Source organism: Cohaesibacter intestini, from assembly GCF_003324485.1.
GTDB lineage: Bacteria > Pseudomonadota > Alphaproteobacteria > Rhizobiales > Cohaesibacteraceae > Cohaesibacter > Cohaesibacter intestini.
The window spans coordinates 173,015-223,169 of the sequence record NZ_QODK01000006.1; the positions used below are offsets into that span (position 1 = coordinate 173,015).

General features: G+C 54.4%; 36 protein-coding genes (1 of these 36 only partly in view). 19 read left to right on the forward strand and 17 right to left on the reverse strand.

All coding sequences use genetic code 11. The annotated features are described in order from the left end of the window. From recJ to DSD30_RS18800, 4 genes are all read right to left on the reverse strand, one after another. Positions 1-705, reverse strand: partial view of a single-stranded-DNA-specific exonuclease RecJ gene (recJ, locus tag DSD30_RS18785; protein WP_114011274.1) — the 5' portion only. It extends 1,107 nt beyond the left edge of the window; only the first 705 of its 1,812 coding nucleotides appear in the window; it begins with the start codon at positions 703-705; its stop codon lies off the left edge, out of view. 133 nt (positions 706-838) lie between these two features. Continuing rightward, on the reverse strand, positions 839-1,828 hold the full coding sequence (gene glpX / locus DSD30_RS18790) for a class II fructose-bisphosphatase (protein WP_114011275.1): 990 nt from the start codon (positions 1,826-1,828) through the stop codon (positions 839-841). A 59-nt stretch (positions 1,829-1,887) separates the two neighbouring features. Next, positions 1,888-3,216 carry a homoserine dehydrogenase gene (locus tag DSD30_RS18795; RefSeq protein ID WP_114011323.1) on the reverse strand — a complete coding sequence of 443 codons (1,329 nt, stop codon included), beginning with the start codon at positions 3,214-3,216 and terminating at the stop codon, positions 1,888-1,890. Between the two features lie 321 nt (positions 3,217-3,537). Then, positions 3,538-4,716 (reverse strand): LL-diaminopimelate aminotransferase, encoded by a 1,179-nt coding sequence (locus tag DSD30_RS18800; RefSeq protein WP_114011276.1) that lies wholly within the window; start codon positions 4,714-4,716, stop codon positions 3,538-3,540. 32 nt (positions 4,717-4,748) lie between these two features. Here DSD30_RS18800 and DSD30_RS21655 point away from each other — a divergent pair, with 32 nt between their 5' ends. Beyond that, positions 4,749-4,898: a hypothetical protein gene (locus tag DSD30_RS21655; protein ID WP_157967772.1), complete on the forward strand. Its 150-nt coding sequence runs from the start codon at positions 4,749-4,751 to the stop codon at positions 4,896-4,898. Between the two features lie 2 nt (positions 4,899-4,900). On the opposite strand, the gene DSD30_RS18805 is transcribed toward DSD30_RS21655, so the two are convergent. After that, the gene (locus tag DSD30_RS18805) at positions 4,901-5,293 is read right to left on the reverse strand and encodes a hypothetical protein (RefSeq protein ID WP_157967773.1); all 393 of its coding nucleotides are present in this window, start codon (positions 5,291-5,293) and stop codon (positions 4,901-4,903) included. 350 nt (positions 5,294-5,643) lie between these two features. Here DSD30_RS18805 and DSD30_RS18810 point away from each other — a divergent pair, with 350 nt between their 5' ends. The 8 genes from DSD30_RS18810 to DSD30_RS21660 all read left to right on the forward strand — a co-directional run bounded on the left by DSD30_RS18810 (position 5,644) and on the right by DSD30_RS21660 (position 20,588). Further along, positions 5,644-7,524 (forward strand): PHA/PHB synthase family protein, encoded by a 1,881-nt coding sequence (locus tag DSD30_RS18810; protein WP_425359477.1) that lies wholly within the window; start codon positions 5,644-5,646, stop codon positions 7,522-7,524. A gap of 259 nt (positions 7,525-7,783) precedes the next feature. Further along, positions 7,784-8,755, forward strand: coding sequence for an ABC transporter substrate-binding protein (locus DSD30_RS18815; protein WP_114011278.1), 972 nt, complete (start codon positions 7,784-7,786; stop codon positions 8,753-8,755). After that, positions 8,755-10,488: an ABC transporter permease gene (locus DSD30_RS18820; RefSeq protein ID WP_114011279.1), complete on the forward strand. Its 1,734-nt coding sequence runs from the start codon at positions 8,755-8,757 to the stop codon at positions 10,486-10,488. Before DSD30_RS18815 ends, DSD30_RS18820 begins: the two co-directional genes overlap by 1 nt. Beyond that, a complete protein-coding gene (locus tag DSD30_RS18825) occupies positions 10,476-11,543 on the forward strand; it encodes an ABC transporter ATP-binding protein (protein ID WP_114011280.1) in 1,068 nt (355 codons plus the stop codon). The genes DSD30_RS18820 and DSD30_RS18825 overlap by 13 nt, the downstream gene beginning before the upstream one ends. A 137-nt stretch (positions 11,544-11,680) precedes the next feature. Further along, a complete protein-coding gene (locus tag DSD30_RS18830) occupies positions 11,681-12,142 on the forward strand; it encodes a hypothetical protein (RefSeq protein WP_114011281.1) in 462 nt (153 codons plus the stop codon). Between the two features lie 617 nt (positions 12,143-12,759). Beyond that, complete coding sequence (locus DSD30_RS18835; protein WP_245418540.1) at positions 12,760-18,240, forward strand: glutamate synthase-related protein; 5,481 nt, start codon at positions 12,760-12,762, stop codon at positions 18,238-18,240. A 52-nt stretch (positions 18,241-18,292) separates the two neighbouring features. Continuing rightward, positions 18,293-20,044 (forward strand): diflavin oxidoreductase, encoded by a 1,752-nt coding sequence (locus DSD30_RS18840; RefSeq protein ID WP_114011282.1) that lies wholly within the window; start codon positions 18,293-18,295, stop codon positions 20,042-20,044. 223 nt (positions 20,045-20,267) lie between these two features. Then, complete coding sequence (locus DSD30_RS21660; RefSeq protein ID WP_157967774.1) at positions 20,268-20,588, forward strand: YARHG domain-containing protein; 321 nt, start codon at positions 20,268-20,270, stop codon at positions 20,586-20,588. An 86-nt stretch (positions 20,589-20,674) separates the two neighbouring features. On the opposite strand, the gene malQ is transcribed toward DSD30_RS21660, so the two are convergent. The 7 genes from malQ to DSD30_RS18880 all read right to left on the reverse strand — a co-directional run bounded on the left by malQ (position 20,675) and on the right by DSD30_RS18880 (position 34,450). Then, the gene (gene malQ, locus DSD30_RS18850) at positions 20,675-22,789 is read right to left on the reverse strand and encodes a 4-alpha-glucanotransferase (protein WP_114011284.1); all 2,115 of its coding nucleotides are present in this window, start codon (positions 22,787-22,789) and stop codon (positions 20,675-20,677) included. Next, on the reverse strand, positions 22,786-24,915 hold the full coding sequence (glgX, locus tag DSD30_RS18855; protein WP_245418541.1) for a glycogen debranching protein GlgX: 2,130 nt from the start codon (positions 24,913-24,915) through the stop codon (positions 22,786-22,788). Before glgX ends, malQ begins: the two co-directional genes overlap by 4 nt. Further along, positions 24,908-26,347 carry a glycogen synthase GlgA gene (glgA, locus tag DSD30_RS18860; protein WP_114011285.1) on the reverse strand — a complete coding sequence of 480 codons (1,440 nt, stop codon included), beginning with the start codon at positions 26,345-26,347 and terminating at the stop codon, positions 24,908-24,910. The genes glgX and glgA overlap by 8 nt, the downstream gene beginning before the upstream one ends. Then, a complete protein-coding gene (gene glgC, locus DSD30_RS18865; protein ID WP_114011286.1) occupies positions 26,348-27,613 on the reverse strand; it encodes a glucose-1-phosphate adenylyltransferase in 1,266 nt (421 codons plus the stop codon). A 58-nt stretch (positions 27,614-27,671) separates the two neighbouring features. Further along, positions 27,672-29,873 carry a 1,4-alpha-glucan branching protein GlgB gene (gene glgB / locus DSD30_RS18870; protein ID WP_114011287.1) on the reverse strand — a complete coding sequence of 734 codons (2,202 nt, stop codon included), beginning with the start codon at positions 29,871-29,873 and terminating at the stop codon, positions 27,672-27,674. Between the two features lie 227 nt (positions 29,874-30,100). Further along, entirely contained in the window at positions 30,101-32,482 is a 2,382-nt protein-coding gene (locus tag DSD30_RS18875; protein WP_198663050.1) for a glycogen/starch/alpha-glucan phosphorylase, read from the reverse strand. Between the two features lie 552 nt (positions 32,483-33,034). Beyond that, positions 33,035-34,450, reverse strand: a complete 1,416-nt coding sequence (locus tag DSD30_RS18880; protein ID WP_114011288.1) for a phosphomannomutase — start codon at positions 34,448-34,450, stop codon at positions 33,035-33,037. A gap of 551 nt (positions 34,451-35,001) precedes the next feature. Here DSD30_RS18880 and DSD30_RS18885 point away from each other — a divergent pair. The 5 genes from DSD30_RS18885 (at position 35,002) to DSD30_RS18905 (ending at position 40,261) form a co-directional block, all read left to right on the forward strand. Further along, complete coding sequence (locus DSD30_RS18885) at positions 35,002-36,351, forward strand: substrate-binding protein (protein WP_114011289.1); 1,350 nt, start codon at positions 35,002-35,004, stop codon at positions 36,349-36,351. Positions 36,352-36,459: 108 nt separating this feature from the next. Then, positions 36,460-37,491, forward strand: a complete 1,032-nt coding sequence (locus tag DSD30_RS18890; RefSeq protein WP_114011290.1) for a branched-chain amino acid ABC transporter permease — start codon at positions 36,460-36,462, stop codon at positions 37,489-37,491. A gap of 3 nt (positions 37,492-37,494) precedes the next feature. Further along, the gene (locus DSD30_RS18895) at positions 37,495-38,703 is read left to right on the forward strand and encodes a branched-chain amino acid ABC transporter permease (RefSeq protein ID WP_114011291.1); all 1,209 of its coding nucleotides are present in this window, start codon (positions 37,495-37,497) and stop codon (positions 38,701-38,703) included. Between the two features lie 14 nt (positions 38,704-38,717). Next, positions 38,718-39,473: an ABC transporter ATP-binding protein gene (locus DSD30_RS18900; protein WP_114011292.1), complete on the forward strand. Its 756-nt coding sequence runs from the start codon at positions 38,718-38,720 to the stop codon at positions 39,471-39,473. After that, positions 39,470-40,261, forward strand: a complete 792-nt coding sequence (locus DSD30_RS18905; protein WP_245418542.1) for an ABC transporter ATP-binding protein — start codon at positions 39,470-39,472, stop codon at positions 40,259-40,261. Before DSD30_RS18900 ends, DSD30_RS18905 begins: the two co-directional genes overlap by 4 nt. A gap of 563 nt (positions 40,262-40,824) precedes the next feature. Here the strand turns inward: DSD30_RS18905 and DSD30_RS18910 are convergent. The 4 genes from DSD30_RS18910 to ugpB form a co-directional block, all read right to left on the reverse strand. Next, positions 40,825-41,880, reverse strand: coding sequence for a sn-glycerol-3-phosphate import ATP-binding protein UgpC (locus DSD30_RS18910; RefSeq protein ID WP_114011293.1), 1,056 nt, complete (start codon positions 41,878-41,880; stop codon positions 40,825-40,827). Between the two features lie 3 nt (positions 41,881-41,883). Then, entirely contained in the window at positions 41,884-42,720 is an 837-nt protein-coding gene (gene ugpE, locus DSD30_RS18915; RefSeq protein ID WP_114011329.1) for a sn-glycerol-3-phosphate ABC transporter permease UgpE, read from the reverse strand. A 20-nt stretch (positions 42,721-42,740) separates the two neighbouring features. Continuing rightward, positions 42,741-43,622: a sn-glycerol-3-phosphate ABC transporter permease UgpA gene (gene ugpA, locus DSD30_RS18920; protein ID WP_114011294.1), complete on the reverse strand. Its 882-nt coding sequence runs from the start codon at positions 43,620-43,622 to the stop codon at positions 42,741-42,743. 71 nt (positions 43,623-43,693) lie between these two features. Then, a complete protein-coding gene (gene ugpB, locus DSD30_RS18925; RefSeq protein WP_114011295.1) occupies positions 43,694-45,007 on the reverse strand; it encodes a sn-glycerol-3-phosphate ABC transporter substrate-binding protein UgpB in 1,314 nt (437 codons plus the stop codon). Positions 45,008-45,194: 187 nt separating this feature from the next. On the opposite strand from ugpB, the gene DSD30_RS18930 reads away from it, so the two are divergent. The 5 genes from DSD30_RS18930 to DSD30_RS18945 all read left to right on the forward strand — a co-directional run bounded on the left by DSD30_RS18930 (position 45,195) and on the right by DSD30_RS18945 (position 48,569). Further along, complete coding sequence (locus DSD30_RS18930; RefSeq protein ID WP_114011296.1) at positions 45,195-46,118, forward strand: LysR substrate-binding domain-containing protein; 924 nt, start codon at positions 45,195-45,197, stop codon at positions 46,116-46,118. A 403-nt stretch (positions 46,119-46,521) separates the two neighbouring features. Then, positions 46,522-47,091 (forward strand): tyrosine-type recombinase/integrase, encoded by a 570-nt coding sequence (locus tag DSD30_RS21760; protein ID WP_198663052.1) that lies wholly within the window; start codon positions 46,522-46,524, stop codon positions 47,089-47,091. Next, positions 47,051-47,716, forward strand: coding sequence for a tyrosine-type recombinase/integrase (locus tag DSD30_RS21765; protein WP_198663053.1), 666 nt, complete (start codon positions 47,051-47,053; stop codon positions 47,714-47,716). Before DSD30_RS21760 ends, DSD30_RS21765 begins: the two co-directional genes overlap by 41 nt. A 248-nt stretch (positions 47,717-47,964) precedes the next feature. Further along, the gene (locus DSD30_RS18940) at positions 47,965-48,177 is read left to right on the forward strand and encodes a helix-turn-helix transcriptional regulator (protein WP_114011297.1); all 213 of its coding nucleotides are present in this window, start codon (positions 47,965-47,967) and stop codon (positions 48,175-48,177) included. A gap of 2 nt (positions 48,178-48,179) precedes the next feature. After that, a complete protein-coding gene (locus DSD30_RS18945) occupies positions 48,180-48,569 on the forward strand; it encodes a helix-turn-helix domain-containing protein (protein WP_114011298.1) in 390 nt (129 codons plus the stop codon). A gap of 485 nt (positions 48,570-49,054) precedes the next feature. On the opposite strand, the gene DSD30_RS18950 is transcribed toward DSD30_RS18945, so the two are convergent. Next, positions 49,055-50,155, reverse strand: a 1,101-nt coding sequence (locus DSD30_RS18950) for a hypothetical protein (RefSeq protein ID WP_198663054.1), incomplete at its 5' end; no start/stop codon positions are given.

Genomic DNA, 50,155 nt, shown 5'->3' on the forward strand with positions numbered 1-50,155 from the left:
CCCGCTTTGGCGCAAGGTGCGATTGATGGCCACAAGGGTCATGAAGGTGACGCCAACCGCAGCAAGATGCCCAAGGCCACTGACATCGTCATGCCGGTTCGGATTGACCAGCGCTGTGCATGGGGGCAGGCTTTCCCCAACCTGATGGTGATCCAGCACCACCAGATCCGTGCCGCGCTCCTTGGCCCGCTCAAGAGCGGCAAAGGAGGTGGCGCCACAATCAACCGTGATGATCAACTTGTGCCCCTCATCAATCAGGTGATCAATGGCGTCGGGATTGGGGCCATAGCCTTCAAAGATCCGGTCCGGGATATAGATATTGGCCTCGCAACCACAATGCCGCAGGAACTTTGCCATCAAAGCACTGGATGTGGCCCCATCAACATCATAGTCGCCGAATATCGCAATCTTGTCTCCTGCCTCTATCGAGCGGGCAATCCGGGCGCTGGCCGCATCCATGTCGGTCATGACCGAAGGGTCCGGCATCAGGCTCTTGAGGCTGGGGTCAAGGAAGTCCTTTGCGCTTTCCATCGTCTGGTCGCGCCCGACCAGCACGCGCGCGACAATTTCGGGAATGTCGCAGCTTTGAGCGATGGCGCTGGCCAACTCCATTTGTCGCACATCCAATTGCTCTACCCAGCGGCGTTCCTTGGCGGAGCAGGACACATTGAGATAGGCTTTGGCGTTGCAGGCAGAAGGAAGCATGGTGGCCGCGTTTCTAAAGAGGAATCGGTTGGGTTGGCGGAAATCTAGCATTCCACATCGCAACAAACAGCAAAAAGGCGGGCACAAGGCCCGCCTTTTTTCAAATCGGTCACAGCCACAAGCGGGCTGTTGATCAATCGAGATGGAATTTCTCGAACTGGCGATGCTCACCCTTGATGTAGCGCACGGTGCCGGTGGTGGAGCGCATGACGACCGTGTCGGTCTTAATAACGCCGCGGCCAATTTTCACGCCATCGAGCATGTTGCCATCGGTCACACCGGTTGCTGCGAAGGTCACGTCACCACCAGCCAGTTCGATCATTTCGAACTTTTTGGAAGGATCAGCGATGCCCATGCGAATGGTCCGTTCGCGCTGTTCTTCACTGTTGATCACCAGACGGCCCTGCATCTGGCCGCCGATGCAGCGCAGGGCAGAGGCAGCCAGCACACCTTCAGGCGCGCCACCAATGCCCATATAGATATCGATGCCGGTTTCGTCGGGATCGGTGGTATGAATGACGCCCTGCACGTCACCATCGCCAATCAGGCGAATGGCGGCACCGGTCAGGCGAACTTCCTCGATCAGCTTGGCATGACGGGGACGATCGAGAATGCAGACATTCAGTTCACTGATCGGCACGCCCTTGGCATTGGCCAGTGCGGTCAGATTTTCAATGGGTGTGCGATCGAGATCTACGAGCCCTTCGGGGTAGCCCGGACCGATGGCGATCTTGTCCATGTAAACGTCTGGTGCATTGAGCAGGCTGCCTTCATCGGCAATGGCGATAACGGCAAGTGAGTTCGGCTGGTTCTTGGCGCAAAGGGTGGTGCCTTCGAGCGGATCAAGCGCGATATCGACCTTCGGGCCGAGCTTGTTGCCGACCTTCTCGCCGATATAGAGCATTGGAGCTTCATCGCGCTCGCCCTCGCCGATCACGACCGTACCGTCGATCGGCAGCTGGTTGAGTTCGCGGCGCATAGCGTCAACAGCGGCCTGATCGGCCTCTTTTTCGTTGCCCTGACCTCTAAGGCGGGCAGCGGACACAGCGGCGCGTTCAACAACACGAACGATCTCAAGGGTCAGAATCCTGTCGAGAACTGCGGCTTCTCTAATCTCACTCATTGTGTTTCCCCGTGAACCAATGCTCTGGATGCGGATGCATCCAATAAAAAAATAAGTCCTTATAGTCTTTCTATTCTAATCATTTGCGGCGACGCCAGAATATGACCGTCTTTTTCTATCGCGTCGAGGGCTTTACGCACAGCTTCCTCAGTCGTCTCATACGTTAGGAGTATGACATCTTTGGGCTTTTCCTGCGACAAACTGTTCACATCGGTTTCCACGATCCTGGAACGGCCACGACGCTGAACGATGCTTTCGAGGGAAATCTCGCACTCTGCCATGCGGCTGGCAATGGAAGCAAAGGCGCCAGGGCGATTCTTGACCGTCAGACGAATGTAATAGCCGCCTTCATGGGTACCCAGACTGGATGAGCTGTAAGGCTTCAACGCGCTGACAGGGCGGCCGAGTGGTGCAACCTTCAAACCGCGGGCGATGTCGATGATGTCAGCAACCACGGCAGAAGCGGTTGCGTCGCCCCCTGCTCCCGGACCGGCCAGAGTAATCGACCCGACGGCATCGCCATCAATGGCGACTCCGTTGGTGACACCGGAGACCTGCGCAATTTCGGATTCCTTTGGCACCATGGTTGGGTGCACGCGCTGTTCGATGCCCGAGTTGGTTTTCTGGGCAACCCCCAGCAACTTGATCCGGAAGCCTAGATCATCAGCCGCCATGATGTCGGCAATGCTGATCGAGGTGATGCCTTCAAGGAAAATGGACTCCGCATCAATCTCGGTGCCGAAGGCCAGACTGGTCAAGATGGCCAGTTTATGGGCGGTGTCGTTGCCTTCAATATCAAAGGTCGGATCCGCTTCCGCATAGCCGAGGCGCTGGGCATCGGCCAGACAGTCCTCAAAGCTGATCCCGTCCTCTTCCATCCGGGTCAGGATGTAGTTGCAGGTGCCGTTCATGATGCCATAAACGCGCGAAATATTGTTTGAGGTGAGCCCTTCACGCAGCGCCTTGATGACGGGGATCCCCCCGGCAACGGCGGCTTCGAAGTTGAGCGAAACCCCATTTTCTTCGGCCAGACGGGCGAGCGCGTTGCCATGCTTGGCCAGCAGCGCCTTGTTGGCGGTGACCACATGCTTGCCGCTTTCCAGCGCGGCGCGAACGGACGCCTCGGCGGGGCCATTGTCGCCGCCGATCAGCTCGACGAACACATCGATGCTATCGCTCTTGGCCAAGGCCACCGGATCATCAAACCATTCGAAGGCCGACAGCTCCACGCCGCGATCCTTGTTGCGGCTGCGGGCTGTAATGGCGGTAATCTGCATGGTGCGTCCGGCTTTTTGGGCCAGTTCGTGATCCAGAGCTTCAAGGCGTTTGATAACAGAAACGCCGACCGTTCCAAGGCCTGCGAGGCCTAGCTTCAGGGGTTCGCACATTTGCAGATCTTCCAGTCTCTTCTTCATTATCTTGGCGGTATCGGGTCGGTAGATGGCTATTCGCACGGCAAAAAGGACCGTACTGAAGCCATAACCCGCTTGCGCAGGGCGCCTTGATGCTATCCGGCAGACCGGTCCAGCGTCAATTCACTCTGGGGCAGATCAAAGCTGCATGCATAACAAATCGGCAAAACGCCGCAATTTTGCATGTCTTCAGCATTTGATACATACGCAAGGCGAAACGGGTCCGCAAGGTCAATCTGACGGCGATGGCGTCATTTGACCTTACGGATACCCGCTGCATGTCTTATTGTGTATCAATCACTCGGAATTGGACAGAAAACGACGGATATTGCGCGCCGCCTGACGAATGCGCTGTTCGTTCTCAACGAAGGCAAGGCGCACATACTCGTCACCATATTCCCCGAACCCAACGCCCGGCGCGACGGCCACATGGGCCTTTTCGACCAGCTGCTTGGCAAATTCGAGCGAGCCGATTTCGCGGAATTGTTCTGGCACAGGCACCCACGCAAACATGGTCGCATTGGGGCTGGGGATCGGCCAACCGGCACGAGTGAAGCTTTCCACCATCACGTCGCGACGGGCGCGATATATATCGCAGGCTTCCTGAATGCAATTGTCGGCACCATTCAAGGCCGACGCAGCGGCCACCTGAATGGGCGTGAAGGCACCATAATCGAGATAGGATTTCACACGGGTCAGTGCCGTGATCATCCGCTCATTGCCCACTGCAAAGCCCATGCGCCAACCCGGCATCGAGAAGGTCTTGGACAGGGATGTGAACTCGACCGCGATATCCTTGGCACCATCCACCTGCAGGATGGAGGGAGGTGGATTGTTGTCAAAATAGATCTCGGCATAGGCGAGATCACTCAGAACCATGATGTCATGTTCCTTGGCCATCCGGATCACTTCCTTGTAGAAGTGCAGATCGACCGTATAGGCGGTCGGGTTGGACGGGTAATTGACGATCAGAGCGATCGGTTTTGGAATCGAGTGGCGCACGGCGCGGTCGATTGCCCGGAAGAATTCTTCATTTGGCTCAGCCGGCATGGAGCGGACGACGCCGCCGGACATGATGAAACCAAATGAGTGAATCGGATAGGTCGGGTTTGGAACCAGAACCACATCGCCGGGGCTGGTGATGGCCTGTGCCATATTGGCAAAGCCCTCTTTCGAGCCGAGGGTCGCGACGATTTCCGTATCCGGGTTCAGCTTGACGCCAAAGCGACGCTGATAATAGGCAGCCTGTGCCTTGCGCAGCCCCGGAATGCCTTTCGAAGTCGAGTAACGATGAGTGCGCGGATCGAGCACGGTTTCCGTCAGTTTTTCGACAATATGCTTCGGGGTTGGCAGATCAGGATTGCCCATACCGAGATCGATGATGTCCGCGCCCGCCGCTCGCGCCTTCGCCTTAATCCGGTTCACCGGTTCAAAGACATAAGGAGGGAGGCGGCGAATCTTATGGAACTCATCCATTGCTAGGCTCCTGACAAAATTTGGAGAATTGGGTGGCCGAGGCCGTGAAAATGCTACCGAAAATGGCCAACTTCATGGCGCATTGTCACTTTAATTTTGTCTTTTTGCACATGCAATTTGCAATTGGTCGTGAAAATGCGCGCGCAAAGAGAACGGTGATCGGTGCAAACACCAAGCATTGAGATCAGCGATTGAGGGCTTCGAGCTCATTTTCGAGCTTGCGGCGCTCCTCTTCGGTGCGCAGATTGTCCTGACTAGTGGAAAGATCCTCGATGGTGGGATAAATTCCGTCGTCCGCGTCAGCCTGATTGAGCACCTGCAACGAATAGCGCAACTGGGATGGGGCCTGCTGGTTGACATATTTGTTGAGCCGGTTTTTCTCAACCAACAACTTTTCATCCTTGGCGACAGGTTTGGGCTCGATGACAGGCAGCGCCTTGGCTTCGACAGCAGGATCTGCCAGATCCGGGTTGGTTGCCAAACACCCAGACAGCAGCAGCAGGGCACAGCACGCGGCAATCATCTTGCCGGTGGAATGCGCATGCCGTGTCATCAGGTTGTTTGCTTTCATCAACATTATGGTCGCCTTGTCGGATCGCCTCTTGGCGTGCATGTGGGGTCTATGTTTTTCAAATCAATATGTCCAGACAAAGCCATAGAAGCCGAAAGGCACTTTTTATCACAAGAAGAGTGTCTAATATTCTGATGAAAGTTCGATTAATTTGAATTAGTCTAACTATCGAGGGTTTGCCTTGTTGTTGCCCCTTGTCACAATGGGGTGAAATGCGCCTATTATGACAATCGATCTTGGGTTGCACGGGAATGTCAGGCGGTTGTCTACATTGCCCTTCGCGCAATGCCATCACGCGCTTCTCGGTCGAGAGGCGTGGATTGCAGGGAAAGCAACAAGCGAGAAGCGGGGTTTATATGTCGGGTGAAGACAACAAAGACGGTGGGAAATCCACTGAAGGCCAGAACAAGGATGCGCCCGACGGGGACGACAACCAAATGCCGCAAGCCAGCCACTTCATGCAATATATGGTCCATGACCCCGAGAAATTCGCCACCAACTTCGCCCGGATCGTCGAGGAAGCAGGCAAAGCTGCCTCTGCTTATCTGAAACCGCGGGAAAATGGCAAAGATGACCATACGGTCGAAGCGGTCAATCAGATGGTGCGCACATTCGGCAAGGTTGGTGAATATTGGACCTCAGATCCGCAGCGCGCCATGGAAGCGCAGACGCGACTGTGGGGACGGTATATGGATTTGTGGGGCCAGTCGGTTCGCAAAATGATGGGAAGCGAAGAAGCCGACATCGAACCACCTGCCAAAGGCGATCGTCGGTTCAACGACCCTGAATGGGACCAGAACCAGTTTTTTGACTTCATCAAACAGCTTTATCTAATCACATCGCATTGGGCACAGGATATGGTCGAGGAAGCCGAGGATATTGACGCCCATACCAAGCACAAGGCGCACTTCTATCTCAGTCAGGTGGTCAATGCGCTGTCTCCTTCCAACTATGTCTTCACGAATCCCGAATTGCTGCGCGAAACCATGCAGAATGACGGTGAAAATCTGATCAAGGGCATGCAAATGCTGGCCGAAGACATCAAGGCTGGCGGTGGCGATCTGATCATTCGACAATCGGACAATTCGGTCTTCAAGCTGGGTGAGAATATCGCGGTGACCGAAGGCAAGGTGATTGCCCAGAGCGATGTTTGTCAGGTCATTCAATATGCCCCGATGACTAAGGAGGTGCTCAAAACCCCTCTCCTCATCGTGCCGCCCTGGATCAACAAATTCTACATTCTCGATCTCAACGAGAAAAAGAGCTTCATCAAGTGGTGCGTGGAACAAGGCCACACGGTTTTTGTCATTTCTTGGGTCAATCCCGATGAAACACTGAGGGAAAAGGATTTCCTTGCCTATATCGAGGAAGGCATCCTGTTTGCGATGGATGCGGTGCATAAGATCACTGGCGAGCGCAAGGTCAATGCGATTGGCTATTGCGTCGGCGGCACCCTGTTGGCCACCGGCATGGCCTATATGGCGGCCCGACGGATGGCGCGGCTCAACTCGACAACCTTTTTCACCACGCAGGTCGATTTCACTCATGCGGGCGACTTGAAAGTCTTTGTCGATGAGGAGCAGTTGGACGATCTCGAAGAGCAGATGAACAAAGCGGGATTTTTAGATGGCAAGTCGATGGCAAGCGCTTTCAACATGCTGCGCTCCAACGATCTGATCTGGCCCTATTTCATCAACAATTACATGCGCGGCAAGGAACCCTTCCCGTTTGACCTTCTTTATTGGAACGCCGATTCCACGCGCATGACGCCTGCCAATCACGCCTTTTACCTGCGCAAATGCTATCATGAGAATGCATTGGCAAATGGCCAGATGGAAATCGGAGGCAAGGAGCTGGATCTGTCCAAGATCAAGGTGCCAATCTATAATCTGGCTACCGCAGAAGACCATATTGCCCCGGCCAAGTCGGTCTTCAAGGGTAGCAAGCTGTTTGGTGGACCGGTTGATTTCGTCCTGTCGGGCTCCGGTCACATAGCCGGTGTGGTCAATCCACCAGACAAGCAGAAATATCAATTCTGGCGTGGCGGTCCCGTCGAAGGAACGCTTGAGGAATGGAAGGCAGCTGCAAAAGAAACGGCAGGATCGTGGTGGCCTGACTGGCATCAATGGGTTTTGCAGCATGGGGACAAGACCGTGCCTGCGCGTGCCATCGGTGGCGGCAAAGTGGAGCCGATTGAAGATGCTCCGGGCAGCTATGCGTCCAAACGCTATGGCTAGCAAAAGCACAAGACCATCCAGTCGCTTCTTGTTACACAGCGCAAACAACGAGCCCCCTTGTCTCTAGACACGGGGGTTTTCTTTTGCCGCCCTATACTTGTCTGGATTGCCTCATCCGACAGGTCTGTCATCAAACCGTTGCGCGTTTGTCAAAGGACTTTCACATCCGCGTCATGGCGGCTTCATCGTTCGGTCCTTAGATGCCGTCTTTATCGGCGCCCTGCGCTGCCCCCCGGATTCCATACTCGAGAGCAATCATATGCGGAAAATTGTTGTCACTTCTCTTCTCGCCGTCTGTCTGGCGACCCCAGCCCTGTCCGGCGACCTGGTTCTTTATACCAGTCAGCCAAATCAGGATGCCCAGCAGACCGTTGACGCCTTCATGGCCGCCAACCCTGATATCAAGGTCACCTGGGTGCGCGATGGCACCACCAAGGTCATGGCCAAATTGCAGGCCGAAATCGCGGCTGGCGATGTACGCCCGGACGTCTTGCTGATTGCCGACACGGTGACGTTGGAAAGCCTGAAGCAGGAAGGTCATCTGCAGGCCCACAAATCCGGCTTTGCCGCAGCCTATGATCCCGCGCTTTATGATGCGGAAGGCTTTTACTATTCAACCAAGCTGATCACCAGCGGTATCGTCTATAATACCGGTGTCAAGGGTCAGCCCCAAAGCTGGCAGGATCTGGCCAAAGGCGACATGAAAGGCATGATTGCCATGCCAAGCCCACTTTATTCGGGCGCGGCGCTGATCCATCTGGCAACCCTGACAGGCAATGACCAGTTGGGATGGGACTATTATGAAGCATTGGCAAAGAATGATGCACGTGCCAAGGGTGGCAATGGTGGCACATTCAAGGCCGTCGCGTCTGGCGAAAAGCCATATGGCGTGGTTGTCGATTTCCTCGCCATCCGCAATAAGGCCAAAGGCTCCCCGGTTGAGTTTGTTTTCCCAAAAGAAGGTGTTTCCTACGTCACGGAGCCGGTCGCCATTCTGAAAACCGCCAAGAATGTTGAAGCCGCGCAGAAGTTTGTCGACTTCCTGCTGTCTGATGCAGGCCAGCAGCTGGTTCTGGATCAGGGATATATTCCAGCCAAGTCTGACATGGCTGTGCCTGCCGGCTTCCCTGCTCGTGATCAGATCAAGCTGATGGCATTTGATCCTGCCGCTGCCCTGAAGAATGCCGATGACAACAAGAAACACTTTGCCGAGTTGTTCGGAGTGAAATAATGCCCCCACGCCCTATTGGGTATGGAGGTGTATTTCACACATTTACTGGCCGGTCTTCTGACCGGTCAGGCCTTTTTCTACCCATTCTTGCCCCGATCATCACCCTGTTATGTCTGGTTCCGATCCTGCGTCTGATGCTTGAAGGCGTCTTGATCGATGGTAGTTTTTCATCGGATCATTTGCTTACGGTCTTTCAGGCATCCCAGACCTGGTACGCGACGTGGCACTCGGTATCCATTTCGGCTCTGGGAACGCTGATCGCGCTGTTGCTTGGTGGGCTGTTTGCCTTTCTTGTGGCGTTGACCAACATCAGGGGCAAGACCGCTCTCGTCTTTTGCTTCATGTTGCCGATGATGATCCCGCCGCAGATCACCGCCCTGTCATGGCTGCAATTGTTTGGCCCAACGAGTGCTCTTCTAAAGATGCTGAACCTTGCCCCACCGCTGGGCTCGCCTCAGCCGCTCTATTCCTTTCAGGGTATCGCGCTGTTGTTGGGCATCCAGCATGGGTCGATCATTTTCCTGATCTTGCGGGCGGCGCTCCGCCAACTGCCGCGTGAACAGGTCGAAGCAGCACGGCTGGCTGGCGCTTCGAGCTGGCAGGTCTGGCGCGATATTGTGCTGCCAATTACCAGCCCTGCGTTGATTGCCGGTATCGCCATGACCTTTGTCACCGCAATAGGCAATTTCGGCATTCCGGCGATGTTGGGCATTCCGGCCAATATCCAAATGTTGCCGACCCTGATTTACTCGAAACTATCCTCTTTTGGCCCGTCGATCCTGTCGGAAGTGGCCATATTGGCGATCCTGATCGGGCTGATTGCCACGATTGGCGTGATGCTGCATCACTGGCTGGTTCGGGGCAAATCCTTTCGGCTGCATGGGGTGGTAGGGCGGCCTTTGGCCTTATCGCTGGGGCGCTATCGTCTGGCGGTCGAGCTGGGACTTTGGGCTTTGCTCGGCATTATCTTTGTCATTCCGATGCTGGCGTTGATTTCGGCCTCTCTGGTGCCTGCTTTTGGCCTGACGCTATCAGCAGAAACGGCCAGCCTTGAAGCCTATCGCGAAGTGCTGTTCCGCCAAGGGGCAACGATTCGGGCCTTTGGCAACAGCTTTGCCCTTTCGCTTGGCGCGGCCCTGATGCTGTTTGCTCTCACCGTGCCGCTTGCCTATGGCATGAACCGGGAGAAGAACCGGCTGGCCTATCTGCTGAATATTTTGGTCGAGGTGCCCTATGCCCTGCCGGGGATCGTGTTGGCCATTGCCTGCATCCTGACTTTCCAACGCATTCCGCTGATTGACGTTAGTCTCTATGGCACGCTGGCAATCATCTTTGTTGCCTATCTGGCGCGGTTCTTTGTCATATCACTGAGACCTGTCCTCAGCTCTTTCCAGCAGATGGACCCCAATCTGGAAGAAGCGGCACAGGCCTGTGGTGCTTCGCGTGGGCGACGGATCATCGACATCCTGCTGCCTGCAGTGGCTCCATCCGCCGCGGCGGGCGGTTTGCTGGTCTTTCTCACGGCCTTTAATGAGTTGACCGTGTCCGCCCTTTTGTGGTCCTCGGGCAACGAGACGCTTGGGGTGATCATTTTCAATCTGGATGACAGTGGCGACAGCGTGCTCGCCTCTGCTGTTGCCGTGCTGGTGGTCGCCGTCATTCTGGTGCTGATGGCGCTGGTCGAACTGCTCGGCAATCAATTGCCCAAAGGAGTGGTTCCATGGCGAAGCTGAGTTTTGATCGTGTCAGCAAACGCTTTGGCGATGTTGATGTCCTCAAAGCAGTGTCTCTCGACATCGAAGATGGGGAGTTGATAGCCCTGCTCGGCCCGTCCGGTTGCGGCAAGACCACCATGCTGCGGCTGGCGGCCGGATTTGAGCATCCCAATGCCGGAATCATAGCAAAGGACAATGCAATCCTTTCCAATGAAAGCATTCATCTGGCGCCCGAAGAGCGCAATATGGGCATTGTCTTTCAGTCTTATGCGCTCTGGCCCCATATGTCGGTGGCCGACAATATCGCCTACCCTTTGAAGATACGCCGGGTATCTCAGCGTGAGTTGGACGAGACCCTGTCGATGGCCTTGGATGTGGTGTCCCTGACTAACTTTGCGGACGCCTCACCCTCCACCCTGTCTGGCGGTCAACGCCAAAGGGTGGCGCTGGCCCGTTGTCTGGTGATGAATCCTGATGCGGTGCTGCTTGATGAACCTCTGGCCAATCTGGATGCCCATCTTCGCGAAGTGATGCAACAGACCTTCATGGACTTTCACGCCCGCACCCAAACCACAATGGTCTATGTCACCCATGATCAAGCAGAAGCGATGGCGATGGCGGACCGGATCGCCGTGATGTTTGATGGCGAAATAGCACAGGTGGCCAGACCACAGGATCTTTACCAGCAGCCAGCCAACGAACGGGTCGCCCGTTTCATCGGTCAAAGTGCCATCCTGACTGGTCATCTGGAGGGCTGCGGAGGTGGTGCCACACGAGACGTGGTGGTCAATGGACAGGTCTTCAAGGTGCGCCAAAGCGAAAGCGTGAATGGGCTCGCAGATGCCAGTGCTGTGCGTGTCTGCGTCAGACCCGAGCATGTACAGCTGCATCAGGAGTGCGGGTTGGCTGCGCGCGTGAGTGGTTGTTCCTATCTGGGCGAACGCTATCGCCTGCATTTGCAGATGCCGGACGAGACATCTGTCGCAGCCTATGCCAACCAACCGGCAAAAATTGGAGAAATGCTTCGCTTCACCTTCACCGATGGCTGGGCCTTTGGTCAGGCCGTGGCTTAGTTGCGCGTGCAAATCCTCTAACTCAGAATCGCATTTTGAGGAAAATATCATTTCTTCTGTTTTTGTTTGAACCGATCGTTGCCTCACGACGACCCATGAGTGACGCAGCTGTCAGAGTTCAACAATGGAGTATCCTCATGTCACGCTCAATGCTTACCTCTTCCACCTTTGCCGCAACCATTGCGCTTGTCGGAGGCTTGACGATCGGCACCAACGCCCAGGCGGCAAATGACTATGTGCTGATGTGCAATCCGGGCCAGCAGATGCAGGCTGTTGCCGGGCAACGCGTGTCAACGCAGGAAGCCTTTGCCACTCTCACCTTTCGTCCTGCCTCCACCGGGGCTGCGGCACGCGCACCACGCAGCGGCGAATGTGCCTGGTCTGATCGGGGTTTTCGACCCGGAGAGCCAAACAAACTGATGTTTCGGGACAATGGCAAATGGGTTCAGAGCCTGTGCTCCTCTCGGGGCTGCACATTCCGAACCAATAGCCGCGGCATTCAAACGATGATGAATGCGGTCAAGGGTGGGCGCCCATTCGTTGTGCGGGCTTATAATGACCGGCGAGGCAATATGGTCATCACACGCTTTGGCCCATAAAGGCCACGCATATTTCATAACCAGACTCTTTGCTCGGCAGCCCTCTTGCCGCCGCAGAAGATACTGAATACAATTGTTTCATAACCAAATGGGCTACAGTCTCTATGACTGTGGCCTTTTGACGCAGAAATTCCCACAAATCCGGGCCTTTTTGCAAGTTTTGGCAAACGGAACAATCGTATTTAATTCACGGCTTAAGAGAAACAATTGCGCATTTTGAGCCTTAAAACAGCCTTTTAGTGCAAAATGTCTTCGTTTTTTGCCCTTCGACGCTTGACGGTTCTTTGCTTAACATTTACGCACTTGGGCAGTTCTGAAATCTATTTTCTCGGCAACCTTTTTATTTACAATGGTTGTCCGGGATTTTTGCGCCCCGAACCGCTAGAGTTCGATACGGATGCCGCAAATGTGAGCAGATCGCCACAGATACTCTCACAAGGCACAGGGCGCGAGGCACCGGACCGGGTGCCGTTGGCGACAGAGCCGGCGACCAGACGATCGCCGTCACTAAGGGCATAGCTGCCCGGTTTCGAGAAAAGACAGCGGTCTGTCCCTCTCGGGTTCACAATTAGAGCCCGGAATGCGGATCGCAGACCTAAAAAGTGAGGACTTACGGTTTGGAACAGTCTCAGCATTCTTATGGCCTTTATGACCACAGCTTTGAAAAAAGCAGTTGCGGCGTCGGTTTCATGACCTACAAATCCGGGGTGCAGACCCATGATGTTCTGGTCAAGGGGCACGAAGCTCTTTGCACCATTCCCCATCGTGGCGGCATGAGCTCTGAAGGTGTAGGCGATGGTGCGGGGGTATGCGTCGACTTGTCCCTGTCCTTCTTCCGCAAGATCACAGGCATGAGCAAACTTGAGCTTGGTGAGTTCGGCGTTGGCAACTTCTTCCTGCCTGCGGACAAACGCTCTTGGGATGCAGCCGACAAGCTGATCAAGGAAAGCCTTCAGAAGCATGATCTGCGGATCATTCTCGTGCGTGACGCACCGGTCAACAATGCAGTCATTCGCCCTGCTGCCGTCAAATTTATGCTGACGGTGCATCAGGTCGTCTTTATCAAACCCAATGACATGGATGCCAAGACCTTTGATCGCCGCATTCACGATGCGCTGATGTCGATCGAAGAGGTGGCCTATCTCGAGCCGAGCCTCAAGGGCCTCTATCCCCTGTCGATGTCTGCCCATACGCAGGTTTACAAGGGCCGTCTCAATTCCAATGAGATCATTCCCTATTTCATCGATCTGATGGACGAAGACCACGAAATTCACTCGATGTTCTTCCATACCCGCTTCTCGACCAACACCGAGCCGCAGCCTTCCATGGCGCAGCCCTTCCGGTTGATGGCGCATAACGGCGAGTTGAACACCGACAAAAAGAACCGTCTGTCTGAAGCTGCAATCGCGCAGATGAAGAACCAGCAGATCTATTCCCCTCCGGGTCAGTCGGATTCTGCCCGTCTTGACCAGACGCTGGAACGGCGTCTGATAGAAGATGATCTGGATCTGATCACCGCCGTTGTGGCAATGATGCCTCCGGCATGGGAAAATGATCGTCGCTTCAGCGAAGATGTTCAGGTAATGCTCGAATATTTCTCTCTTTATGAAGAGAAGAATGACGGCCCTGCTGCGTTGATTTTCGGCAATGGTACCGTAATCGGTGCTCGGCTTGATCGCCTTGGGCTACGCCCGCTGCGCTCGGTTGAAACCGACGACTATCTGTGCGTGATGTCCGAAGCCGGTCAGATTGACTTCGAACCGGACAGCATTATCCGTCGTGGCCGGATCGAGGCTGGCGGCATGCTTTATTTCGACCACGAAACGAAGAAGTCCTACACCTCTGCCGACGCGCTGGAAATGCTTGCCAAGAAGCGTGATTATCGCGCCCTGCTCGAAAAGGCCCGCAACAATCTTGCCGATCTGCCGCAGAAGGAAGGCGAAACGGAAGTATCCGCCGACTTCAACGATGTTCAGCGTTCGGTTGCCTATGGTCTCAATCAGGAAAGCTATAAATTCCTGCTCGACCCGATGATGCAGGCAGGCTCGGAGAAAATTTCGGCCATGGGCTATGGCGTCGCCATCAACTCGCTGACCAATCAGGAAGGCGGCATGGCGAAGTATTTCTCGCAGCGTTTTGCGCAGGTGACCAACCCGCCGCTCGACAGCCTGCGGGAAGCCGATGGCATGACCCTGCGTGTGGCGCTGGGGCCAAAGCCCCACTTCAATCATGAAGAAACCAAGCAGTTGGTTGTTCAGAGCCCTGTTCTCTCGCCTGACGATCTGGCCACCATTCGTGCCCAGAGCGATGTGAAGGTCACCGAAATCGAGATGGTATTCGAGATCGATCACAATGCGGGCAGCGCCAAGGCTCAGGATGACCTGATTGCTGCGGTTGATGGGGTTTGCGATCAGGTGGAGAAAGCGGCTCGTGAACGTGGCGGCATCATCATTCTGTCCGATGCAATGGTCGATCAAAAACTGGCTGCAATCCCGCTGCCGCTGATGATCTCGGCAGCCAACCAGCGACTGATCGAACAGGGTTTGCGCTTCCGGGTGTCCATCATCGCCGAAAGCGGCCAGATCGCCTCGGCCCACCAGGTTGCGACAACCCTTGGTTTCGGGGCCTCTGCGCTGATGCCGATTGTTGTTGAAGCCCGTGCCAAGTTGTTCGCCAAAGGCGATGCTGCCGAAATAAAAGCTGGCATAGCCCGCTATATCAAGGCGGCCAACAAGTCATTGATGAAAACCATGGGCAAGGTCGGTCTGTGCACCGCCGAAAGCTATATTGGCGGCGAGTTTTTCGAGCCGAACTTCCTTGATACCGACGAAGAAATCCTCAAGCGCTACTTCCCGAACATGCGCAACACGGTTGGCGGCGTGAATTTTGCCGCTATCGCGCAGAGCGTTGTCGACTGGCACAAACGCGCCTGTCAGGTAGAGAAGGAAGAAGACATTCCGCTGTTGGGCCTGTTCAAGGAACGCTCCGAAGGCGCTGGCCATACCTACGGCACTGCCGCCGTGCGTGGCTTCGTGGAGATGACCGAAGAGCCGATCCAGAGCAACAAGCCATCCGGGGATGCCGATGACATCGACACGACGGACCTGCGCTTGTTGCAAGTCGCGCGGTTGCAAGATGCCTATGGCAAGGGCTCGGAGGCCTACAAGAATACCAGCTTCAGCCGTCTGACGCCGGAAGAGATTGACGCCTTCCAGATCACCGAGAGCTATCGGAAATTCTCACTTGATTTGTTCAAGGAGCGCGAAAAACGTCCTGCAGCCCTGCGTGATGTGCTGGCTTTCCCTGCCGATATCAACTGGGCCATGTCGGCGGATGAGTTTGCGCAGTCTTTGTTCCAGCATGATCTGGTTGGCAACAACAACTTCGTTGTGCGCGGCATGACTGTGGACTCAAATGGCGAAGGTCATTTTGACGTCACGCTGACAGAGAATGCCACCCATGACCGGTTGATCGCGCTGACGGTTGCGCTCAAAGGCAAATTTGGCAAGGAACTCGAAAGCCTTGAAACCGAAGATGATGTCATTCACATCAAGGCATCCGGTCAGGCAAACTTCTATTTCGACCATGTGAAGTCGGCCAATCCGAAGCTTCCTCTGGATGCAATCCAGCCTGCGCACGAAGTAACGGCAACCCTGGCCTCGGGCGCCATGTCTCACGGTGCTCTGGTTGCGCCAGCCCACGAAGCGGTGGCGCATGGCACGAACATGGCCGGCGGCTTCTCCAACTCTGGTGAAGGGGGGGAGCATTTCACCCGCTATGGCACCATTCGTTCCAGCCGCATCAAGCAGCTGGCATCTGGTCGTTTTGGTGTCTGGACCGGTTATCTGGCCGACCCGACCCTTGAAGAGCTGGAAATCAAGATCGCACAGGGTGCAAAGCCCGGTGAAGGCGGTCAGCTGCCCGGCAAGAAGGTGACGGTGGAAATCGCGGCGGCCCGTGGCGGCACGCCGGGGGTAGAACTGATCTCCCCTCCACCGCATCACGACACCTATTCGATCGAGGATTTGGCACAGCTGATCCACGATGCAAAAGCAGCCCGCGTGCGGGTTATCGTCAAGCTCGTATCGTCCGAGGGCATTGGCACGATTGCGGTTGGCGTGGCCAAGGCTGGCGCCGATGTGATCAACATAGCCGGCAACACCGGTGGCACGGGTGCGGCGGCAGTGACGTCGTTGAAAAATACTGGCCGGGCTGCAGAAATCGGCCTTGCGGAAGTGCATCAGGCGCTGTGTGTCAACGGGTTGCGCGAGAAGGTTATTCTGCGGTGCTCGAACGCCCATCAGACGGCCTCCGACGTTGTCAAATCGGCCCTTCTGGGTGGGGACAGCTTTGAGTTTGGTACCACGGCTCTGATGATGCTGAAATGCGTCATGGCGAAAAACTGCAACGTCAAATGCCCAGCCGGTCTGACCACCAACTCCGAAGTGTTTGATGGTGATCCACGGGCGCTGGCCCAGTATCTGCTGAACATTGCTCACGAGGTGCGCGAAATTCTTGCAGGCCTTGGCTTCAAGAGCCTGAAGGAAGCGCGGGGCCGTGCGGACTATCTGCATCTGGTCAAGCATCCAAGCGCCATCGGTCAGATGGATTTGCGCAAAATGTTGCAGGTGGTCCATGAGGTCAAAATCAAGGAGCCAGTCTATCTCGAAGCCAATTTTGATGTCGACAACCAGCTCTTGAAAGACTTCAAAAATCAGGCTGTTCAGCGTCATCAGAGCCGGGTCAAGCTGGTGGTCGAGAAGAAACTCGACAACCGCAACAAGACCGTTGGTGGCCAGTTGGCGATCGATATCGAGCGTATGCTGCAGCATGAATTGTCGGAAAAACATCTGGCATCCATGCCAATAATCTATACCGATGACCGTGGCCGCAACCTGATCAAGCCGGAGTTGCTGGAAATCCATACCCATGGATCTGCCGGTCAGTCCTATGCTGCTTTCTGCAACTCGGGCATGGTGTTCCATCATACCGGCACCTGCAACGACGGTGTTGGCAAGGGGGCATCCGGCGGCAACATTGCCATCCATTCTCCGGGTGGCGGTGAGACCGAAAACTATCTCATCGGCAACTTTGCCCTGTTCGGTGCATCCGGCTCGGCCCTGTTTGTCGAAGGGGGAGCCGGTGACCGCTTCGGTGTTCGTAACTCCGGTGCGACGGCGGTGGTCGAAGGCGTTGGTGATTTCTGCTGCGAATATATGACCAATGGCGCCATCATGAACCTTGGTGGCTTTGGCAAGGGCTTCTGCAACGGCATGTCCGGTGGTGTGGCCTATCAGTATGATCCGTATGATCAGCTGGAATCGCTCTACAGCCATGACTCGGTCAAACTGCACCGCCTTGATACGGACAGTGACCGCGCCAAGCTGCACCGGATCGCGGTGAAAACGCTGTTGGAACGGCATGTAAAATTCACCAATTCGGCCAAGGCCCGCTTCCTTCTGGAGAATTTTGAAACAGAACTCGCTAACTTCAAGTTTGCGACCCCTCTGGCGCTCGAAACCTACCAGAACTATGAGGCGATCCTGAAAGCCAATACGCCAAAAGAGCTGACCGAAGAGCTGGCACAGGCTCTGGTTTCCTACCAGATCCGCAAGTTCAAGGAAGCCTATCGCGATGGCAAACTGGTCGCGAACGGCATGGTGCCTCAGCAGGGTCAGAACGACACCAAGCTGATGTATGAGCTGCTCAACAACTACACCGTCATCAACATGGCGCAACAGATCGTCAAAGGCCGCTACAAGGGGCAGGATATCGATGATGCAACGCTCAATTCTGGCGTTCGCAAATTGATCCTCACCGAGGACTTTACGCTGATGACCAAGTTGGCGGCGATCGCCCGTCAGGCTCTGTCAGGCTATTCCGACATGGAAATTGCCGTGATGGTGTCCGACAAGCGGATGAAAGACTACAAGACGGCCCTGTCCAACCGGAATGTCCGGCTGATGGATTCCATTGGAACCTATGGCTGGATCCTGCTGCAGGATCGACTGAACCGTGAAGCCATGGGCACATTGCCCGACTTTGAAGCCCTTTTTGCTTCAACGTCCAGCATCGAGCTGATCAAGCAGGTGTCTTAGGACACCTGCCGTTCCGCCCGCCTCGCCCATTCCAACGAACGGATCACATATCATGAACCTCCCGTTTCTTCCTGATGACGCGCCCTTCTCCAGCGATCAGAAATCATGGCTGGCCGGTTTTTATGCCGGTTTGCACTCCCAGATGCTGCAGGGTCAGCAGGCTTCCGCTCAGGAATCAACCGCAAGCCTGACCGCCCATATTCTGTTTGGCACGCAGACGGGCAACTCGGAGTCGGTTGCTGAAGATCTTGGGGCGTCGATGCGCTCCAATGGCATCAATGCAAGCGTTGCATCGCTCGACGATATCGAAGTTGAAGACCTGCTCAAAATGGACTTTGTCTTCATCGTCACGTCCACCTATGGCGAAGGCGAAATGCCGGACAATGCCGAGTTGTTCTGGGATGCATTTAAGGCCACCACCGCGCCGCGTCTGGAGCATATGCAGTTTGCCGTTCTGGCGCTGGGCGATACGGCCTATGACGAATTCTGTGAAGCAGGCAAACAATTCGACCTGCGCTTTGAGCAGCTGGGCGCCAAACGGCTGGTGCCGCGCGTCGATTGCGATGTTGATTTCGAAGAACCGGCTGAAAGCTGGACCAATGAGGTTCTGGCTGAACTTGCCAAGCAGAAGCCTGCCGGGTCTGGCGATGCGGTCACCCCTGCGGCAGCCGCACAGAAACCGGAAAAATCCAAATGGACCCGGAAAAACCCATTTTTGGCTCCGGTCACGGTCAATCGCCTCCTGTCCGGCGAAGGATCAGCCAAGGAAATTCGCCATTACGAGTTTGATCTGTCGAATGACGGACCAAAATACGAAGCAGGCGATGCACTGAATGTCATTCCGACCAACGATCCGGCTTTGGTGGCCGATTGGCTGGCGCATCTGGGTGTCTCGGGTGATACAGCGATCACGGGCAAGGACAAGTCCCTTGAGGCATTGCTGTTCAGTCAGTTCGAGATTTCGACCCCGAACAGCGAGTTCGTCAAAGCGGTGTGCGAGCGGGCCAATGACGACCATCTGGCCCACATTGTTGGCCATGGCGACAAGGAGGCCATGGAGGCCTATCTGTGGTCCAAGGATGCGCTTGATCTGTTGCGGCTACATCCGGAAGTCAAGTTTTCCCCTGACGAACTGGTTTCGATGTTCAAGCCTTTGCAGCATCGTGCCTATTCGATTTCCTCCAGCTCCAAAAAATTCGAGGATTCGGTTCATCTGACGATCGCGTCTGTTCGGTATGAGAGCCACGGACGCAAACATGGGGGCGTTGCTTCCTGTTTCCTCGCAGACCGCGTTGGTGACGATGCTTCAAAGGTCTTCATTTCACCAAACAAGGCCTTCCGAGTGCCGGAAAATGGCGATGTGCCGATGATCATGGTGGGTCCCGGTACTGGCATTGCGCCATTCCGCGCCTTCCTGCAGGAGCGTGAAGCACTGGGTGCTGGTGGCATGAACTGGTTGTTCTTTGGCGATCAGCATGAAAAATGCGATTTCATCTACAAGGACGAACTGGCTGAGATGCAGGCGTCCGGCATATTGAACCGCCTCGACCTTGCTTTCTCGCGAGATCAGAAAGAAAAGATCTATGTTCAGACGCGGATGAAGGAAAATGGCAAGGACCTGTTTGCAGCGCTCGAGGAAGGCGGCCATTTCTATGTCTGTGGCGACGCGACCCGAATGGCGAAAGATGTCGACCAAGCCCTGCATAATGTGATTGCCGAACATGGCGGCCTGGATGAAGATCAGGCTGTCGACTATGTCAACCGCCTCAAAAAAGACAAACGCTATGTCCGCGACGTCTACTGAATAGCGTAGTCTCGAATCCATGATGAAAGCCGGCCCTCTGGGTCGGCTTTCTTGTGGGCCCTGTTGGAGAGAAGACAGACCAACTGGCCCTACGCCTTTCTATCTTCTTGCCTATTATGATCTAGTACACCCCACTTCCTTGTTGAACATTTCGCGTTGGCGTATAGTGGGGATGTTCAGGTTCATCATGGCGAGGCGTGGTTGGTCTTGCCCGGAGGCTTTCATGGTTAGAATTCATTCCTTGCTGTCGGTCCTATTGCTGGCAACCGGCTTTTTCATTTCGAGCTCACTTCTCTCCAACACCGAAGGTCAGTTCAGCTTCACCGGTTTGGCCCAAGCACAGAGCTACCAATATATGAGCTGCAATCAATTGTGGCATGCGCGCAATGCGATCTATGCCCGTCAGGGCTACTGCTTCAAAACCCGCCGCGCTCGCCAGGTTTTCGGCCCACGATGCTATGCGCCATGGGGTCGGTTGACCGCTTCGCAGCAACGGCGTGTCAATCGCATCGTGAGTTGGGAGCGGCGCTTTGGCTGCCGTTAAGACCCGTTGAAACTGATGCCTGATCAGGTCATCGGATCAGAATAACAAAGCCCCGCAATCGGTTGATTGCGGGGCTTTTTGTTTGACTAGTGGATCGATTGTTCGTCTGGATTTTCAAGTCCCGAAGGCGGGTCGATGTTGCGGCCATTGCGCGCCATCATGTCCGATATCTTCTGAAAACCCGGAGCTGTATCAAGGTCTGTGAGGCTCAACGCGTATTTGCGGCGCCAGTTTGGATGCTCATCGATGGTGCCGGGCAGGTTTTGTGCCTCTTCCTGACCAAGCACATCATCCATCTGCACGGATATCATCGCCACCTTGGAGGCTGCGAGCTTTCCATGCACGACGTCGAACAGATGGTCGAAACTGTCATCCATACTGCCGTCTTCGCCGTTCATCGCAGCAAGTGCCGACACATCCCGTCGGCGACTTTCCTTGGCTTCGTGAGAATGGCGGCTGCCATCTCCACTCAGGCGATCGCGCCAGACAATGTCACTGCCGCTTAAGTATCCCTTGAGCGTGGGCGTATCATGGGTACTGAAGCAGGCAAGGCTGTATTGGCGCAGATCATCTGGATGCTTGAAAGCACCATCGGGCCATTTCTCATATTGCAGGACCGAATAACCATAGACACCACGCGCCTGAACCTTTTCGCGGAAACCTTCTGGCACAAGTCCCAGATCTTCGCCGATGATCGATGTTCCAGATGCATTCGCCTCAATGGACAGAATGGCTAGGAAAACATCCATTGGCTGAGATACATAAGCCCCCGGGCTGCCATCCTCTGGGATCCAGAAGCTGCGATTGAGGCCGAGCACATGGTCAATCCGCAGGATACCAGCATGACGCATTGCCGACTGATAGATCTTGCGCAGGCTGCGATATTTGTTCAAGGCGAGCTTTTTGGGGGCATAGGTCATCAGCCCCCAATTCTGGCCGTCAGGTCCGAGTTGATCGGGTGGAGCCCCCAGAGAAACGCCCATGGCAACACTGTCAGCCTCGCACCAGCTTTCCGCACCGCCATGGCGCGCACCGACTGCCAAATCGAGATAGAGCCCCATCGAGCGGCCATCGGCGGAGGCGCGGCGCTGCGCGTCGGCAAGCTGGGTTTCGGCGACCCATTGTAGCCAGGCATGGAAGTCGATCCGGGCAGCCAGACGGGTACGATGCTGATCGAGCGCAGTTGCGTCCCGGTCTCGCACAGCTGCCGGCCAGCGGCGCCAATCCTGCCCATAAAGCTCGGAAAGCGCCTCAAACAAAGCGAAACGTTCGAGATAGTCACCACTTGCCTGCCGATGGGTCTGGAAGCACATTTTGCTTTCCGCACTCGCATGGGCATTAAACAAGGTATGGAGATCGCGCAAAGCGGCATTATGACAGATCCGGTGATCGCGATACCGCACGCTTTCAGATCGGCGCAGTTCATCCCATTGCGCTTCCACGGTCTGGAACAGGGCCCGCGCCTCGGGGATCTGATCAAGACCGGGTACAAAGTCGGCTGCAATATGCTGCGTGTTGTAAAAGCCGCGGTGGCTCGGCGAATAAGGGCTCATGGCATCGAGATCATTGAAGCCCAGCGTATGAACCGGGTTGATACCAACATAGCTGCCGCCAAGCGACAAGGTATACTCGGCCAGACGCGCCAGATCTTCATAGTCCCCCAGTCCGGAATTGCGCTCACTGCGCAGGCCATAAAGCGGCGCATTGAGGCCCCAGATGTGTGACTTTCCGGTCAGGCTTTCAATTGCAGGCGCACGATGCGGCGCACAGATAATGGTGACAATCTCACAGCGCCCTCCAACCTCGCAAATGAGATCATGAATGCCGGCTGGCAGTGCTGGCAGGGAGATATGGGTATCAGCAACACCCGACAGGCTGTCAGGATGGACCTGAGACCGCACGTCTTCGCTCAATTGATCATCGAGTTCGATATGCCACTTTGCGCCGAGGCCAAAATTGCATTCATAGCCATAGCCTGCCCCGGTGACCAGTTCATGGGGGAACCAGCGGTCTTCCTCCACAGCCACATAGAAGGCAATGGCCTCATCGATCATGGCCTCATTGTCCAGCGCCAGACCATTGGCCTTCAACAGGGCAATCTGGGTTTCGATCGACGTATTAACGAGATTACCGTCAAAGTCATTATAGTTGGGGTGAATTCCGAAATGTCTGGCAAGCAGATTGAGTTTGTCGACATTCATGATGGGTCAGTATCCACTTCAAGTATCAAGGCAACCACAGACGAACCGGAGACCTCCGTCGTTTCGTCGCGTGGCTCACGCTTTGGCGATTGGACCTGAAGTGCCGTGTCCACTGCTCTGACCCAGTGGTACCCTTCAGGATGTGGGGGCAGGACAACACTCGCAGCCACATTACTGCGATTGAAAATCAGGAAAACGACGTCGTCGTTGGTTTCGTAGGTCGGCGCTTCGGCACAGCAACGCAACGTGACGCAGATGCTCGACAGCCCCGGATCGCGCCATTGCAGCGGGAAGCCGGAAAAGTCGGTCCATCGCACGTCCGGCTGATCGTCTTCGGGCCGCTTGGCCCCATGAAGGAAGCGATCCTGTCGCAGCGTCTTGTGATCGCGGCGGAAATCCGACAGATAGGACACAAAGGCCTTCAGGTTGTCATCTGTCTTGTCCCAACTGACCCAGCCAATTTCATTGTCCTGACAATAGGCATTGTTGTTGCCATGCTGGCTGTTGCCGATTTCGTCTCCGGCCAGCAACATCGGGGTGCCTTGAGAGAAGAAGAGCGTGGCGATGAAATTGCGCTGGCGGCGGTGGCGGCGAGCATTGATGACCGGATCGTCGGTATCCCCTTCAAAGCCGCAATTGTCGCTGTAATTGGCCCCATGGCCATCCATGTTGTTTTCGCCATTGGCCAGATTGTGCCGATTGTTGTATCGCACGATATCAGCCAGCGTGAAGCCGTCATGGGCAGAAATGAAGTTGACCGACGACCAAGCCCGACGCCCTGCCCGGTCAAACTTGTCCGCCGAGCCCAGCAAACGCGAGGCGAGATCCGGCGTGGTTTGCGGATCCCCTTTCCAATAACGGCGGGTGGTGTCGCGGTAGCTGTCATTCCATTCGGAAAATTCAGGCGGAAAGCCCCCCAGACGATAGCCACCCGGGCCGATGTCCCATGGTTCGGCAATCAGTTTGACCTTTTGAAGCACCGGATCCTGCCGGATGGCATCAAGGAAACCGCCATAAAGGTCAAAGCCATGCTCTTCGCGGCAAACCGTAGTGGCAAGGTCAAACCTAAAGCCGTCAATGCCCATGCACTGAACCCAATAACGCAAGGAGTCGAGCACCATTCTCAACACATAGGGATGAGCCACATTGACCGTATTGCCTGTGCCGGTATCGTTGACATAATAGCGTGGCTGACCGGCGATCAGACGGTAATAGGAGGCGTTATCAAGACCACGGAAGGACAAGGTCGGGCCGTTCTGATTGCCTTCTGCCGTGTGGTTATAGACCACATCCAGATAGACCTTGATGCCAGATTCCTTGAGCCGCTGAACCATCGAGCGGAAGCCGAGAAGACCATTCGGCCCCATATAGCGAGGTTCGAGGGCAAAGAATCCCGCGGTGTTGTAGCCCCAATAGTTTTTGAGGCCGCGATTGATCAGAAACTCGTCATCAATGAAGGCGTGAACCGGCATGAGCTCAATCGCGGACACATTGAGCGAAAGCAAGTGGTCGATCATGGCATCGCTGCTCAAAGCTTCGTAGGTGCCGCGTATTTCTTCAGGCACTTGCGGATGCAACTTGGTCAGGCCTTTGACATGCGCCTCGTAGATCAGGTCTCTTCCGTTGATCGTCGCCGCTTCTGTCCGCAAAAACTGGTTCAGGGCCGGGTCGGAAACGACCGATTTTGGCACGCAACTGGCACTGTCGGCGGCCCCAAAGGTCAGATCACCGCCGGAGGCCCCTTTCTGGTAACCAAACAATGTGGCCGATGACGTCCACTTGCCATGCATCTCCCTTGTGTAGGGATCAAGCAGCAACTTGTTGGAATTGAACCGATGGCCCTGCTCTGGCGCATAAATGCCATGGGCGCGATAGCCGTAAAGCGTACCTGGCTTCAACCCCTCGACATAGGCGTGCCAGACCGGCCCCGTGCGCTCTGGCAAGGTGATACGATCAATCTCACGCCGCCCGTCGTCGGAAAAGAGACACAGGTCAATCTGACTGGCATTGGCAGAGAAGACGGCAAAGTTGGTGCCCTCTCCGTCGAAGTGAGCCCCCAAGGCATGGGGTTTGCCGCCAGAAATGTGGTATCGGGTGGAATGGTTGGTACGAATGGGACTACTCACGCATCAGGGATGAAAACAGTTTTTCATAGAGCGAAGCGGATTGATCCCAGCCAACTTCCTGAGTCATCGCGCGCCGCATCATGGTCTTCCATTGTTTCGAATTGGAAAAGAGATCACAAGTCTTGTTGATCGCCTTGTCGAGGCTGTCAACTGTGATTGGAGAGAATTGCACACCGGTTGCACATTTTGTCGCCAGAGCGGCCTCATTGGCGTCTATCACCGTATCTGCCAGTCCGCCAGTGCGCGCCACGACAGGAATGGTGCCGTACCGCAAACCATAGAGCTGTGTCAGCCCACAAGGCTCAAAGCGCGATGGAATGAGGATCGCATCCGAGCCACCCTGCAACATGTGGGACAGATCCTCGTTATATCCGATCTCGACACCAATGGTACCGGGGAAGCGCTCCGCCATCGCCTTGAAGCCATTTTCCAGCCAATGATCGCCAGATCCGAGCAAGGCCAGCCGAGCCCCGCGCTTGATGATCGTCGGGATCGTATCGAGGAGCAAATCCAGCCCTTTTTGCGACGTCAGACGCGAAATCACGCAGAAAAGCGGCGCATCATCGTTGCTGCGCAGGCCAAATTTCTCTTCGATCCACATCTTGTTGGTGGCACGGTGTTTGAGGGACCGTGGACCATAGGTCTTGATCAGAGCCGGATCAGTCTCCGGATTCCAGGTATCGGTATCGATGCCGTTCAAAATACCGCTGAGGTGATTGCGACGCGATTGCAGCAATCCTTCAAGCCCCATACCGAACTCATGGGTCAACAACTCGGTTGCGTAAGTCGGACTGACGGTGGAGATCCTGTCGGCCAGAGCCAGCCCCCCCTTGAGGAAGCCGACCTTGTGCCAATATTCATACCCGTCGATATTGAACAGCCCCTCAGACAGCCCAAGTGGCCCGCGCACCGATGAATCGAACAGGCCTTGGAAAGCAATATTGTGAATGGTCATGACCACCGGCGGTGCTGACCGCCCAGACTGGCTGAGATAGACGGGAACCAGTCCCGCCTGCCAGTCGTGGGCATTGATCACGTCTGGCTTCCAGCCGCCAATGCCGTCGAGCCCGATCTTGGCGCCAATCAACGAGAGAGCCCCAAAACGGATGGCATTGTCCTCCCAATCCTCACCATTCGGATTGAGATAAATCGAACCGGGACGGTCAAACAAATGTGCTGCCTCCAAAAGCAGCATATTCAGCCCCTTGGCACGCACGGCATGGACACGGGCGGGGCCGCCGAACAGGTCATCCAGTTCGATCAGCACTTCACCCTTGTCGAGCCATTTGTCAAAGGCCGGATAGGCGGGCACCAGAATGCGAACGTCATGGTCAAGAGCCTCAAGGGCCTTTGGAACCGATCCGATCACATCCGCCAAACCGCCCGTCTTAACGAAGGGCGCACATTCGGAGGCAACAAAAAGTACGTTCATTTACAGATCCAGTTTATCAATCATCTGCTGGGTGATGAGGCAAATTCCCTTATCGGTGCGGCGGAAACGCTTGGCATCAAGTTCAGGGTCTTCACCGACAACGAGCCCGGCCGGAATTTTTACATCGCGGTCAATCACGACATTTTTCAATTGAGCTTTTCGGTTGATCTCAACATAGGGCAGCGCCACAACGCCGCTGATCTTTGAATAGGAGTGCGCCTTGACGCCGGTAAACAGCAGACAACGGTTGAGCGCAGAACCGGAAATGATGCAGCCACCGGACACCATGGAGGAGACAGCCTGACCACGGCGGCCTTCTTCATCGTGGATGAATTTGGCGGGTGGGGTCAGTTCCTGATGGGTCCAGATCGGCCAATTGTTATCATAAATATCAAGCTCTGGAATGAAGTCGGTCAGGTCAATGTTGGCTTCCCAGAAAGCATCAATCGTGCCCACATCGCGCCAATATGGCTTTTGCTCAAGGCCGGACCGGATGCAGGAGCGGCTGAAGGGATGCGCCACGGCCTTGCCATGCTTGACGAGGCGCGGAATGATATCCTTGCCGAAATCATTGTTGGTATCCGGGCGGGAAGCTTCCTCACGCAAAATCTCATAAAGAAACTTGGATTCAAAGACATAGATACCCATCGACGCCAATGCACGGGTCGGGTCACCGGGCATATGAGGCGGATTGGCAGGTTTTTCCAAGAATTCAAGAATGCGGTCATTCTCGTCAACCTTCATCACCCCGAAAGCTGTGGCATCTTCCAGAGGCACCTCGATCGAGCCAACAGTCACATCGGCACCAGACTCCACATGCTGGCGAACCATCAATGCATAATCCTGTTTGTAGATGTGATCGCCCGCCAGAATAACGATATATTTGTCGCCGTAGCTCTCGAGAATATCGATATTCTGATAGATCGCGTCGGACGTGCCCTTATACCAGGCTTCCGTGTCCATGCGTTGGGAGGCTGGCAATATATCGAGATATTCGTTGCGTTCCTCACGGAAGAAGCTCCAGCCGCGTTGCAAATGGCGGATAAGGCTGTGGGCTTTGTATTGGGTTGCCACGCCAATGCGGCGAATGCCGGAATTGACCGCATTTGACAGGGCAAAGTCGATAATTCTGCTTTTGCCGCCAAAATACATTGCAGGCTTTGACCGTTTCTCTGTCAATTCCTGCAGGCGGCTTCCCTTGCCTCCGGCCAGAATGAAGGCCATCGACTGGTTTGCAAGTCTTGAAGTCTCGCGATCTAATTTCATGGCAACCTCCCTAGAACTTATCCTGTGTCGGCGGGACATCAGGCCTTTTGAATGAACGTCATGCTCTTTCGAGCTGGAAATAGAGTGTTGAAAGTGGTGGCAGGAACACAGACAGAGACACGTCACGTCCATGGAACGGGACATCCTCGGTTTCTGCAGCGCCCATATTTCCGCGGCCCTCCCCGGCATATGCGGAAGCATCTGTATTGAGAATTTCAAGCCAGCGACCGCGATGCGGCACGCCGATCCGGTAGTTTTCCCGTTCAACCGGGGTCATGTTGCAAATGACCAGCACGGGGGCATCCCCCTCTTCCCCCCGACGAATCCAGGCAAAGACGGAATCGGCATGTGCATTCGCCTCAATCCATTCAAAGCCTTCTGGCTTGCAATCGAAGCGATGAAGTGCAGGCACCTCGCAATAGACCCGGTTCAGGTCACGCACCAGAGACTGGACCCCATGCTGGAAGTCATGATTGAGCAAATGCCAATCGAGGCTCTTGTCGTGGTTCCATTCCTCGCCTTGCGCAAACTCGCCGCCCATGAAGAGCAGCTTTTTGCCCGGATGTGCCCACATGAAGCCGTAATAGGCGCGCAGGTTGGCAAACTGGTCCGACGGATAGCCCGGCATCCGGTTCAGCAAGGACCCCTTGCCATGCACCACTTCATCGTGGCTCAACGGCAGAATGAAGTTTTCCGAGAAGGCATAGTGCAGGCCAAAGGTCATGTCGTGGTGGTGATATCTGCGATGAACTGGATCGTGCGCCATGTAACGCAGCGTGTCATTCATCCAGCCCATATTCCACTTGAAGCCAAAACCAAGCCCGCCATAGGAGGTCGGTTGACTGACCCCCGGAAAGGCGGTGGATTCTTCAGCCACAGTCATGATGCCTTCGGCTTCCCGATAGGCGATTTCATTCATGTTGCGCAGGAAATCAATGGCTTCGTAATTCTCGCGTCCGCCATCCTTGTTGGGCACCCATTCGCCTTCCTTGCGCGAATAGTCACGATAGAGCATCGAGGCCACGGCATCCACGCGCAGGCCATCAATGTGATATTCCTTAAGCCAATACAGCGCATTGGCGGCGAGGAAATTGGCCACTTCCTTGCGGCCGTAATTGTAAACCAGCGTGTTCCAATCGGGATGGAAGCCTTCGCGGCGGTCTTCATGCTCATAAAGAGCAGTGCCATCAAAGCGTCCCAATCCATGATCATCTTCGGGGAAGTGGCCGGGCACCCAGTCGATCAAGACACCGATATCTGCTGCGTGGCAGGCTTCGATGAAGGCGCGGAATTCTTCCAATGTACCGTGACGGATGGTTGGCGCATACATACCAACCGGCTGATAGCCCCAAGACCCATCGAACGGAAATTCAGAAATTGGCAAAAGCTCGATATGAGTGAAGCCCATATCCTTGACATAACCAACCAGATCGTGGGCCAGCTCATGATAAGACAAGGGTCGGTTGCCTTCTTCGGTTACCCGTTTCCAGCTACCCAGATGGACCTCATAGATCGAAATCGGTTTATCGATGCTGTTGAGCGCGCCGCGTTTGCTCATCCACGCACCGTCCTGCCAGTCATGGCCATTCAGCTTGCGCACGACCGATGCGGTACGAGGGGGATGCTCTGACCCGAAGCCGACGGGATCAGCCTTCAGAGGAACAAGATGCCCCTGTCGGTTGAGCAGTTCATATTTGTAGGATTCCCCATCCTCAATGCCGGGAATAAAGATCTCCCAGACACCAGTGCCGCCTCTATGGCGCATCTGGTGTCGACGACCATCCCAACCATTGAAGTTACCCACGACGGATACGCGGCGGGCATTGGGGGCCCAAACAGCAAAGTGCGTACCTTCGACCCCTTCATGGGTCGTGACATGGGCACCAAGCACTTGCCACAGGGCTTGATGCGTCCCCTCGCCCAGCAGATATTCATCAAGCTCACCGATGTAAGGTCCGAACCGGTAAGGGTCCTCTTGCGTCCAGACATGCTGATCCTTGGTGATCCGATATTTGTAGGCAAAGGGTGCGGACCGGTCCTCGATGACAGCGGAGAACAGATCAGGAGCATCCTTGTCCCGTTCGAGCTGGGCGATCAGTTCGCCCGTCTCGTGATCGATGGCATCGACGTGCCAAGCACCGGGGAAAAAGGCCCGTATAACAGGCTTGTCCCCCACATGATGCAGGCCGAGAATGGAAAAAGGATCGCTGTGAGCTCCGCTCTGAATGGCGAGCGCATCGCGCTTGGAGATGTTGGTCATGATATTGCCTCTCCCGATATTTTCTTTCAGGCTAGAGCAAATCGATGCGAATTGAAACCAGCCGAACGCACCTATCCCTTTGTTTAAGCGCGAATTCTTTTCTTTTAGGGCAGGAAAGCGATGCAAGTCAGGCTTGTGTCTCTTTGAGAGTAGGCCGCCGACCGATCAAGACACCCGGTTTGCCCATGAAAGAGCTCCGGATGTCCACTGCCATCAAAGACCCGCCATTATAGCAATGACTTGGCGTCCCAGATATCCTTGGCATATCCCTGAATGGTGCGATCAGAAGAGAACCAGCCGACATTGGCGGTATTGAGAATTGCCATTTTGGTCCAGGTCTTTGCGTCCCTGAAGGTTGCATCAACCTTGCGCTGCGTTTTGAAATAGTCATCAAAATCGCAAGTCACCATGAAATAGTCATTCTCATACATCAAGTGTACGATGGATGCGTAGCGATGGGGCTCCTCTGGCGAGAAGACACCACTGGCAATCTGATTGAGCACACGATAGAGGCGCGGGCTGGCTTCGATTGCCTTGCGCGAATAGTCATGCTCCTTGCGACGCTCAACCACTTCCTCTGCCGTCAAACCGCACAGGAAGAAATTCTTGGCCCCGACATGGTCGCGGATTTCGACGTTGGCACCATCCAATGTACCGATGGTCAGCGCTCCATTGAGAGCAAATTTCATGTTGCCCGTACCGGACGCTTCCTTGCCGGCGGTAGAGATCTGTTCGGACAGGTCGGATGCCGGGATCAGGATTTCGGCCATGGTCACATTATAGTTGGCCGGGAAGACAATCTGCAGATAGTCCTTGGTCACCGGATCATTGTTGATCACCTTGGCCACATCGTTGATCAAGTGAATGATCTGCTTGGCAACAGCGTAGCCCGGTGCGGCTTTACCGCCGAAGACCTTGACGCGCGGGGTCCAGTTCTTCTTTGGACTTTCCTTGATCTCGTTCCAGTAAGCGATCGCTTCAAGCAAGTTCATCAACTGACGCTTATATTCATGGATACGCTTGACCTGCACGTCGAGCATGGCATCGGGGTTGATGGTGGCATCGGTCTGATCACCGAGCCAGGCGATGAAGCGTTCCTTGTTCTGGCGCTTGGCCGCCATGAAGCGGGCCTGAAACTCGGAATCATCGGCATGACGGGCGAGTTTTTCAAGTTGCTCAAGATCGTTCGGCCAATCGTTGCCGATGGTGGAATTGATCAGGTTGCGCAGAGGCTTATTGCAGGAATAGAGCCAACGGCGAGGCGTAATGCCGTTGGTTTCGTTGATGATACGGCTCGGATACACCTTGTGAAGGTCCTGGAAGACAGTCTGTTTGACCAGCTCGGTATGAAGGGCCGACACGCCATTGACATTGTGCGCCATGATGAAGGCCAACTCGCCCATATTGACGTTGCCATTGTTGATGATGCGGATGTCAGAGCCGGTTTCCTTCAGATGATCTTCCTGAATGATTTCGATGATCCGATAATGCCTCGGCAAGATGCGGGCAAACAAATATTCCGGCCAACGCTCCAGAGCCTCCGGCAACAGGGTATGGTTGGTATAGCCAAGACACTTGCGGGCTATCTTGATCGCCTGATGGATTTCAATGCCATGGATATCACTCAGCAAACGGACCAATTCCGGACCAGCGATGGCTGGGTGGGTGTCGTTGAGCTGGATCGCTGCCTTTTCTGGCAATTTTTCCAGATCTTCGTTGGTTGAAAGATAGCGACGGATCAAGTCCTGAATGGACGCAGCCGTGAAGAAATATTCCTGCTTCAGACGCAGTTCCTTGCCGCTTTCGGTGGTATCGTCCGGGTACAGAACACGAGAAATGGTTCGAGCCAAGGCTTCTGGCGCACTGGCAGCTAGAAAGTCACCGCGGTTGAAGCTGGCAAGATCGAACTTGCGGGTCGGTTTTGCTGACCAGAGGCGCAAAGTGTTGCACCAGTTGGCCTGCCAGCCAAGGGTTGGCGCATCAAAAGCCGAGGCGCGCACGGTTTCTGCCGGGTACCAGACGGTGCGCCCGTCGGTTTCGCTGACGTGCCCCCCAAAGCCGATGACATAGGATACTTCGGGGCGTTCAAACTCCCAGACATTGCGCTGGGCAAGCCATCCTTCCGCCGTTTCGACCTGACGGCCATCGTCGAAGGCCTGCTCGAACAGGCCATGCTCATAGCGGATCCCATAGCCATGGGCCGGAATGCCGAGCGTGGAAAGGGAATCCAGAAAACAGGCTGCAAGACGCCCCAGACCACCATTGCCGAGCGCCGCATCGGGTTCCTCGGAAACGATCTGGTCATAGTCCTGACCCATATCCTGCATGGCATCGCGCGCAACATCTTCAAAGCCCAGATTGATCGCGACATCCTCGACCAAACGTCCGATCAGGAATTCCATCGAGAGATAATAGACACGCTTGGCATTGGAATCGTAGGTTTTGCGGGTGCTGTCGAACCAGGGAACAACGACCATATCACGCAGAGCAAGAGACAGCGCCATCCGCCAGTCGTAACGGATCGCATGCTCGGGGTCCTTTCCGAGAGAATATTTCAAATGACGAAGAATTTGTTCTTTCATTTTGATCTGGAAAATCTTGGTCGGCATGAGATGGCTTGTCCATTCTTAGTTCAAGGCCACAAGGGTCAAGAACAGGATTGCAAAATCACTTCCACGAAGTGCATCTAAATTATGGCGTTTGCCCGGAGCGGCACCGTTGAGACGGACGTGATACCCATTGCCCCGGAGCGGAAAAATCTGAAGGCGTCCCGGCTGCAAAACCTAACCCAAGGATGTTTCAAATTTCTTTTCGTCAGCTATAGACCCTTCATATGTCGAAGACATTTTGAAGCAGGCCCTTTTCGGTTTTGCGCACGTTAAATATGATTTCTAGGCGAATTATATAGATCCGTCCATGGGTTGACGCCGCTATTCAGCGCGAAAGCAATGGATTTTGCTTACTAGACGAATGGTTTATGCAATTGCACAGTCGAACTGCCCGTTTTTTAATCAATTTCCCACCCCAAATTCGGCAGGAAATCTGGCTCTCCACCCAAGGTGCGTCAACGTGTCACGCGCGAAATATCAATGATTCTCGCGACAAAAAGAAAGGTGGCCCAGAAGGACCACCTCGCGCGTGTCTGGTTCCCTTGGTCATGCTCAGGCGTCAAACGCTTCCAAAAGAGCGAGCCCTTTAGCAAGCAGCGCTTTAGCGGCCCCTTCATCGGCAGCCTCCACATAGCAGCGCATTTCCGGCGCGTTGCCGGATGGGCGAAAATGAATGACACGACCATCATCGAGCGTTGCGCGCAATCCATCAATCACGCTGACCTCAGCGACTTTGCCAAGGGGTGACAGAAACGCATCCAGATTGTCCCGCGAGGCTGAAAGATGGGACATCAGCGCACCACTGCGGGCTTGCGCATAGTTTTTCAGGCGATCTGCATCGGCCACAGGCATCTGATAGGCGGTCTCGAAGGTTGAAAGGGGTTTGCGTTCGCTCTTTGATAGATAGAGTGCAGACAGGATGGGCAAGAAACAGTCCCGCGTTGGAAGGGCATCAATCGACGTCCCGGTTGGTGTGAAGCGGGTCGCGGTCAAAAAGCCCCCATTGGCCTCAAACCCAACAATCCGGTCACGCCCATTAGCCAGAGCCTGTTCCATCCCGGCAATCACAAAGGGCGATCCAACCTGCGTGCGCAAGACACCAAAGTCACCATTGCGCTCGATCCCGGAATTGGAGGTGACGGGTGTGACAACCACTTCGGCTTTTAAGAAACGGGCGGTCATCAAACCGAGTAGGTCGCCGCGCAAGGGAATCCCCTGCCCGTCTGCCAGCAAAGGCCGGTCTCCGTCCCCATCAGCAGAGACAAAAGCGTCATAGCGCCCTTTCTCGGCCCAACCGGCCAACAGAGACAGGGTTTCGGGCGAAACAGCTTCGGTATCGACCGGAATAAAGTCCTCTGACCGTCCCAGCGGCTCGACCGTGGCGCCATAGAAGCGCAATATGTCGACAAGCATATCCCGGGCAACGGTCGAATGCTGATAGACACCGATTGTCAGACCACTGAGCGCATTTTCAGGCAAAATAGCCTGCAAACGCTCGGAGAAGTGTGCGACGGCTTGTTTTTCTTCATGCGCAACATCCGCCTCAAGCGTCGATCCAACCTCGGCTATGTTGGCGGCATGGCTGCAGATCGCAACTTCATCCTGCTTGGTAATTTCACCTGAGGGCAAATAGAACTTGATGCCGTTGCGGTCTGCCGGGATATGCGAACCGGTGATCATCAAAGATGCTGCCTGTCGCTTCTGGCCATAGCAGGCCAAGGCTGGCGTCGGGAGCGCCCCGCAAAAAACCGGCTCAAAGCCAGAATTCCTGATGGCAGCGACGCACCGATCCGCGATGGCCGGGCTGGAAGCGCGAAAATCCATCCCAACAAGGACCGGATCCCCCGGTTTTGCATGGCCAGCAGCCAGAAGATGGCGACAAAAGGCGATGGTGTATTGGGTGGAGGGAAATCCCAGCAGGTCCTCAGATAACCCACGAAGACCACTTGTGCCGAATTTGCTGCTCATTCTTGCTATTTCCTTGTTATGGCATTTGCGCATGATCCGCTTGAAAATACGTGCCAAACCGGTTGGCTATCCGTAACGACCCAACCCGAATGCGTCAAGACGCAGCCGAACGCCTGCCCTGCTTGCCAGTCGTCGCTCGGCTTGCCCGCCTGAGGCGTATGGCAGATCGAATCAAGTCATTCTTCTTATTGTTATTTCCGCATCACCACTGCGCACATTTTTGAACTTGCCGTTAACAATAACCCCTCGACAAAAGTGCTTATAATTTCATCAATATTGGCGAAAATGAAATATTGCTACACAAAAGAACGGTCAATCGACAATTTATTCCAATTGCGTAGGCATCATCCAAGCACCTGAAATGGCTACATAAATTAAGTCATACTCATTCCCGTGACGGCATTTCGAACAAAAGTCTTATGGTGTTCTACGGTAAAGCCTCTGTAGCTTTGCAGTGTCTGATTAAGACGACGTGACGGGCTTTGAGGAGAGTGTGTCACATCCCGGCCGCTTTGAGGAGAGTTGGCCATCACCATTTTGGGAGGAACCTAATGAGCAAACTTTTGATTTCGCGTCGTGGTGTGATCAAGTCCAGCGCGGCGATCGGCGCAGGCTTGGCCATGCCAACAATTTTTACCTCGAACGCGAATGCATTTACCAATGCCCCTACCGGTTCGACCGTAACCCTCGGGTTCAACGTACCGCAGACCGGCCCATATGCCGATGAAGGCGCAGACGAGCTTCTGGCGCAGAAACTGGCTGTGGAGCATCTGAATGGCGGAGGTGACGGCGGCTGCCTTAACACCTTCAGCTCCAAGGCACTCAAAGGCAACGGCATCCTCGGCAAGAAGGTTGAATTCGTAACCGGTGACACCCAGACCAAGTCTGACGCCGCTCGCGCATCGGCTCGTTCGATGATCGAAAAAGACGGCGCAATCATGATCAACGGTGGCTCGTCTTCTGGCGTGGCTGTTGCGGTTCAGGGTCTGTGTCAGGAAGCAGGCGTCATTTTCATGGCTGGCCTCACCCACTCCAACGACACCACTGGTAAAGACCGCAAAGCCAATGGTTTCCGTCACTTCTTCAACGCCTACATGTCCGCTGCTGCACTGGCTCCAATCCTTGGCAATGAGCTCGGCAAAGATCGCCGCGCCTATCACTTGACCGCAGATTATACTTGGGGCTGGACCCAGCAAGAGTCCATGCAGGCAGCAACCGAAGCCATGGGTTGGCAGACTGTCAACAACGTGTTGACCCCACTGGCAACCACGGACTTCTCGTCCTACATCGCACCGGTTATCAATGCTGGCGCTGATGTGCTGGTGCTGAACCATTACGGCGGCAACATGGTCAACTCCCTGACCAACGCTGTTCAGTTCGGTCTGCTCGACAAGATGGTCAACAACAAAGACTTCAAGATCATCGTGCCGCTTTACTCTGAACTGATGGCGGCAGGCGCCGGTGAAAACATCAAGGGCGTGCTGGGCTCGATGAACTATAACTGGCAGCTCGACAATCCCGGCTCCAAAGCCTTTGTTAAGTCGTTCGGCGAAAAATATGGCCGTCCGCCATCCAACTCCGCCCAGACCTGCTACGCACAGGTTCTGCTTTATGCAGATGCCTGTGAGCGCGCTGGCACCTTCAATCCGTGCGGTGTTGCGGAAGCTCTGGAAGGCTTCGAGTTTGACGGTCTTGGCAACGGCAAGACCCTCTATCGTGCCGATGATCACCAGTGCTTCAAAGACGTGCTGGTCGTGCGTGGTGCGCAGAATCCAACCACGGCCTACGACACGCTGGAAGTTGTCGAAGTCACCCCGGTTGACCAAGTCACCTATGCACCGAACCACGCCATGTTCGGTGGTGATGACGCCAAGCTGGGTGCCTGCAACGCTGGCGCATAAGCTGACTTGACCATAGGCCGTGCCGCAGATTTGCGGCACGGCTTTCTCTTGATTTGGGACTAGAACCAGCGCGCTTTTCGCGCCGTGTTCAACGATGCGGGCTTTCCAATGGACGCAATCATTCTTCAAATCCTCAACGGTCTCGACAAAGGCAGCGCCTATGCCTTGATCGCTCTGGGATTGACACTCATCTTCGGCACCCTTGGTGTCGTCAACTTCGCCCATGGCGCCCTGTTCATGCTTGGCTCATTCTGCGCGGTGACGCTGCAGAAACTTCTCTCGTTGTCCTTCATCGTCGTTGATCCATCGAAGAAGGACTTTCTGGGCAATCCGCTGAAGGTTGAAAAACCCTATGTGGTTGACTGGTTTGGTGAAGCGGCGGGCAATACCATTGTCAACTGGTCGGTGCCGCTGGCGATCCTGTTTGCCATCCCCGTCATGCTGCTTGTCGGCTATGTGATGGAACGGGGTCTGATCAAGCATTTCTACAAGCGTCCCCACGCGGACCAGATTCTTGTGACCTTCGGTCTGGCCATCGTTATCCAGGAAATCGTCAAGTATTTCTTTGGCGCAAACCCGATCCCGACCCCGGCGCCGGATATCTTCAAGGGCTCTCTCGATTTCGGTGTGATGATCGGCTTTGCCGAAAACACGATCATTTATCCATACTGGCGTCTGGTCTATTTCCTGTTTTCCGCTTCCATCATCGCAGTGGTTTTTGCCTTCTTGCAATTCACCACGTTCGGTATGGTGGTGCGCGCCGGTATGGCTGACCGGGAAACCGTTGGGCTGCTGGGCATCAACATCGACAAACGCTTCACCATCATGTTCGGCATTGCAGCGGCTGTCGCCGGTCTCGCCGGGGTGATGTATGCGCCCATCAACTCGCCCAACTATCATATGGGTATGGACTTCCTGGTTCTGTCCTTCGTGGTGGTGGTTGTCGGCGGCATGGGTTCGTTGCCCGGTGCTGTTTTGGCAGGTTTCCTGCTCGGCGTCCTTGAGAGCTTTGCCTCAATGAACGAGGTCAAGTCGATCATTCCCGGGATCGACCAAATCATCATCTATCTTGTTGCAATCATCATCCTTCTGACTCGCCCTCGCGGTCTGATGGGTCGCAAAGGCGTGATGGAGGAATAATCAATGCTGGGTTTAACCAAGAAAGACACGACCTTTCTCCTGATCGTCATATTCCTGACGCTGGCAACGCCAATCCTGCTGCAGCCCTTCCCGGAAAGCTCTGCCTTGGCGCAGTTCAATGCGGGCTATCCTGATCTGATGCAGCGCTTTGCCATCTTTGGGATCTTTGCCATCGGCTTCAACATCCTGTTTGGCCTGACGGGTTATCTGTCCTTCGGTCACGCCGCCTTTCTGGGCATCGGGTCCTACTCTGTGGTCTGGATGTACAAGCTTCTGAGCTACAATGTGGTGCCAGGACTTTTGTTGGCGATACTGATGTCCGGTCTGTTTGCCCTGTTGATCGGCTATGTTTCCCTGCGTCGTTCAGGCATCTACTTCTCGATCCTGACACTCGCCATGGCTCAGATGTCGTTCAACCTTGCCTATTCGGTTTTAACGCCTTTGACAAATGGTGAAACAGGCCTGCAGGTCTATAGCGATGATCCGCAGGTCCTGATGGGTGACAGCAGCCCAACCTCACCGCATTTCTTCGGCATCGTGATGAATGAATCCACCAAGATCGACGTGGCTGGCTGGCAGTTCACCTTCAGCAATGGCTACTATTTCTGTGCCATCATCGCGATTTTGGTCTTCTATCTGTCCTTGCGGATCTTCCGCTCACCTTTTGGCATGATGCTCAGAGCAATCAAGACCAACCAGACCCGGATGAACTATACCGGTCTCAATCCGCGTCCCTATACGCTGGCGGCCTTTATCATCTCGGGCATGTATGCCGGGCTTGCCGGCGGTTTGCTGGCGGCGATGGATCCACTGGCGGGTGCAGAGCGCATGCAGTGGACGGCGTCGGGTGAAGTGGTTCTGATGACCATTTTGGGCGGTGCAGGTACCTTGATGGGACCGGTACTGGGTGCAGGCTTCATCAAGTATTTTGAGAATATCTTCTCCAAAATCAACGACACCATCCTGCATAGCTGGTTCTCGGCGCTGCCGGATGGGCTGGAAGATACAATCGTCTTTCTGATGCATCCCTTCATCGGCAAGGGCTGGCACCTGACCCTCGGTCTGTTGTTCATGATGGTCGTCATCTTCCTGCCCGGTGGCCTGATTGAAGGCGGACAGCGTATCTATGGCTGGCTGAGAAAGAGCAAGAAGTCCGATGTACCCCCCAAAGATCCGGAACATCACCCCAAACCAAGCCCCCATGTGGCCTGATGGAGACTACAAAAATGGGTATTCTTGAAGTCAAAGACGTCAACAAAAGGTTTGGCGGGTTGCAGGCCCTGGGGAATGTCAATCTGTCAATCGCCGAAAATTCGGTTCATGCGATCATTGGACCGAACGGGGCGGGCAAATCGACCCTGCTCAATTGTCTGGTCGGCAAACTGGAACCAGATACCGGCACGGTGACCTTCCAGGGGGAACCTGTGCTTGGCCGGACGCCGTATGAAATCAACCAGATGGGCATCAGCCGCGTCTTTCAGACGCCAGAGATCTTCACCGATCTGACTGTCATGGAAAATATGCTGATCCCTTGCTTTGCCAAACGGGATGGCGCTTTTCGTATGCATGCCTTTGGATCGCTTGCGACTGAAAAGGAAATCGTCGAACGCGCTGAACATATGCTTGAAGAGGTCAACATGACCGAAAAGCTCGGCATGTTGGCTGGCTCCATGTCCCGTGGGGACAAGAGGCGTCTGGAGATGGCCATGTGTCTCGTGCAGCAGCCGAAACTGCTGTTGCTTGATGAACCAACGGCGGGCATGGCGCGCGCCGACACCAACAACACCATCGATCTGCTCAAAGAGATCCATGAAAAGCACGACATCACCATCGCCATCATCGAGCATGACATGCATGTGGTCTTCTCCTTGGCCCAACGCATTACCGTATTGGCGCAAGGCACGCCACTGGTGGAAGATGTGCCTGAGAAGATCAAAGGCCATCCGAAGGTCAAGGAAGCCTATCTGGGAGAAGCAGCATGACGGATCTTGCAATGGAAGCCTCTCCGAGAGCGGAAGAGGAGCGGCCCGATTTTTCCAAGCAGGCCAATGTGGCAGCGACCGCCCCGGCCTTCCTGTCGGTGCATGACATTCATGCCTATTATGGCGAAAGCTATATTGTTCAGGGCGTATCCTTCAATGTGCATGAAGGGGAAATTCTTGCTTTGCTCGGACGGAACGGAGCGGGCAAGACCTCAACCTTGAGAACCATCGCCCGATTGGACAATCCCGCCCTCACCTATGGGGAAGTCTGGCTCGATCACCAGCATCTGCACACCATGGCCAGCCACGAGGCAGCGCGGGCGGGCATGGTTCTGGTGCCTGAGGATCGACGGATCATTCCCGGTTTGACCGTGGAAGAAAATCTCAAGCTCGCGCAAATAGCCGAGCCAATCGGTTGGAGCCTCGATCGAATATATGACCTGTTCCCACGATTGGGTGAACGGCGTCTGCAAGAAGGGGTGACGCTGTCTGGTGGCGAGCAGCAGATGCTGGCCATTGCACGAGCTCTGGCGCGGGATATCAAAGTGCTGTTGTTGGACGAACCCTATGAGGGCCTCGCACCGGTGATTGTCGACGAAATCGAGAAGACACTCGAAATCATCAAGATGCAGGGCATCACCACAATCCTCGTGGAACAAAATGCCATTCGCGCCTTGGAACTTGCCGACCGGGCGGTCATTCTTGATACCGGTAAAGTGGTGTTTGATGGCACTGCCAAGGAAGTGCTCGACAACAAGAAACTGCGCGAGGAATATCTGGCAATCTGACGCGGCTTGCCGACATGGGGCGCCATTCGGGTCATGGAATTCATTCCGCCCTGGCTGCTCCGTTGCTCAATCGGCTGCTGGTGGTGTGTTTTTAGAGGTATCACCAGCACCCGGTTTTAAAGAAAGCCACCCACTCGCTGACACTTGGCCCCAACCACGGACGTCCATTGCAGCGGGTGGGTGTTTTTATGACCAACCATGCTCAGCCTATCGATGCAGTCGGCACAAAATTGGCCCGAACCAGAAGGCACTGCGCGCGCTCAACGACCAGTCGAGAATTGAGATGAAACTTCAGTCGGCGGAAGTATCTGGTCCATGTCCAGCTCTGCTAGGCATGGAGACCAGAATTGGCATCCGACCGATGACAGCCATCGCAATCAGGCACGACGCACTTGCAGAAGGAACTCTTCCACCCACGCTTTCAACTGCTCGAACTTTGAACTGAGTTCCTATGCTGTTGAAGAGACTTGCGATGAGCTGACCGTCGCCGAACAGATCGGTTTTGGCCGCCTTCCCCCTTGGCCTTAGCCGCCCACTTCATGGGCGACCCTGCTGTCCTGCCCTCAGATCGAGATGCGGCTCCCTGTTTCCGGATCGAACAGATGAATGTCCTCAGGAGAAACGGAGAAAGCCATCGTCTGTTGGCCCTGATTGTTCAGATGCACACCGGCAAGACTGATCGTGATCACCTCCCCGGTGCCTGCGACATGGCCGTGCAACAGGGTATTGGCTCCCAAAGGCTCAGCCATCTGGATGGTTGTCGTCAATGGCCCATCATCTTGCCGGAGCAAATGCTCTGGACGAATGCCCAGTTTGACCGGGCCATCCTTGAGCGCGACCTTTGCGATGTCAGCCGAGCCAAGTTTTATCATCCCGTTGTCGACAGTTGCATCGAAGACATTCATTGCCGGACTGCCGATAAACTGGGCGGCAAACAGGGTCTGAGGGGTTTCATAGACTTCAAGGGGCGTGCCAATCTGCTCGGCATAACCACCATTCATGACAATCATCCGATCCGCCATGGTCATGGCCTCGACCTGATCATGGGTGACATAGAGGGATGTGATGCCCAGTTGCCCTTGCAGTTCCTTGATTTCAAGGCGCATCTGAACGCGCAGCTTCGCATCCAGGTTGGAAAGGGGTTCGTCGAACAGGAACAAGGCGGGTTCGCGCACGATCGCCCGCCCCATGGCCACGCGCTGACGCTGGCCACCGGACAATTGCCGCGGTTTGCGATCCAGCAATTCTTCCAGTTGCAGCAATTTCGCAGCTTCCTGAACCTTTGCCTCGATTTCACCCTTCGGCATTTTGGCGATCTTCAGGCCGTAGCCCATATTTTGCCGGACCGACATGTGCGGATAAAGCGCATAATTCTGGAACACCATGGCGATGTCACGATCCATCGGCTCCTTGTCATTCGCTCTCTCTCCATCAATCAGGACATCTCCGGAGGTGACGGTCTCCAGCCCCGCAACCATGCGCAGGAGGGTGGACTTGCCACAGCCCGATGGCCCGACGATTACGATGAATTCTCCATCCTCGACCATCATGTCGATCCCGTGGATCACATCCGCAGCGCCGAAGCTCTTTTTGACATTCTTAAGTTCTACAGTTGCCATTTTTTATTTCTCGCTGTCGACAAGTCCGCGGACAAACAGTTTTTGCATCGAAACCACCACAATAACGGGCGGGATCATTGCCAGAATGGAGGTGGCCATAATAACCGGCCATTCGGCGACATCATCGCCTGAGGGGAACATCTGTTTGATGCCCATGACGATGGTGTTCATTTCCGGATCGGTGGTGATGAGCAACGGCCAGAGATACTGGTTCCAGCCATAGATGAAGAGGATCACAAACAGAGCGGCAATGTTGGTGCGGCTCATGGGAATGACGATATCGACAAAGAAGCGCATCGGACTTGCCCCATCGACCCGTGCCGCTTCCGCCAACTCATCGGGAATGGTGAGGAAAAACTGCCGAAACAGGAACGTCGCCGTGGCTGACGCAATCAGAGGGAAAATCAACCCGCCATAGCTGTTGAGCATGCCAAAGCCGGCCACCACCTCGAATGTCGGCACGATGCGCACCTCAACAGGCAGCATGAGCGTGAGAAAGATCAGCCAGAAGAAGATCGTCCGACCGGGAAACCGGAAATAGACAATCGCAAAGGCAGACAGAAGCGAAATGATGATTTTGCCAATCGCAATGCCAAGGGCCATCACCAGAGAGTTGAACAGCATGGTCGCCACAGGCACATTGACCCCGGCAAACAAAGCCGCCTTGTAATTGACCCAGAACTGGTCGCCCGGCCAGATTGGCATGGGCGGTTTCACGATTTCGGGCTGGGTGACGGTCGACGCCACAAAGGCCAGCCAGATCGGGAAGAAGATAACGAAAACCCCGAGGATCATAAAAAGATGGGTCAACCAGAGGCCTGCGCCTCTTTTCTCGACCATACCGTGCACCTGATTTGCCATTAATAGTGCACCTTCTTTTCTACATATTTGAACTGGACCACCGTCAGCAGACCGACCACGATCAGCAAGATCACCGACTGGGCAGACGAAGAGCCAAGGTCCTGCCCAACAAATCCATCTGCGAAGACCTTGTAGACAAGGATCGTCGTGGATTGTTGCGGCCCACCCGCAGTGATGGTGTGAATGACACCGAATGTCTCAAAGAAGGCATAGACCACGTTGACGACCAGCAAGAAGAAGGTGGTCGGAGACAGAAGCGGAAGGACGATGGTAAAGAAACGCCGCCAGAAACGTGCGCCATCAATCGCGGCGGCTTCAATCACGGCCTTGGGCACAGACTGCAAGGCGGCAAGGAAAAACAGGAAGTTATAGCTGATGCGACCCCAGGCAGAGGCGACCACCACAAGCCCCATCGCTTCACCACCATTGAGCACATGGTTCCAGTCATAGCCAAGCTGCCCCAGATACCAGGACACCACGCCGACACGCGTGTTGAACATGAAGAGCCACAACACACCTGCCACGGCAGGAGCCACCGCATAGGGCCAGATCAACAGCGTGCGATAGACCCCGGATCCCTTGATCAGCCGATCTGCCATCACGGCCAACAACAAGGCCGGGATCATCGAACAGAGCGTCACCAACAAAGAAAAAACTGCGGTGGTGATAAAGGAGGCCCGATAGAATTTGTCCGAAAGCAGGAACTCAAAATTGCCGAGACCGACAAACTGCGACGACAAACCGAACGGATCCGGAATGAAGAGAGACTGCCAAACCGCTTGCCCGGCGGGATAAAAGAAGAAAACCGCTGATATCAGGACTTGGGGGGCGATCAGAATAAGTGGCAACAGCCAGCCGCGAAAGGTAACGCGTTTTTCCACCGTAACTTCCCGTCATTGCAATGGAGAGGACGAAGCGGACGCATTGGCCCGCTTCGCTTTAGTTGGATGGATTAGCGATTGGCTTGCTCGAACCGGCGCAGCAAGGCGTCACCACGTTCCTTGGCACTGTCCATCGCTTCCTGAGCAGACTTGTCGCCAGACCAGATGGCTTCGAGTTCCTCATCGATGATTCCGCGGATCTGATCAAAGGAGCCGAGGCGCAGGCCTTTGGAATTGGCGGTTGGCTCGTTGGCCGTCATCTGGATTACCGCGACATCGGTGCCTGGATTCTTGTCATAGAAACCCGAAGCCCGCGTTGCTTCGCCAGCTGCCTTGGTGATCGGCAGATAGCCGGTATCCTGATGCCACTTGGCCTGCACGTCCGTGGAGGACAAGAAGCTCAAGAACTCGCCTACACCTTTGTATTCTGCGGCTTCATGCCCTTCCAGAACCCAAAGAGACGCCCCGCCAATGATGGTATTCTGAGGCTTGGCTGCAATGCCTTCCCAATATGGCAGGGAGCGGACATCGAAGGCAAACTTGGCCTCGGACTTAATCCCGGCATATCCGGCAGAGCTTTCGGTAAACAGCGCGCATTCACCGGCGCGGAAATTGGCGCCACCTTCGTTGCGGCGACCGGTATAGATGAATTTGCCTTCCTTGGCCCACTCACCCATTTTTGACAAATGCGCAACCTGCGCCTTGCCGTTCAACATCAGCTCGGTGTCGAGGCCGGCAAAGCCATTGTCCTTGGAGGCGAATGGTACATTGTGATAGGCGGAGAAATTCTCCAGATGGATCCAGCTCTGCCACGCGGTCACCAGCGGGCATTCTTCGCCACCTGCCTTCAGCTTGCCCAACACGTCATCCACTTTCTCCCAAGTGGACAGATCGGTATCCGGATCAACACCCGCGGCCTTGAAGGCATCGCGGTTGACCCAGAGAACCGGCGTGGAGGAGTTGAATGGCAGGGACAGCATGTCGCCGTCTGTCGAGGTATAATAGCCCTTCACTGCGCCAATATAGGCGTCTGGGTCGAACTTGGCTCCGCTCTCGGCCATGACTTCATAGACTGGTTTGATGGCACCTTTCGCAGACATCATCGTCGCGGTACCGACTTCGAACACCATCAGAATATGAGGCTGTTCGCCAGCGCGGAACGCAGCGATACCGGCATTGAGTGTTTCCGAATAATTGCCTTTGTGGCTTTCGACAATTTTGTAGTCGCTCTGGCTTGCGTTGAATTCTTCAACCTGCGCTTTCACCAGTTCTCCCAACCGGCCTGTAAAAGCATGCCAGAACTGGACTTCTGTTTGCGCCATTGCCGCGACAGGCGTGAACATTGTGCTCGCGATGGCGAGCGCACCAAGCATTTTCGTATACATATTTCCTCCCAAGCACCTTTCAAGGTGCGTCACATCAGGCATCAGTTTTCCCAGCAGAAACTTGAAATGACACCTTTAGATGTCCTCACGATACACGCATATGAACATAATTCAAGTGTTACATATTTGATAAATTTATAATGCAATGTTATGTCTGAGGAAAAACACCAGTTGTGTTGGGACACCGATGAAACCAAATCTCAGATTGCGACAACTCGAAGCATTGATGGCTGTGAATAGCCACGGCTCCATGACCGGGGCTGCGTCCGAACTGGGCATCAGTCAACCGGCGGTCAGTCGCCTCTTGTCAGACTTGGGAAAGGCACTGGGATTCACCCTGTTTGACCGGCGAGATGGCCTGATGGTGCCAACGCAAGAAGTGCAGTATCTGCTGCCGAACATCCGCCATGTCCTCGAGCTGATGCAGCAGATTTCCGAGGTCAGTCACGAAATCACCAATCGGAAAGCGGGCCATATCCGCATTGCCTGCTTGCCTGGCTTCGCGACAAGTCATTTGCCTGAATTGATCGCCGCGTTCCTCGGTGAGCGCCCCGGAGTCAGCATGACCATCGAACCAGATCGCCCTGAGCGCATTCTCGAATGGATGATTGGTGAGCAATATGATTTCGGCATCACGGATGGCTTTTCCGGCCATCCGGCCGTTGAAAGCACGGATATAGACATCCGTACCGTTTGCGTTTTCCCGGCCAATCACTCACTGTCGGACCTCAAAGTCATCTCCCCGACAGACCTTGTGGACGAAAAGATCATCCATACCAGACGCGACAGCGTGTTCTTTGGCAAGCTTTCCAACACATTTCAAAATGCCCAGGTCATCCTGAGATCTCACATCGAAATCCGCCAGTTTACAGCTGCGTGTGAGCTGGTCTGCAACGGTGTAGGCGTATCGGTTGTCAGCGAATTGGACGCCGTGAAATATGTCGGCAAAGGGCTCGATTTCAGACCCTTCACCCCGCAATTGCCACACACGCTGTCCCTCGTCAGACCCGTGCTCGCGCAGCCTTCGATGGTTGCACTGGAATTTATCGAGAATTTCACAGCCAGCCTCAAGCCATTCGCCATCAAAAAGACCGAGAAATCATCAGCGTAACGTCGTCAGAAGAACGTCACAAATGGCAAAGATCGCCCTCTCGTCCGCCATTGGGTAGACAATAAGCGAGGCGTATATGAAGAATGAAGTGGTCCTGTTTGGTGCCCTCACTCTGCATGTTGGACGTGACCCGAGCATCCACTTGCAGACTTGATAGGATCAACAACGCACCGCAGCGTTGTATCTGTATATCAAACAATTTTTGCAAAAAAGGAGAATGGCGGAGAGGAAGGGCGCCATTGGTGTTTCCGTCAAGAATTGCTGACGTCCGTTTTTATCATTGATTTCATTGCGTTAATTTTCTTCTTGGCGCCATCTACTTCCAGCAATACTGTCCCTTACGCGTCCTATTGGGGGAATAATCGGGGGAAGTATATGTTAGGACCCAAACTTTCTGCAGTTTTTGTTCGCAACGTCAAAGAACCCGGAAAATACCTCGACAAATCGGGTACGGGCCTCTTTCTTCGCGTTGATAAAAGCGGAGCTAAATTCTGGATCCAGCGTATTACTATTCATGGCAGAAGCGCGGGACAAGGCATTTGAGAACAAGCGCAGCGTCTATAATGGAGGCGATCCTCTGGCCGACAAACTGGCCAAGAAAGGCACCATCACCTTCTCGGATGCCGTAGACAAATATCACGCAGCCAAAGAGAAGGAATTCCGCAACGACAAGCACAAGAAGCAATGGCGCTCAACTCTGGAGAACTACGCCGTTCCAGTTCTGGGCATGATGGATGTCAAATCCATTCGCTTGCCTGATGTCCTTCGCGTGCTTGATCCAATTTGGGAAGAAAAGACAGAAACTGCCTCTCGGCTGCGCGGACGCATAGAAAGCGTTTTGTCTTGGGCCACGGTAGCGGGATATCGCGAGGGGGGAGAATCCCGCACGCTGGAAAGGCAATCTATCCGAGGCCCTTCCCAAGCCTTCCAAGGTGGCAAAGACCGGCAATCAACCAGCCATCGCCTTAGCTGACATTCCCTCATGGTGGGACGCACTCAATCAGCGGCAGGGCATGGCGGCCGCGGCTCTGCAGTTCTTGTCTTTGACGCTTGCTTGGTCTGGTGAAGTCAGAGGTGCAACATGGAACGAGATTAATCTCAAAGCCAAAGAAGGTCCTGTCTGGATCATTCCAGCAACGCGCATGAAAGCAGCTAAGGAGCATCGCGTGCCTCACCCTGATGCAGCGATAAAGCTTCTCAAGAACTTGCCAACGATGGAGAATTCTCCTTACGTCTTTTTCGCGCCGAAGGGTGGGCAAATGTCAGACATGTCTCTTTCCGCCGTCATGCGCCGCATGCATCAGGCAGAAACCGAGAAGGGCAACTCAGGTTGGCTCGATCCACGTTCCAAACGCCCAGCAGTGCCCCATGGTCTGCGCTCCAGTTTCAGAGACTGGGCTGCAGAGAGGGGCTATCAGCGCGATTTGGCAGAGATCAGCCTTGCCCATAAAGTCGGCTCAGAAGTCGAGCGAGCCTATCGCCGCTCAGACATGTTGCAAAGACGTCGCGCCGTACTAAACGCTTGGTCTCAGTTTCTAATGAGCAAAGAAGTTTCTGGCTCTATCGTGCCTCTCAGAAGTCCAACCAGTTCGCATTGATTTCATGAAGGATACAAGGAAGAAAAACCGCCAAACAGCATATAGTGCTGTGTTTGGAGCCTATTAATAATTTTGCAATTTCCAATACGAATGGATTTTTGAGCTTAAAAGTATTGAGTTATGTATGTTTCATTACAAATGAAATTTACAAACTCTCTCAAAATCAAAAATTTGCGACAACTTATCAACCAACTCAATTCGTCCACTACCGTTTTCCTTGTTACATCACAAACCAAGGAGAACCGGTTATGACCGAAAAGTTCCTACGATTGCCAGATGTTGAAATCCGAGTAGGTCTACGCAGGAGCGCAATTTATGAAGCGATGAAAGAAAACAGCTTCCCCAAGCCGGTCAAGCTGGGCATCAGGGCCGTAGCTTGGGCGGAAAGTGAGATCCTCTCCTGGCAACAGGCTCAGATCGCAAAGCGCGATGCGTTAGGCGCTAAAACAGGGGATCGATAGCCATGGGAAATAGAAAACATAAACAAAACGGCCGCTCTAAATCAGAAGGCCAGTATCTGATCCTTCCCTATTCTTTGCTCCACCACCCGGCATGGCGACGCCTTTCAGGCAGCGCAAAATCGGTCTTCTTGGAGCTTCGCAGCCGCTTTAATGGCTCCAACAATGGGCAATTGCGACTTTCCCTTGGTGAAGGGGCGAAGCTCTTGGGCATGTCGAAAACCACGATTGATCGTAAGTTTGATGAGCTGGAAGAGGCCGGTTTTATCGTCAAAACCAAACAAGGAAACTGGTATGGCCGCAAAGCACACGAATGGGCATCGACAGATATTCCTTGCAACGGCTATCCAGCGACCAGAGACTGGCAGAATAGATGGAAGGAAAAACCGCTCTAAAAACAGAAAGCGGTACTTAAACGGCACCTAATGAAGCCAGAATGGTTTCAGGCCAATACCGCAATTTTATTTTCGCTCCCAATATGTCCCGCTGAAGTACTCGTCACCAACAAAGCCTCCCACGTGATCGGTACTCCAGCAGCACACTTATAATAGCCATGTGAGAAGGGAATTATTGGGAACGGATCGTACAGGTGTCTGATCATATAAGTGGCATACAGAGGGGGGGGCATCAAATTTTCAGGGCCCATCAGTTCGCGGACCGGCGGGGTAGTCACGTTTTTATGAGGCCGGAATTCAAAAGTAAAAACCCGTTGAGGCATCAGAAAGCGGAGGGTACTGGGGCGGGAAGCAGTAGTTCGCTGCACCCGCGAGAATAGGTATCCCGCCTGCGAAAGCAGAAATTGAGCTTCCCGCTTCTCGCGAGGCACGCCGTTATGAAGAAGTTACACCTCTATTTTCAAATAACAGCTGCTGTACAAAGGTCATTTCAATTTTCTTCGATAGAATGCGATTCGATATCCAAGAAGTTCGAATGCTTTTGGAAACGCGCTCTGCCGATCATCAAAACTCATAGGAATTACGTCCTCGCCAATCAAATCAAGCCACAAATGGGCAAAGACATCGTGCTCATCTGGCTTCTGTTCGTTGGTGCCACCCAACAATGTGTAAGCAAAGCTGTTGGTAGCTTGAGACACGAGCCCCTTCTTCATCGTCGCAGATAGAGCGTCTTCTTCGCTTCGGTTGCTCAAGCACACGTATTCTCCATCCAGTGTTCGAGCTGACTCCACAATAGTTTTTAGATAGTTAGGCAGATTGCTGGCACATAATTTTTTAAAAGCTCCATTTGACACAACAATTACAAAGTCAACGGGGAATGATTGGTCTCTGAAATGCACCCTGGCGCCCCTGCCTAAGAAGCGATGGTTCCTTGAGATGAACCGAAACGTTTCTAGTAAGTCTTTCGCATTATTCATAGACGCTCCAGTCTTCACCCAAATGATAGATGTGTCGGAGAGATGCTCTGGGTCTTCTTGCAGAAAGCTCATATCGTAATTCTCAAAAATCGCAATCAGACGACCTTTTTTCAAAGCCAATGTCGGCGCCGCTAGCTTCCATCCGTTGTCTTCCCAGCACCATGGCGAACTTAAATCTATTGTTGAATAACCAACATAGTTTAGTGGGGCCAATGAAAATGAAGCGCTGAGTGTAGCAAGGCTTTTCTTAACCCTTGATTGCGCTGCGAAAGGTGAATTTTCTGGCGCATAGGCAAGAGCCTGAGCAACCAAATCAGCAGCAATGCTTTCTCTTAGAGCGTCCGAGATTCGATCATCAAATTTAGTAATACGATCTCTCTGCAGATTCAGGTTGAAGCGCCCGTCGTGGTCCGTAAGTATAATTGACGGAGATTTAACGCGTACCCCCTTGGCGAGATTAGTATCTAATAAGCCATTACTATCCCGTCTTATGCATGAAGGTCGGGAATTTGGCTGGCGAATGTAGTGTAAATGGTTGATTTGTTGTAGGATTTGGTTGCTTACACCTATCCATTCCATCTCGCACACACAGCCACATTCGCCATGACC

Coding starts and splice junctions, on each gene's coding strand:
- DSD30_RS18805 (WP_157967773.1), bottom strand. CDS start 5,293: ATGTTGATGAAAGCAAACAACCTGATGACACGGCATGCGCATTCCACC.
- DSD30_RS18825 (WP_114011280.1), top strand. CDS start 10,476: ATGGCGAAGCTGAGTTTTGATCGTGTCAGCAAACGCTTTGGCGATGTT.
- DSD30_RS18875 (WP_198663050.1), bottom strand. CDS start 32,482: ATGCCGACCAAGATTTTCCAGATCAAAATGAAAGAACAAATTCTTCGT.
- glgB (WP_114011287.1), bottom strand. CDS start 29,873: ATGACCAACATCTCCAAGCGCGATGCGCTCGCCATTCAGAGCGGAGCT.
- ugpE (WP_114011329.1), bottom strand. CDS start 42,720: ATGGTCGAGAAAAGAGGCGCAGGCCTCTGGTTGACCCATCTTTTTATG.
- DSD30_RS21660 (WP_157967774.1), top strand. CDS start 20,268: ATGGTTAGAATTCATTCCTTGCTGTCGGTCCTATTGCTGGCAACCGGC.
- DSD30_RS18815 (WP_114011278.1), top strand. CDS start 7,784: ATGCGGAAAATTGTTGTCACTTCTCTTCTCGCCGTCTGTCTGGCGACC.
- malQ (WP_114011284.1), bottom strand. CDS start 22,789: ATGAATGTCGACAAACTCAATCTGCTTGCCAGACATTTCGGAATTCAC.
- DSD30_RS18930 (WP_114011296.1), top strand. CDS start 45,195: ATGAAACCAAATCTCAGATTGCGACAACTCGAAGCATTGATGGCTGTG.
- DSD30_RS18840 (WP_114011282.1), top strand. CDS start 18,293: ATGAACCTCCCGTTTCTTCCTGATGACGCGCCCTTCTCCAGCGATCAG.
- DSD30_RS18830 (WP_114011281.1), top strand. CDS start 11,681: ATGTCACGCTCAATGCTTACCTCTTCCACCTTTGCCGCAACCATTGCG.
- DSD30_RS18810 (WP_425359477.1), top strand. CDS start 5,644: ATGTCGGGTGAAGACAACAAAGACGGTGGGAAATCCACTGAAGGCCAG.
- DSD30_RS18940 (WP_114011297.1), top strand. CDS start 47,965: ATGACCGAAAAGTTCCTACGATTGCCAGATGTTGAAATCCGAGTAGGT.
- DSD30_RS18795 (WP_114011323.1), bottom strand. CDS start 3,216: ATGTGCGAACCCCTGAAGCTAGGCCTCGCAGGCCTTGGAACGGTCGGC.
- ugpB (WP_114011295.1), bottom strand. CDS start 45,007: ATGTATACGAAAATGCTTGGTGCGCTCGCCATCGCGAGCACAATGTTC.
- DSD30_RS18820 (WP_114011279.1), top strand. CDS start 8,755: ATGCCCCCACGCCCTATTGGGTATGGAGGTGTATTTCACACATTTACT.
- DSD30_RS18945 (WP_114011298.1), top strand. CDS start 48,180: ATGGGAAATAGAAAACATAAACAAAACGGCCGCTCTAAATCAGAAGGC.
- DSD30_RS18900 (WP_114011292.1), top strand. CDS start 38,718: ATGGGTATTCTTGAAGTCAAAGACGTCAACAAAAGGTTTGGCGGGTTG.
- DSD30_RS18880 (WP_114011288.1), bottom strand. CDS start 34,450: ATGAGCAGCAAATTCGGCACAAGTGGTCTTCGTGGGTTATCTGAGGAC.
- DSD30_RS18910 (WP_114011293.1), bottom strand. CDS start 41,880: ATGGCAACTGTAGAACTTAAGAATGTCAAAAAGAGCTTCGGCGCTGCG.
- glpX (WP_114011275.1), bottom strand. CDS start 1,828: ATGAGTGAGATTAGAGAAGCCGCAGTTCTCGACAGGATTCTGACCCTT.
- glgC (WP_114011286.1), bottom strand. CDS start 27,613: ATGAAATTAGATCGCGAGACTTCAAGACTTGCAAACCAGTCGATGGCC.
- glgA (WP_114011285.1), bottom strand. CDS start 26,347: ATGAACGTACTTTTTGTTGCCTCCGAATGTGCGCCCTTCGTTAAGACG.
- DSD30_RS18800 (WP_114011276.1), bottom strand. CDS start 4,716: ATGGATGAGTTCCATAAGATTCGCCGCCTCCCTCCTTATGTCTTTGAA.
- DSD30_RS18890 (WP_114011290.1), top strand. CDS start 36,460: ATGGACGCAATCATTCTTCAAATCCTCAACGGTCTCGACAAAGGCAGC.
- DSD30_RS18895 (WP_114011291.1), top strand. CDS start 37,495: ATGCTGGGTTTAACCAAGAAAGACACGACCTTTCTCCTGATCGTCATA.
- DSD30_RS18905 (WP_245418542.1), top strand. CDS start 39,470: ATGACGGATCTTGCAATGGAAGCCTCTCCGAGAGCGGAAGAGGAGCGG.
- DSD30_RS18885 (WP_114011289.1), top strand. CDS start 35,002: ATGAGCAAACTTTTGATTTCGCGTCGTGGTGTGATCAAGTCCAGCGCG.